This window comes from Paraburkholderia sp. SARCC-3016, from assembly GCF_031119615.1.
In the GTDB taxonomy this organism is placed as follows: Bacteria; Pseudomonadota; Gammaproteobacteria; order Burkholderiales; family Burkholderiaceae; genus Paraburkholderia.
On sequence record NZ_JAVHZD010000045.1, the window covers coordinates 1 to 48293 of the forward strand.

Genomic DNA, 48293 nt, shown 5'->3' on the forward strand with positions numbered 1-48293 from the left:
TCCCCGATAGCTCAGTCGGTAGAGCGCCGGACTGTTAATCCGTAGGTCCCTGGTTCGAGCCCAGGTCGGGGAGCCAAACATCGAAGGCCCGCATTTCGTGCGGGCCTTCTGCATTTTCGGAGCGAAACCACGCTGGTATACGATGTGGCTTTTTGCTCCGGTCTCCCGATGAAACCCACTCTGCTTCGCGCGCCGCTCGCGATCCGCGCGGTTCTGACGACCGCCGCGACAATCAGCGCGGCCCTTCTCGCCGCGCCGCTCGCGCATGCCGAAGAAGTCGCAAGCGTCAACACCAATTTCCATATCACGGGTTCGGACCGCGTCGTCGTCGAAGCGTACGACGATCCGGCCGTCGAAGGCGTGACCTGTTATGTGTCGCGGGCGCGAACAGGCGGCATCAAGGGCACGCTCGGCATTGCCGAAGATCCGACCGAAGCGTCGATCGCGTGCCGCCAGGTCGGCCCGATCCGCTTCACGGGCGGACCGCTCAAGCAGCAGGCCGACGTGTTCACCGAGCGGATGTCGCTGATCTTCAAGACGTTGCACGTCGTGCGCGTCGTCGACGCGAAGCGCAACACGCTCGTCTATCTGACCTACAGCGACCGGGTCGTGTCCGGCAGCGCGAAAAATAGCGTGAGCGCCGTGCCGATGCCGGGCGGCACGACGATCCCGTTGAAATGATCGAAGCGCGCTGCCTCGCGTCGAGGCGCGATGCGCGGCTCGAGCGGCAATGAAAGCATTCTGTCTGTCCGCCCGGGCGGCGCGGTAAACTGGCGAGTCTAGCCGGATTCCAGCCGCTCCGAGTCGATGACCACCACCCGTTTCCGCGATTCCGCCCGCTACTGGCGCACGCCGCTCATGCCCGGCGCGGATCTGCTCACGGCCGAATATCACGATCACACGTTCACGCCGCACTGGCACGATGCATACACGATTCCCGTGATCGAAGCGGGCGCGGAAACGTACCAGTACCGCGGCTCGCGCTACGTCGCCGAGGCGGGCAGCGTGCCGGTCATCAACCCGGGCGAACTGCACACCGGTTCGCGCGCGATGGAGGAAGGCTGGCGTTACCGCGTGCTGTATGCGCCGATCGACTATCTTCGGCAGCTTGCGGAAGATATCGCGGGGCGCGCGCAACCGCTACCGTGGTTCGACGCCGAGGTGATCCGCGACCTCGACCTCGCGCAGCGTCTGTCGCACGCGCATCGGCTGCTCGAGGCGAACAGCGATGCGCTCGCGGCCCACGCCGCGATGCTCGATGCGCTGTCGACGCTGCTGGTCCGCTACGGCCGCACGCGGCCCGATGCGCCGCAAGCGGCCATCGGCGACAAGCGCGTAAGCACGATGCAGGAACTGCTGCGCAGCGCACTCGCAGAACCCGTGACGCTCGCGGAACTGGCCGACGCCGTGGCGTTGTCGCCGTTTCATGCGGCGCGCCTCTTTACGCGCGCGACGGGTCTCGCGCCGCACGCGTGGCGCAACCAGGTTCGTCTGCAGCGCTCGCTTGCGCCGTTGCGCGCCGGTGTGCCTGTCACCGAGGTCGCGGCCGCGAGCGGGTTCACCGATCAGAGCCACTTCACGCGACACTTCCGCCGGATGTTCGGCGTGCCGCCGGGCCGCTGGCAAGGCGCCTGAGCCGACCTGAACACGCGCCTGAGCACGCGCCTGAACATCCCACACCGCAAGAACGTACAAGCCAGGCGCCCTCCTCTGCGCTAGCCTCACGCTTCGGAGGAATTCAGCTTGACAGCCACCTACCGCCTCACCGCATTCACCGCCGGCGCGCGCGACACGATCCCGATGCTGATCGGCGCCGCGCCATTCGGCGTGATCTTCGGCACGCTCGTCGCAGCGGGCCCGCTGCATTTGTGGCACGGGCAGCTGATGTCGCTGATCGTGTTCGCCGGCTCGGCGCAATTCATCGCGCTCGGCCTCGTCGCCGGTCACGCGAGCTTTGCCGTGATCTGGGCCACGACCTTCGTCGTCAATCTGCGTCACGTGCTGTATAGCGCGACGCTCGCGCCGTATGTCGCGCATCTGCCGGCGCGCTGGCGCTGGGCGCTCGGCGGCCTGCTCACCGACGAAGTGTTCGCGGTCGCATGGGCGCACTACCGGCTGCATCCGCCCGGCTCGGTCGGCCCTTACTATTTTCTCGGCTCGGGTCTGTCGATGTATCTGAACTGGCAGATCTGGACGCTTGCCGGGCTGCTGTTCGGCGCTGCGTTTCCGGGCCTGCAGTCGCTCGGCCTCGACTTCGCGATGGTCGCGACGTTTATCGCGATCGTCGTGCCGCAACTCGTCGCGTTGCGCTATCTCGCGGCGGCCGTCACCGCGGGCGCGCTCGCCTTCTTCTGGCAGGCCTGGCCGTACAAGCTCGGCCTGCTCGCCGCAGTGTTCGCCGGCGTCGCGGTCGGCGTTCTGCTGTCGAGGTCGCGCGAAACACGGCGCACCACCTCGGAGGCGCCGCGATGAACGATGTGCTGATGATCATTGGCATGGCGCTGATCACCTGGCTGATTCGTGCCACCGTCTTCGTGCTCGGCGACCGGCTCGTGTTTGCGCCGCTCGTACGCACCGCGCTCGGCTTCGTGCCGATCACCGTGCTGACGGCGATCATCGTGCCGATGGCGGTCTCGCCGCACGGCAGCGGCGCGGAACTCACGTGGCGCAACCCGCAGCTGGTCGGCGCGCTCGCCGCAGTCGCGGTCAGCGCGCTGACGAAACGTCCGCTGCTGACCATCGCGGCCGCTCTCGCGGTGTTCTTCGTGTGGCAAGCGCTGCTGCCTGGATAGGCGGAAGCCGATTCAGGCGGAAGCCGATTTCCTCAAGTTTCAATTCCAGCCGCCGATAAACAGTCGAGGTCCATCAGCCTGGCATGCTTCCGCGAGCGCCGGGCAGCCCGGCCTCGACCGTGTCGCGCATCGTTCAATCGCGCAGTTTTACGGTTTCACACAGTGGCCAGAAGCCGCTCTCGCGCATGCGATGCCGCGCCGGATGACCAAACGGGATATGACATGGGGCAAATCACCCTTTCATTGAAGGACGAGACTGTCGCCTCGTTGCGCAAGGATTTCGACGCGTTCGTACGCGTCTCGCTGAAACTCGACGCGCAGTTTGCGACGCCGTCGTTCGAGGATTTTTTGCGTGCGAAGCTGCTCGACAGCATGGTGCCGCTGACCGAGCACGCCGTGCAGCGGATGCTGCAAGGCGGCCAATACGCATGGGCCAAACGTACGCTGGACAAGGAATTCCCTGACGTTGTCGCGATTCTGATGCGACAGGCGACAGACTTCGGCTTTGCGTTCGCCTCCCGCTCCGAATGGACGCCTGAAGAACTCGCGAAGCAATGCCGCGAATGGGCGACCGCGATCGTCAACGAGGCGCAATGCAATCCGAATCTCGTCGATCCGCTCGCCGCGCAGATCAAGTCGGCGGCCCAGGACATTCAGACCGTTGAAGAATCGATGCAGACGCCCGCGTGGCGGCTCGCGGAATCGCTGCGCCAGCGCGTGTACGAAGCAAAGGTCGCCTGCGAGACGAGCTTCGGCAGCACCGCGCGCGAAAAGCTCGGCGAGCTGCGCGGTCTGTTGCGCCTCGGCATTACGCACGGCTCGTTTCAGAAGCAGGAAGCGCAGCAGATCATGGAATACCTGCGGCTGCTGAAGCCGGAGATTTTCGTCGAAGAGCCGTACGACGTGTTCACGCGCCTCGCCGCGTGGCTGCGCAACTTCTTTATGCCGGCGCCGCGGCCTCAATCGCCGCAACAACAGCAGCAGCAGCGGCAGCCGCGCTAGAGTGGGGCGCGCTCTGCTCCGCGCCCGCGGCCGCTTGCGCGATCACACCCGGGTGTCTGCTCGAGGCTCGCTCATTCCCACATCTTCCTGAGCTTCGCCGCAATTTCCACTTTGGCTTGCGCGGCAGCCGCCAGCCCTGCCGCGGTCGGCGCGGCGGTCACCGCCACGGGTGGCCACGCGTAGGCGTCGAACAGCGGCACCAGGTCCACTGGAATAAACCGTGTACGCGATGCCCATACGTGCCGGTCGCCCAGATGCGTCTGGTTGTGCACGTAGAAGCGCTGCGGCACGACGATATGCAGATCTTCCTTCGCGCGCGTCATCGCGACATACAGCAGACGCCGCTCCTCGTCGATCTCTTCGTCGCTGCCCGTGGCGAGGTCCGACGGAATGCAGCCGTCGACGCTGTTGAGCACGAATACGTTGCGCCATTCCTGGCCTTTGGCGGAATGAATGGTCGACAGGATCAGATAGTCCTCGTCGAGCAGCGGCACGCCGGACTCGCCGCTCGTCGCATCGGGCGGATCGAGCGTCAATTCGGTCAGAAACCGTTCGCGCGACGCATAGGTGCCGGCGATGCTTTCCATTTGCAGCAGGTCCGCGTGACGCACCATCGCGTCTTCGTGATTGCGCTCGAGATGCGGTTCGTACCAGCGGCGGATCAGCTCGAATTCGGCGGGCCACACCGACTTGCGTTCGTTCAGCGTCGACATCAGTGCGACGAACGATGGCCAGTCTTCCTGCGCGCGCGGCGGCGGCACGAAGCCGGCGAGCGTTTGAGCCGTGGCGGTGCGCGCCGCTACAGGAGCCGCGTCGCCGACCGCGGGGTTGCCAGCCGCCGAAACGCCGGCCGACGGAGCCCCGGCCGCCATGTCCAGCACGCGCGCCGCCGTGGCGGGCCCCACGCCCGGCAGCAACTGGACGACGCGAAAACCCGCCACCCGGTCGCGCGGATTTTCCGCCCAGCGCAGCACCGCGAGCACGTCCTTCACGTGTATCGAGTCGAGAAACTTGAGTCCGCCGAACTTGACGAACGGAATGTTGCGCCGGGTCAGCTCGACCTCGAGCGCGGCGCTATGGTGCGCGGCACGAAACAGCACCGCCTGCGACTTCAGCTTGACGCCGGCTTCGCGCGCGGCCAGCACCTGTTCGACGACATAACGCGCCTGCGCGGCATCGTCGGCGACCGTAACCAGGCGCGGCCGCTGCGCCGACGCCTTGTCGGTCCACAAGTTCTTCGTGAAGCGCTCCGACGCGAGGCCGATGACCGCATTGGACGCCGCGAGAATGGGCTGCGTCGACCGGTAGTTGCGCTCGAGCGTGACCTGCTTCGCCGGCGGGTCGAAGTGCGCGGGAAAATCGAGGATGTTGCGCACGGTCGCGCCGCGAAACGAATAGATCGACTGCGCGTCGTCACCGACGACGGTCAGGCCGCGGCCATCGGGCTTCAGCGCGAGCAGGATCGACGCCTGCAACCGGTTGGTGTCCTGATATTCGTCGACGAGCACATGGTCGAAGCGGCTCGACAGATCGGCCGCGATCGACGGCTCGGCCGCCATATGCGACCAGTAAAGCAGCAGATCGTCGTAGTCGAGCACGCTTTGCTTCTGTTTCGCGTCGACGTACGCGGCAAACAGCACGCGCAAATCGGCTTCCCATTCGCGGCACCACGGAAAAGTGCTGTTCAGCACGTCGCCGAGCGGTGCACCCGTATTGACGACGCGCGAATAGATCGCAAAGCAGGTCGACTTCGACGGGAACCGCCGCTCCTTTCCCGAAAAGCCGAGTTCGTGGCGCACGAGGTTCATCAGGTCGGCGGAGTCTTCGCGATCGTTGATCGTGAAGGTCTGCGCGAGGCCGATCAGATCAGCGTATTCACGCAGCAAACGCGCGCCCACGCTGTGGAACGTGCCCGACCACGTCAAACCCTGGGCGAGCGCCGCGCGCGCGCCGAGCGCGTCGCCGGCGATGCGCGTGACGCGGTGCGTCATCTCGAGGGCGGCGCGGCGTGAAAACGTCAGCAGCAGAATGCGCCGCGGGTCCGCGCCCTTGACGACCAGATGCGCAACGCGGTGCGCAAGCGTGCTTGTCTTGCCCGAGCCCGCGCCCGCGATAACGAGCAGCGCCCCGGGGGCACGCGTGGCGTCGTCGGCGCCGTATTCGACGGCGGCGCGCTGTTCGTCATTGAGTCTGGCTAGCCAGGCGGCGGCGCCCGACGCGCCGGCACGCGAGGCAGAAGCGCCGGGCATATCGGCGCCGGACGCGGCAAAGGCGGATTCGGACGTGGAAGCGGCGGCGGAAGGCACGGCGTGCGAACGGAAACGAAGTGAGGGCGACGCATACTGTATATCCATACAATGTACGGCGACAAGCGCCCTTTTTTCGGCACGCACGCCGCCGCCTGTCACTCCTGCTTCTTCGCGTCCTTCACGCGCGCATCCGCCGCGGCCTTATTGGCATCCGACTGCGCGTCGGCCTTCTCCCTGTCTGCCTTCGCCTGGGCCACCGCAGCCTTCTTGTCGGCCTTCGCCTGTTCCTTCGCGGCCTTGTTATCGGCGTGCGTCATCGGCTCGGCGGCCGGATCGTGCGACGTTTGCGCAAAGGCGAACGTCGACACGCTGCCCACGATCAATGCGGCAAGCAACCGGTTTGTCGATCGGGTCATCTGCTATCCCTCCTTCAGTCAAGGTGATCGGTAAGCGCGGCTAGCGCGCGTTCAGTCAGTGTTTGGTCTCGTCATCCGGCACCTGCGTGCCGTTGCCCGATTGCGAATCGATCTTCAGCTGGTTGGCGGCGGCCTGCCGGTCTGCCGCGCGATTGATCTTCGCGTTCTTCAACTGTTCCTTGTACTGCGCCTTCGACGCCTTCTTCGCGTCGTGATACTCGGCATTGGCGCGCGCGTCGGCATCGCGCTTCTGCACGAGCGGATCAGGCGGCGTCGGGGCGGTCAGCGTCTGCCGCGGCGGTGTGCCGGCCGGCGTCGGCGCGGGCATTTGCACGCCTTGCGCGGCGGGCGCCGTGGCAGGCGCATTCGGCGGGGTGCCCGACGGCATGGTGGTCGGCGCGCTTTGCTGCGCGATCTGGGCTGCTTGCGGGGCCGGCGCTTGCGGCGACGCGGGCACCTGATAAACCCGGTTGGGCTGACTCGCCCCGGTAACGCGCTGGCTACCCGGCTCGCTACCCTGGCTCGAGGTCTGCGCGACGGCGCCGGTCGTGGCCAGCGCGGCAATGGTGCTGCCGATCAGCAGCGAACGAAGCTCGGTCATGGCGATCCTCTCTGAAGTTGTCGGCTGGACGCAGCGCCTCGGCGCACATCCGGCACTTGTTCGACCCGATGCAAAACGCAGCAGGCTCTTCTACCGACAGCGTTTTTCTGAGTGAAGTTCGTAATCAACCGCCGTTGTTACTGATGGTTTCATTCTCTGACAACTGCATAACATCCGGTTGCGCGCGAAGTCTTCGAGTCTTCGGAACAAACCCGCTCGCGCGTCACGCCGCAGGGCGACGCCCCGCTCGCTTTCGCTTATGATGCGAATCCTTTCCGATGCATCGCGCGTCGTCCCGCGACGACATGCGTTGTCCTTTTCCGCAACTGCCATGCCCAACCTCGATTTCACGCTGACCGGCGATTACGTCGAACTGCACAATCTGCTGAAGCTCACGGGCCTCGCGGACAGCGGCGGGTCCGCCAAGGCGCTCGTCGCATCGGGTGCGGTGAAAGTGGACGACCAGATCGAACTGCGCAAAACGTGCAAGATCCGCGCGGGCCAGGTCGTGCTGCTCGGCGATACGCGCATCGCAGTCCACGAAGCGTGAGCGCCGCGATCGCGTGCGCGCGGCGATTGCGCACCGGGCGCTTCGCGACGTTTGCGATCGAGGCCGCGCCGCCCGGGCACCCGGCTTCGCAAAAATTCCGCACCATGAACGTGCGTGCTGATCGACAGCCGCCGCGCGACGCAATAAGCTGTTCGCTTTGACAAAAACATTACATGCCGCGCGCGCCGTGCATGCGGTGCCGCGCCACGCTGCCGTCATGTCCCAATCCGGTCTGTCCCCCCCGCTTGCCGGGCCGCCGTCGCTGACGCGTCACGCCGCCGACACCGCGCGCCTCGCCGCGCCGCTCGCCATCGCGCAGCTGTCGCAGATGGCGATGAGCGTCACCGACACGGTGCTGCTCGGCTCGCTCGGCCCCGATGCGCTCGCCGCGGGCGGCCTCGGCGCGAACCTGTTCTTCTTCGTCGTCACGCTGCTGCAAGGGGTGCTGACGTCGGTCAGCGTCAGCGTCTCGCACGCGCGCGGCGCGCAGGCCGACGAGCGCGTGCCGGACATCTACTGGACCGGCTTCGTGCTCTCGATCCTGCTCGCCGTTCCCGCCTTCGTGCTGCTGTCGTTCGCGGCACCGATCCTGAAGACGTTCGGCGAACCGGCGGTGCTCGCCGAGCACATCGGCGAATACTGCGCGGTGCTGCGCTGGGGCGCGCCCGCGAGCCTGATCGGCGTCGGTCTGATGCGCTCGTTCCTGCCGGCGATCGGCGCGGCGAAGCGTTTGCTGTGGGTCTCGGTCGCCAGCGTCGTGTTCAACGGTTTTCTCAACTACGGCCTCATTCACGGCGCATATCGACTGCCGCGTCTGGGCTTTCTCGGTTCGGCCGTCGCGACGACGATCACCGTCTGGCTGTCCGCGCTGATGCTGATGGCGCTGCTCCATCTGCGGCCGCGCTACCGGCACTTCGTGGCCGCGGCACGGCCCAACGTGCCGCTGATGGGGGAACTGTTCGGCATCGGCTGGCCCGTTGCGATCACGTACGGCGTCGAATCGCTACTGTTTCTCGCGACCGGCCTGATGGTCGGCCTGCTCGGGGAAGCGCAGCTTGCCGCGCATCAGATCGCGCTGAACGTCGCGTCGGTGGCCTTCATGGTGCCGCTCGCGATCGGCCAGGCCGCGAATGTGCGCGTCGGCTACTGGTCGGGCGCGGGCGTACCGCTCGCCGCGCGCCATGCGGGCTTCGCCGCGTTCGGGCTCGGCGTCGGCTTCATGTCGCTGTCGGGACTCGTGATGGTGAGCGCGCCGCACTGGATCGTCGGCCTCTATCTGCAGCTCGACGACCCGTCGAACGCGCACACGGTCGCGCTTGCCAGTTCGCTGCTCGGCGTCGCGGCGATCTTCCAGATTGTCGACGGCATGCAGACGGTGGGGTCCGGCTGCCTGCGCGGCCTCAAGGACACGCGCGTGCCGATGATCGCCGCGACCTTCGGCTACTGGGGAATCGGCTTTCCGACCGGGTATGTGCTCGCGTTCCACTTCAGGCTCGGCGCGCTCGGACTCTGGTGGGGGCTTGCCGCGGGGCTCTCGAGCGTCGCGATCCTGATGACATTGCGCTTTCACCGGATCAGCGCGCGTCATATCGCGGCCGTGCAGGCGTAACGTAAGGACGGTGGTCGCGGCATGCCTGCGCGATACGATGCCGCGGCATCGCGTCGATCTGGTTGCGCGCGCAACCAGTGAGGCGCGCCGCCGCGCACCGCCGGTAAAATGCGCCGCACACACCAACAACAACAGGACCGCCTCGATGCTTTCCCGCGTTACCCGTCTCTTTCCGCTGTGGGCCGTGCTCGTTTCGCTGACCGCTTACTGCGCGCCTGCGTCCGTGGCCGGCATCGCGCCGCACGTGACGGCGCTGCTTACGCTGATCATGCTGTCGATGGGCGTCACGCTGTCGATCGCCGATTTTCAGCGCGTCTTCACCCGCCCCGCGCCGGTCGTCGCCGGCATCGTGCTCCACTATCTCGTGATGCCGCTCGCCGCATGGGCCATCGCGAAGTTGCTGCGCATGCCGCCCGATCTGACCGCCGGCATGGTCCTCGTCGGCAGCGTCGCAAGCGGCACCGCATCGAACGTGATGATCTATCTCGCGCGCGGCGACGTCGCGCTGTCGGTCACGATCAGCGCGTTGTCCACGCTCGTCGGCGTGTTCGCGACGCCGTTGCTCACGCGCCTGTACGTCGACGCGTCGATTGCCGTCGACGTGCGCGGCATGCTGCTGAGCATCGTGCAGATCGTCGCGCTGCCGATCGCGGCCGGCCTCGCGATCAACCATTTGTGCGGCAGGCTCGTACGCCGCGTCGAGCCCGTGCTGCCGCTCGTTTCGATGGTGTCGATCCTGCTGATCATCGCCGCCGTGGTCGGCGGCACGCAGGCGAGCATCGCGTCGGTGGGTCTCACCGTTGCGCTCGGCGTCGTGCTGCACAACGGCATCGGTCTGCTCGGCGGGTACTGGGGCGGGCGCCTGCTCGGCTTCGACGAAGCCGTCTGCCGCACGCTCGCCATCGAAGTCGGCATGCAGAACTCGGGCCTCGCGGCAACGCTCGGCAAGCTTTATTTCGCACCGCTTGCCGCGCTGCCCGGCGCACTCTTTTCGGTATGGCACAACCTGTCGGGTTCATTACTCGCCGGCTTCTGGGCGGGCCGGCCGGCACGCGACCCGCATCGACCGAATCGACCGCATACGACGATGCAAACGGAGCGCGCAGCCACGCTCGACAGCGAACCTCGCTGATCTCGCCGCGCGCGCCGCTGCAGATAGCGGCGGCGCGATGCTGCATGCGCGACGCCATGCGGCATCGGAAAGTCCGTCGCGACAGCCGGTCGACCGCGGCCTCGGCTCGCGAGTCAGCGTAGGGTCGCTTGCGGATCCGCTCGCCCGACCATCGCGACGTTGGCCCGCACCATGCTTGCGATCTTCCCGACCCACTTTGCCGATTCCACTTAGAATGACCTTCCCAACGTGACGCCTGGCCGCGAGGCGTTAGCGCGAAGTCAAAAAGTCGGAGGGTCAGCGTGCCGTCGTACGATCGTCAAAGTCGCAAAATTGCGCCATGCAGCGCATGGCCGATCCTGTCCGTACTTGTTCCGGTAATTCGTACGCTTTCGACGTTGCGCCGCTCGCGCGAGACCTCGCTGACGCTGGCCCGCACCACGTTCATCGCCGCATCGGCCGTTGCAGCAGCTGCATTGAGCGGCTGCGCGACACGTCCGCCCGCGTCGTCGTTCGAGCCGCCGGTCACGCACGCGCTGCCGCAATCGACGGCCACGCCGCTCGGCGCCGCGCTTGCCGCGCCGGAAGCGGCGCATCCGGGCCAGTCGGGTTTCCGGGTGCTGTCGAGCGGCACCGAAGCGCTGCAGATGCGCATCGCGCTGGCGCGCGCCGCGACGAAAACGCTCGACATGCAGTACTACATCGCCAACGAAGACACCACCGGCAAGCTGCTGCTCGCCGCGGCGCTCTACGCGGCGGACCACGGCGTGCGCGTGCGCATGCTCGTCGACGATCTGAACTTCAAGGATCTCGACGACATCATGGCGTCGCTGAACTCGCATCAGAACATCGAGATTCGCGTATTCAACCCGTTCGGCAGCGCACAAGGCAGCCTCTACCAGCGCACAGAAAACTTCTTCACGCAGATCGGCAGTTTCACACGACGCATGCACAACAAGGCGATGATCGCCGACAACCAGCTCGCGATCGTCGGCGGCCGTAATCTCGGCGACGAGTATTTCAGCGCGAGCCCGACGCTGCAGTTCCGCGATATCGACGTGCTCGCAGCCGGCCCGATCACCGCGAAAATTTCCGCGAGCTTCGACGAATACTGGAACGACAGCAGCGCATACCCGCTGCGCGCGCTCAACCGGCAGACGTTCGATCCGAAGCAGCTCGACGAGACGCGCGACGCATTGCGCGAGCATTGGCACAAGAACGCGGACCCGTACGACGCGAAGCCGCTGAACGCCACGCCGCTCGCGTCGCAAATCCAGAAAGACGAACTCGGCCTCACATGGGCGCCGGCGGAGTTCAACGCCGATGCGCCGGCGAAAGTCCGCTTGCCGCAGGCGGATTACCAGAGCCCGGTGATCGCGCGTATCGCCGAACTCGTCAACGATGCGCAGCAGGAAGTGCTGATCACGTCGCCGTATTTCGTGCCGCACGACGCGGGCGTTAAAGCGCTCGCCGGCCTCACCGCACGCGGCGTCAAGGTGAAAGTGCTGACCAACTCGCTCGCCGCCACCGATGCGGTCGCGGTGCAAGCGGGCTATAGTCCATACCGCGACCCGCTGCTCAGAGCCGGCGTCGAGCTCTACGAATTCAAGCCGGTGCAGGAGCAAGGCACGCGCACCGGCATGTTCGGCTCGCGATCGCGCGCAAGCCTGCATGCAAAGACACTCGTGTTCGATCGCAAGACGCTCGTGATCGGCTCGATGAATCTCGATCCGCGCTCCGCGCATCTGAACACCGAGCTCGGACTCGTGATCCACAGCGCGCCGCTCGCGGAGCAGGTCGCGACGCTGTTCGACCGCGTGACCGGACCGGAGTCGAGCTACCACGTCACGCTTGCCGATCCGTCGCGGTTCTTTTTCCGCGGACCGGAGAACCCGTATCACCTCGTCTGGACCGACGAGGAAGACGGTCGCACGGTCACCTACGACGTGGACCCGAATGCCGGTTTCTACCGGAATGTGCTGACAGGTTTGTTCCTGCTTTTACCAGTCGACGACGAGCTTTGACCGCGTGCGCCCGCCGCGCGCCGTCGTCAAACCTCAAGCGGAGTGAAATCATGACCGAAGATGTACGGATGGAACGCGATACGTTCGGCGAGATTGCGGTGCCGAACGATCGTCTCTGGGGTGCGCAGACGCAGCGCTCGCTGCAGAACTTCAGGATTTCGAGCGAGAAACAGTCGCCGGAACTGATTCATGCGCTCGCGGTGATCAAGCGCGCCGCAGCGGAAGTCAACCTCGGTCTCGGCGTGCTCGATGCGAACAAGGCGAAGGCGATCGTTCATGCAGCCGACGAAATCATCGAAGGCAAACACGCCGGCGAATTTCCGCTGGCGGTCTGGCAGACGGGCTCGGGCACGCAGACCAACATGAACCTCAACGAGGTGATCGCAAACCGCGCGAGCGAGCTGCTCGGCGGCCAGCGCGGCGAAGCGCGCCTCGTGCATCCGAATGACGACGTCAACCGCGGCCAGTCGTCGAACGACGTGTTTCCGACCGCGATGCATATCGCCGCCGCGGTGGGCATCGTCAAGCATCTGCTGCCCGCGCTGAAGACGCTGCGCGATACGCTCGACGGCAAGGCAAAGGCATTCGCCGACGTGGTGAAGATCGGCCGCACGCACCTGCAGGATGCGACGCCGCTCACACTCGGTCAGGAATTCTCGGGCTATGTCGCGCAACTCGATCAGGGCATGCGCCATGTCGAATCGACGCTGCCCCACCTGTATCAGCTCGCGCAGGGCGGCACCGCGGTCGGCACGGGGCTGAACGCGCATCCGCAATTCGCCGACCAGGTCGCGGCGGCGATCGGCAAGCTGACCGGCTTGCCGTTCGTGTCGGCGCCGAACAAGTTCGAGGTGATGGCCGCGGCCGACGCGCTCGTGTTCGCGCACGGCGCATTGAAGACCGTCGCCGCGAGCCTCATGAAGATCGCGAACGATATTCGCTGGCTTGCAAGCGGCCCGCGCTGCGGTCTCGGCGAACTGGCGATTCCGGAAAACGAGCCGGGCAGCTCGATCATGCCGGGCAAGGTCAACCCGACGCAGTCCGAAGCGATGACGATGCTGTGCTGCCAGGTGTTCGGCAACGACGTCGCAGTGAACGTGGGCGGCGCGAGCGGCAACTTCGAACTCAACGTTTTCCGGCCGATGATCGCGCACAACGTGCTGCAATCGGTCCGTCTGCTTGCGGACGGCGCGCTGAGCTTCAACGACAACTGCGCGGTCGGCATCGAGCCGAATCGCGCACGCATCGATACGCTGCTCAACGAATCGCTGATGCTCGTGACCGCGCTCAATCCGCACATCGGCTACGACAAGGCCGCGCAGATCGCGAAGAAAGCGCACAAGGAAGGAACGACACTGAAGGCGGCCGCGCTATCGCTCGGTCATCTGACCGAGCAGCAGTTCGACGAATGGGTGCGGCCGCACGAGATGGTCGGCCACGTGAAGGGCTGAGCGAGCCGGCCGGTCGGGCTCGCTGCTTCAGATGATGCGAGGCGTCGCGCCGACGCCTCGCGAGCACCTCAAACCGAATCTCGAACCGAATCTCAAACTTTTCCCTGCGCCACTTCTTCCGGCTTCAGCTCGACGATCGCGTCGAGCGCCGCCTTCACGTCCATCGCGTACTTCGCAAGGCGATGATGTTCGTCGGTGACCGGTACGAAGGCCGGCACCGGCAGCGGATTGCCGTTCTCGTTGACGGCCACCATCACGACGAGACAGTCGGTAGTCTGCATCAGCTCGCCGCCCTTCGGGTCGCCGGCGAACACCGACACATGGATATGCATGCTCGTGCGACCGGTCGCGACGACGCGTGCGCGCAGCTCGACCAGATTACCGACGTGAATCGGCCGGCGAAAACGGATATTGCCGACGCTGACCGTCACGCAATAACGCCCCGACCAGACCGCGGCGCACGCGTACGCGGTTTCGTCGATCCATTTCATCAACGCGCCGCCATGCACCTTGCCGCCGAAGTTGACCGATGTCGGCTCGGCCAGAAAGCGGAAGGTCGTTTCCGAACGATCCAGCGGTGCGGCGGAAGGGGTGCTCATCTTGACTCCGGTCGATCTGCGAATTGAAAGGAGCCGATTATACGAGCGCCGCAAAAAATCGGGCCGCCATCCGCGACGCGCCTTACTTGCGCACCGTGACGCCTTCGTCGATCGTGCCGTACATCTCGATGCTGCTGCCGGACGAGCCGACCGGCGTGCTCGCGCCGCCTTGCGCGCAAGCGGCGCACGACAGCACGGCGATGACCGCGCAAGCGGCAAGAATGACTTTCATCGGATTGTGTTTCCCGGATAAAACGCGTTTCCGATTCTAGCCTGGCGAGGTTGCGCGAGATGGAACGGACGGACGCAACGCCGACGCGCCTCGCGCGGGCGATCCGGCCGGATACCGCGGTTCCCAGGTTCGACACCTGCGCATCCGACATTTCGCGCGATCCTGAAACGTCGGATGCGAGCCAGGTTTACAGTGGAGTCGTGACGGGTGCGCCGCCTCCCCCGCGCGCCGGCCGCACCGGCATCTTCGATTGCAGAAAACCCGACGACCTCCGATGACCAATCCGCTTACCGAAGCAACCGGCCAATTCCCGGGCTTGAGCCGTATCGGCGCGCTGCTCGCCGATCCCGGCCGCGCCGCGATGCTGTGGGCGCTGATGGACGGCAGCGCCCGCCCGGCGGGCGAATTGACGCTGATCGCGGGCCTCTCGCCGTCGGCGGCGAGCGCGCACCTCGCCCGCCTCACCGACGGCGGTCTGCTCGCGCTCGAAGTGCGCGGACGGCACCGCTATTACCGGATCGCGACGCCCGATATCGCGGCAGCGATCGAAGCGCTCATGAATCTCGCTCAGGCAGCCGCACCGCAGCGGCCGACGCCACGCCCCGCGCGCACCGTGCCCGTCGACATGCGCTATGCGCGCACGTGCTACGACCATATGGCCGGCGAACTGGCGGTGCGCGTCTATGAGCGGCTCGTCGGCGACGGCCTGCTCTCGTGCGAAGGCGACCGGCTCGACGCCACGCCCGCCGGCGCCGAACGGCTCGCCGGCTGGGGCATCGACGTCGCCAGCCAGCGCGCGCTGCGCCGCCGCTTCGCGTGCACATGCCCGGACTGGAGCGAGCGCCGTCCGCACGTCGGCGGCGCACTCGGCGCGGCGCTACTCGACGCATGGTCGTCGCACGGCTTTGTCGAGCGCACCGACCGGCCGCGCGTGCTGCGCGTGACGCCCGCCGGTCACCGTCATTTCGACGACTTCCTGCGCGGCGCATAATGCGAAGCCCAACGCGGGATCTTCGCACCGCCGGCCCGGTGCGAAACGGCTGCGCGTCGCACGACACGTCTTGTTACAGCGCGGGCCGGATAGCTTACAAATGAGCGCGTCTTGAAATACGCGCCGCGGGTACAGTGATTTCACACGGTGCCGTCTCTCGCGTGGCACCCGACGGAGTCACACTAATGAAAACGCACACATCCGGTTCTTCGAATTCCCGCACTGCCTGTACTGCCCGCGCCGCTTCGCCCGCCGTCGCGACCGCGATCGCGGCCGTTGCCGCCGCGCTGTTCGTCGCGTCGGGCACGCCGCGCGTCTATGCACAGGAAGCCCCACCGCCCCCGAATGCCGCAGGGCCGGCCGCGCAGCCGGCCGGCGCGCAGGACGCCGACCCGCCGGGCCGCGTCGCGCGCCTGAACTACATGGCCGGCACCGTGACGACCGAACCGGCCGGCGCGACCGACTGGTCGTACGCGCAGGTCAACCGGCCGCTCACCACCGGCGATCAGTTGTGGAACGATAAGGGCGCGCGCTCGGAGCTGCATATCGGCTCGACCGCGGTGCGCGTCGGCGAATCGACGAATGTCGACATCCTCAATCTCGACGACGACAGCACGCAACTGAAGGTCGCGCAAGGCACGCTGTCGACGCGCGTGCGCGAGCTGCCGGCCGGCACGTCGTATGAAATCGATACGCCGAATCTCGCGCTCGGCATCGACGGGCCAGGCGACTATCGCGTCGACGTCGCGCCCGACGGCAGCGAGACCACCGTCACCGTGCGCGGCGGCAATGCGACCGTCTATGGCGACAGCGGGCAATTGCCGGTCGCCGCGGGCCAGCAGATCCGCTTTTCCGGCACGAATCTGCAGCAGGTCGCCAGCAACGGCGCACCGGCGCCCGACGCGCTCGACCAGTGGGCCGCGAGCCGCGACGCCGCGGAAGACAATTCCGTGTCCGCGCGCTACGTGTCGCGCGACGTGCCCGGCTATCAGGATCTCGACGCGAACGGCACGTGGAGCCAGAACCCGCAGTATGGCGCGGTGTGGACGCCGAACCAGATGCCGGCAGGCTGGGCGCCGTATCAGGACGGCCATTGGGTGTGGCAGGCGCCGTGGGGCTGGACCTGGGTCGACGATGCGCCATGGGGTTTCGCGCCATATCACTACGGACGCTGGGCGTATATCGGCAACTCGTGGGCCTGGGTGCCCGGCGAAATCGTCAGCGAGCCGCCCGTCTATGCGCCGGCGCTCGTCGCGTTCGTCGGCGACGGCGGCGGGGTCGACTGGGGGGTCAGTCTTGCGGTCGGCGGCGTCGCGACCGCCGGGCTCGCATGGTTTGCGCTCGGCCCCGGCGAGCCGTGGCATCCGCACTGGGGGCACGGCTGGAGCCCGCGCTACTACGACCGTGTGAACCGGCCGATCTACGTGCACAACCGCATCACGAACATCCACAACACGTACATCAACTACCGCGCGCCGCATGCGATCACCTGCGTGCCTGCGACCGCGTTCGTGCACGGGCAGCCCGTCAATCGCTTCGCGCAGAAGGTCGATCCGCGGCAATGGCATAACGCACGCTTCAACGCGGGCGCACCGGGCATCGCGCCGGTCCGGCAAAGCTTCGGTCCCGGCATGCGCAATGCCGCGTTCCGGCCTCCCGCGGCGGCGTCCGGCCGTCCCGTCGTAGCGACGCGCCGGCCGGACGTGCCGCCGGCCTACCGCGATCGTCTGGCCCAGCAGTTCGCGCATGGCGGCGGGCGCGTGGCGGGCGCCGGCAATCCGGTCGTGCATACGTCGGTGCCCGCGAGCTTTCGCGGTAGCAGGATCGGCGCGGCGGGCGGGCCGCAGCCCAACGTGCGGCTCGTCGCCGTGCGCGGGCCCGGTTCGGTCCAGGGGCGGCAAGCGGGCGGCGAGACACGGCCCGGGATGCCGCCGCAAGCGGGTTTCGCGCCTTCTGGGATACGCGGAGAGCCGAATGGGCGGCCGCCGGGCGGCCAGCCCAACGGCGTGCCGCACCCGCAGCCGTTCGCGGGCGGTGCACCGGGGCAAGCTCGACCGCCGATGCCCGCGCAGGCGGGCGCCGGCATGCCGCAGCAAGCGAATGCGCAAGCACGGCCGGGCAACGGTGTGCCGCGGCCGCCGCAATTTGCCGGCGGCATGCCGAATCCGGGCACGCATGCAGGTCCGCAGCAACTGGGCAATGTGCCGCAAGGCCAGCGCCGGGAGCCGTCGTGGACAGAGCCGCATACACCGATCGGGCAACAGCGTGGCGGCCGGCCAGACCAGCCGATCGCGCAAGGCGCGGGCCGACCGCCGCAGATGCAGGCACAGCCGCAAGCGCAGCAGACGCATGGAGGACAGCTGCGGCCCGAATTCAACCCGCAGGCGAACGCGCCTCGGCCGCCCGCGCAAGGGCAGCCACAGGTGCAGCAGCCGGGGGCTCGTCCGCCGCAGGCGCAACAGCCGATGCAACAGGCACGTCCCGAGTTTCATCCGCAGCCGTTGCAGCAGCCATTGCAGCAGCCGAGGCCGCAGCAGCAGGTTCAGCAGCCGCGGCCTGAGTTCCACCCGCCGCAGGTTCAGCAACCGCGCCCGCAGCCGATGCCACAGCCACAGCCACGGCCGCAGCAGGTGCAGCAGCCAAGGCCCGCGTTTCACCCGCAGCCGCAGCCGCAGCCGCGGCCGCAACCGGTGCAACAGCCGCGGCCTCAACCCCATCAGGAGCAGCGCGCGACCGGCGGTGGACGCGACGACCATCGCCACGGGTAACGGCCAGCGACACCTGACCGGCAATGAACAAAGCCCGCCGCAATCTGCTTGCGGCGGGCCTCGTCTATCGATAGCTGCGCTTCAGACAGCGAACGGGCAGCAATTCGCGCCGTCCGTTCCGGATCGAACGCGTGCCGCGAGCCCCCGATACAAGCCTCAGATCGCCATCGGCGCCGTCAGCGGCTCGTGGTGCTGATACCCCACCAGCGCAAAGTCCGACGGTTCGACCCTGTCGAGCCACTGCGGCTCGTACACACCCGTTTTTGCATACTCCGGCACGCGTTCCGCGATCTCGAGACGCGGGCTCGGATACGGCGCGCGCGCCAGTTGCTGTTGCAGCATTTCGAGCTGGTTCTCGTAGATATGCGCATCGCCGATGAAATACGTGAACCAGCGCGGCGTATAGCCGGTCAAGCGGCCGACGAGGTGCAGCAGCGCCGCCCCTTCGGCCAGATTGAACGGCGTGCCGAGGCCGACATCGTTGCTGCGAATGTAGAGGCATAGCGAAATCTCGCGGCGCGCAACGTTCGGCAGGAACTGATACAGCAGGTGGCACGCGGGCAGCGCGATCTCGTCGAGCACGGCCGGATTCCATGCATGAAACAGAATCCGGCGGTCCGACGGGTTGCGCATGATCGTGTCGAGGCATTGACGCAACTGATCGATCGCCTTGTACAGCAGCACCTTGCGGCTGCCGCCCTCTTCGAATTCTGTCACCGGCTGAAAACCGCGCGCGGCCGCGTCTTCGAGCTGCGCGCTCGCGGTCGTGTCGAGCACCTTGTACGCAGGCCATTGACGCCACTGCACGCCATACACGCCGCCGAGGTCGTCCGCGCCTTCGCGATACGGATTCGCGAGCCACTGCGTGTTTTCGTTCGCATTGGCGTCCCACACCTTGCAGCCGAGCGCGCGAAACTGCGCCGCGCTGCGCGACGCGCGCAGAAAGCCGATCAGTTCGCCGATCGCCGATTTGAATGCGAGCTTTCTGGTTGTCACAGCCGGGAATCCCTGCTGCAGATCGAAGCGCAACATCGCCCCCGGCATGCTGATCGTGCGGATGCCGGTGCGATTCTCCTGCCAGCTACCGGTGTCGAGAATCGTGCGGACGAGGTCGAGATACTGTTTCATTCGGGGTTCCTTCGGCGTGGCGCCGCTGTCGGGAAAGCAGCGCCGGCGACGTCGCGTGACGACGGGAAACCCGGATTCTAGCAAGCTTGGAAGAGGTGCTGGATGCGCACTGCAGCTTCGCGCAAACACCGGCCGCATCTGAGCATGCCGCGTGCTGCCTTCGAACCTGAGCACTGACTGGACGAGCGCCGATCTTGCCGTGCTACACACACGACATTCGACCGCCTGGCAATGCAACGACCAGGTTGAGTGTCGGCTCAGATCAAAGGTGCTGAACCGACGGAGGCATGTCCGCGTGCGGTGTCATCTGTTCGCTTTCCATATGCCGCATGCCATGCGAACACAGAAGCCGGTATAGCGTGACACGCGAAATGCCGAGTTCCTGCGCCGCATCGCCAAGACGCCCGCGGTGGCGCAACAGGGCGAGTTCGATCGCCTGCCGTTCGGCTGCTTCGCGCGCCTGCGCGAGCGACACGGGCACGATCTCGACGTACTCGGACAATTCGAGGTCGCGCGCGGTGATCGCACGCCCTTCCGACATCACGATCGCGCGCCGCACGCGGTTGATCAGCTCGCGCACGTTGCCGGGCCAGCTGTAGTTATGCAGCGCCGCGATCGCATCGGGCGCGAAGCCGCGCAGACGACGACTCGCATCTTTTCTGAAGCGTTCGAGCATATGCCGCGCAAGCAGCTCGATATCCTTGCCCCGCGCGCGCAGCGGCGGTTCGTCGATCTGCAGCACGCACAAACGGTGATACAGATCCGAACGGAAACGCCCTTCGATCATCGCGCTGTTCATATCGACGTGTGTCGCCGAGATGATGCGCACGTCGACCTCGATCGAGCCGTGCCCGCCGAGACGCTCGACCTTGCGCTCCTGCAAAAAGCGCAGCAGGCTCGCCTGGCTCTCGAGCGGCAGATCGCCGATTTCATCGAGAAAGAGCGTGCCGCCATTGGCCGCTTCGACGCGGCCGATCTTGCGCTGATTCGCACCCGTAAACGCGCCGCGCTCGTAACCGAACAGTTCGGATTGCAGCAGATGCGGCGGAATCGCGCCGCAATTGATCGCGACAAACGGCGCATTGCGACGCGCGGAGCGCTCGTGAATCGCCACCGCGGTCAGTTCCTTGCCGGTGCCCGATTCGCCTGAAATAAACACCGGCGCATCGGTCATCGCGACTTTACGGATCGAGCGGAACAGCGCGAGCATTGCATCGCACGAGCCGACCATTTCGCCTTCGGTGCCCGTCGTTTGTGTCCCATCGTTCGATGCGGTCTCGCCAAGCGAGATCATTCCGTACGCGTGGCCGACGGAATCGACGATGCGATCGCCTGAATAAGGGACCGTAACGTAGTCGAAACAGTAATCGCGAACGAGCCGGCGCAGCGCGGCGTCCTGCAGTTGGCCGGGTGCCGTGGCCGCGACCCAACCGACGTTGGGCATCGTCAGACAGGATTCGAATGCGGCAATTTCGTGTTGCTGGAAACAGCTGGAAAGGTCGAGCAGGCCGCCGGCCGCCGTGCCGGCGCGCACCGCGCGGCGCACGTCGCGCGCCGAGCCGACTACTTCGACATGCCAGCCCCGCTCATGGAAGCGCGCGTTGAGGTCAGCACTGGGATCGCGTGAAACGTAAATCAGTTGCCGCGTTGCGGATTCCATTATTCAGATCCTCTCGTCAACGAACGTTAAGGATGACGCACGTACCTGAGCCGCTATTCTCGCATTCCTCAGTTACGTCTATTCGCATCGGGATTCGCTAATACAACGAAAACCGAACGGCCATTCCATTCCGTACGGACAGCTGATCCCCGAAAAACGGCGCTTTGTATTGAACGGCCCATGAATGGGCTTTTTTAAAACTTGTGCTGTAGTCGAGAGCTTACTATACGTACGGCGCTTCGAAAAACAAATATGCAAATTAATTGAGTAATCCTTGATTAGGTAAGGCTGACCGGGCACAAATAGCTGCAGGTAAGTTCTTTCTGAATAAAAACATTGCGCGCATTCACCATACTTTATTTGCCGCAAACGAATCGTTGCGTGAGCAAGCAATCGTCCAAATCGCACTATTGCCGGTGTCGTATCAACGCTGAAACGTTTTCAGCCGATTTCCGGATCCGCGCGCGCCTGCCTTTACATCCAGGCCTGCTGCATCAACGGAATGCTCGATATGGCATATGTTTCGCTAAATGTGCGGCACCAAGGAGACACATCATGCGACACGTTTCCCGCGGCGCTTCATGCCATCGCCACACCACTGCCGGCCTGATCGGCGGGCGTATTCGTGCTGTTTCCGAACGCTCGCGTGCCGGCGTCGCAGCGCTCGGCGCAACGCTCGCCATCAGCACGCTGCTGTTCGCCCTGCCCCTTGAGGCGTTCGCTCAGGAATCCGCTGCGTCGACGGCTTCCGACGCCCGACGCGCCGCCGTCCCGGACATCATGCCTGCAGCGGCCCCACGAGAGGCAGTTGCCGATAGTCAGAACGATGCGCTGACATGGGTATTGAACACGCCCGCCAATGTCGTTTCGATGAACGACGTTCCCCTCGATGACCACATGCTTGCGCGGCAACGCGGCGGTGCGACCGGATTCACGATGATCGCGGCCACGCCGGACCTGTTGCGCGGCTCGTCGGTCACGCTGTGGGACGAGATTGCACCGCCCGCTCCGCTGCCGGTTCCGGTCGATGCGGGACGCGCGGCGCAAAGCAACGTCGCGAATTACCTCAGAAAGTGAGCGGGAAGGAATGCGGCGACGTAACAACCAATTAACAACCAGTTTTCAACAACACGCTGTCGGGGTATTCATGAACGCGTCGCTTAATGCAACCGTGAAGGCATCGTCGAACGTATCGATGCGGACTTCACGCGGTCGGCTTACGTTTGCACGGCCGTCCCTGGCCGCCGCGCTCGCCGGCTCATGCATCGCCTTCATTGCTTGCGCCGCACACGCGCAGCAGGTCGCGAACCCCGGCGACATCGTGCTCGAACGTGAGGTCGCACCGCGTAATGCGTTTGTTTCGGTTCCAAACAATCAGGAACCCATACTATCTAGCGCGACCACGTTCCCCGCGAACAGCTTCAACCCGGCGATGGCGCAGCTCGCGTCCGACTCCGATCTGACCCATGCGCGCGGATCGACCGGCCTGAGCTCGCCGGGCGTGCTCGCCGGCACCGGCATGCAGGCGGTCACGCGGATTCTCTCCGGCAACACGACCGGCAATAACGTCGCACTCGGCGCGGGCGGCATCGGCCAGCCGGCGGCCAGCATCGGCGGCACGATTTCGTCGTCGGTGACGGGCGCGCTCGCGCCGCTGTCGAGTGCGCCAGGCGGCGCATTGGGAGGTCTCAAATGAACGCTCGCCGCTCGAGCATCAGCGTCACGATAAAGATCGCCCGTGCCGCTTATGCGGCCCTCACGGTCGCCGGCGCCGCCGCGACGTTCGCATGCACGGCACAGCTGGCGCATGCCCAGGCGCTCGCGCGCATCGCCGGCGAGGCGGGCATCGCAACGGGCGCGGCCGTCGGCGCAACGGGCGCGATCACCGTCAATGAAGCCGCGGGCATCAACAACGCGCAGGCCAACCAGCTGACGATCTCGACCGGCGGCTCGGCCGCCAACGACAACGCGAGCGTACAGAGCGCGAGTGCGTCCGCGAAAGTCGCGAGCGCGCGCGCATCGATTGCGGGCAACGCATTTTCGAATACATCCGGCGCCGTACTGGTCAACCAGTCCGCGGGCGCGGGCAATCTCCAGCGCAACAGTGTGCAATTCGGCACTGCTGCGATCGGAGTCGAGACCGTTTCGGACAGCGTGTTGTCCGCAATGGTCCCGAAAAACGGTGGTCTGGCGCGAGCGAACGCGGTTCACGACGCGAGGGAGGCAACCATCTCCAACGAGGCCTTCAGAAACGTCAATGGCATCGTGCAGATCAACCAGACTGCCGGAGCCGGCAATGCCACGGCGAACAGTTTTGTGCTCCGTCCCCCGGCGGGCACTCTTTTCTAACTGACCAATAAGTATCGGAGCGAGATCATGAAACTCAAGCGCACCCTGATTGCGGCAGCGGTCCTTGCCGCGGCATCCGGCAGCGTGTTCGCAGGACAGGTGAAGAATCCGTATCTCTTCAATGCGACGATGGTCGGCGAGCAGATCGGTATTGAAGGATTCGTGCGCCTGTTCGGCTGCGTATCCGTCTCGAGCACCGCGGGCGCCGTCGTCCACAACACGCAGAACGTGTATGTCCATGCATCGCTCGACCCGCAGGCGCAAAGCTACATGCGCGGCGCGCTGACCACGCGTGTCAACAATGCAACAAACAGCGTGAGCGGCACGGGCAGCAACACCGTATGGGCCAACAGCGCGTTCTCGACCAGCGACAGTCATTCGTCGTCGCGTTCGTCGTCGAGCTCGCACAACGCGAATTCCACCACGACCGTCAGCACATCGAGCAACTATGCATACGCAAACCAGGCCAAGGCGAGCGCGTCGAGCGAATATCACCAGTCGAGCGACAGCGGCCATGCAAGCAATAGTGCGTCGTCGTTCGACGCCGGCATTTCGCTTAGCGACAACAGCAAGCATTCGAATTCGCAGTCGGGCAACTTCAGCGGCAAGTTCTCCGGCGGCGCGTCCGCTTCGACGAGCTACAGCTCGCACGGCAAGTACTGGGGAGGCTCTAAAGATCATTCGACGAGCGTTTCCGAAGAAGCGCAGGCCCACGCGAGCGGCTCATACGACAAGAACCATATGTCGAGCTCGTCGGACTCGCTTAACGCCAACGCGTCCGGCCATCTGAACACGAGCCATAGCGACACCGAAAGCCAGCACAAGAACGCGTCGCAGAGCTGGTCCGCGCAGGCGTCGAACAGCGGCTCGGGCAACCGGTCGGCGAGCACGACGCTCACGTATGCGCACAACGACTCGAAGTCGAGCTCGGAGTCGCATTCGGGTTCGTCCTCGTTCTCGACGTCTTCGTCGGCGTCGAAGAGCTGGGGCTATAACGTGAACGACAAGCTCACCACGGTCGACGAAAAGACCAGCGGTTCCGTGACGCAGTACGTCAATACCCAGGCGCCGGGCACGCTCAACGCGAGCACGGGCAGCAACGCCGCGTCGGGCGTCTCGGGCAATCTCGGCATCAACATCGCGGAAGGCATCGACAACGCGCAGAGCAACGATGTCGCGCTCGCGTCGGTCGACGTCGGCAATGTGTTCGGCAACGCACAGATCTTCAACTCGCAAGGTTCGGGCGGCAGCGCGAAGATCAATAACTTCAATCTGAACGCATCGGTCGGCGACGGTTCGCTGTCGCACGTGACGGGTAATGTCGGCGTGAACGTCGCATCGGGTATCGGCAACGTGCAGAACAACAGCCTTGCGGGCGCGGTGACGACGACCAACGCCGGCACGGCGATGACGACCGCGATGGTGGCCACGGACGAGAACTCGCAATCCGCGAACATGGCGGTGCGCGGACAGTTCCAGGGCACCGCGATGCTCGGCGCCAATACGCTTGCGGGTGCATCCGGCAACATCGGCGTGAATATCGCGGGCGGCGCCGGCAACCTGCAGCACAACGGCCTCGCGATCGCCGCGCTCAATAGCGGCCACTAGGATGTCGCACTACGAAGCAAATAACGTGAAGCAGGCCCAGAAAGCCATATAGCCATCACGCGGCATGCACCGGCTGCCGAACAGGCAGCCGGTGCACAGCCTCCGTGTGAGGTATGAAGGAGACCAGCATGTCCGGGTTTGTCAGCTTCCCGGCGTCACCGCTCGCCCTGGCGTTCTCATGTTGCACGTTGTGTGCGACAGCCCACGCACAAGCGAGCATCGATACGTCTACCCTCGCAGGTATTCCGCTGACCAAAACGGTTCGCTCGATGAGGGATATCCGCTACAGCCATATCGTGAGCCAGCAGTTCGACTACAGCTGCGGCGCGGCCGCGCTCGCGACGCTCCTCAAATATGGCTACGGCATCGATATTCCCGAGACGGAACTGATCCGCCGGATGATGGTTTTCTCGTCGCCGGACATCGTGGTCAAGAACGGTTTTTCGATGCTCGACATGAAGAAATTCGTCGAGACGATCGGGCTGCGCGGCAGAGGGTTCCGGGTCAATCCGGACGCGTTGTATCACCTGCAGATCCCCGTGATGGTGTTGATGAACATCGACGGCTATGAGCATTTCGTGATCGTCAAACATGCGGAGAACGGCCGCGTTTTTATCGCGGACCCGGCGCTCGGCAACCGGATCCTCCTCGAAGAGGATTTCTCGAAGACGTGGAACGGGCTCGTGTTCGCCGTGGTCGGCAAGCCATTCAGGGAGGATTCGCCGCTGTTGCAGGACAACGAGTCGCTGGCGTTGAAGCTGCGTGCGGGCGCGCTCGCAACCGGCGCCGCCGCGACACCTTTTGTCGAATACGGCCTGTCACGGGCCGAGCTGTTCTGAGCCCATCATGAAGCGCGAACTCTCAATCAGCAATCGTGCGTTGCTCGCAACCGTAGCGCGCGCCGCCATCACGACCGCAGCGCTCGGGGCAGCGAGCACCGCGTGCGCAGCGGAAGCTGGCGGGACAGCACCGATGCCCGCGTTTCTGTCGGCACGCGATTCGGCGCGCGATGGCGGTCTGGAGACGATCAGATGGCAGCCCGTCGGCGACGACGTGCTCGCAAGTCAGACCGGCAAGTTCGCGAACGGGCAGATGATCTCCGGCTTCGTGCTGAATCTGTTGTCGCAATGGAATCTGCCGAACGGCGCAAGCGCGATCGCACAAGGTTCGCTCGCAGTCGCGCAAAACGCGGCCAACCAGATGAGCGCGACGATCAACGCGACGGCGCGTGTCGCGAGCGGCAGCGGGCGCAACAGCGGCGCGGATCCGTCCGCGCACGTCGACGGTGGCCAGCGAATCGCGGTAAACGGCGTTTCTCAGGTTACGCAGGTGGCAGGCAACAGCAACATCGGCGTGAACGCGGCGCAGATCGGTTTCACCGGCAACGCGCTGCCACCGGCAAGCGGCAATGGCGCGACGAGTGCGAGCGCATCGAACGCGAACGGCACGATCAGGGCGGGCATCACGTTCGGCAACGGCGGCGTGAGCGTCGCGCTGCAGACGCCGGCCGGCATGGCGACGCAAACGATCGCGCCGGGCAGGGGTCAGGCCGGATCGATTGCGCAGATGCTGCAGATCGCAGGCAATGACCAGCAGGTCGCGAACCAGTTGCAACTGCAGTTGCGGACCGCGCAGATGTCGTCGGCGTCGCTACGCCAGGCCGGTGTGCTGCAGGCGCTGCAGAACGCGATCAATGCAAGACGCTAATGCGAAGCGCAGTGCGGCAGACCGGTGCGCGGCAGGTAACGGCAGCGGACAACGGGAGACGTCTGGCAGAAGGCAGGAAAGCAAGAAAGCAAGAAAGCAAGAAAGCAAGAAAGCAAGAAGGCAAGAAGGCAAGAAGGCAAGAAGGCAGCGCAGGAGACCAGTAGCGAGACAAAGCGGGAAGCAACAACGGGGCAAACAACGGAGACAGCGGCGGGCCGCCACGCGCACCGCATGACACAAGGCAGCAATGAAAGACAGGGGACGAGGTCCGCGCGAGGCATAACAACAGCGACGCGCGGCCTGCTTGACCGGGGGAATAAAAAACATGATTGCCGATACAAGGACCGGGAGGCCCCGTCTTGCTCTCGCGGCCATTCCGGCTGCAGCAGTGATGTTTGCATGGACACAGGGGGCGGCCGCGCAGGCCATTGCCAATCAATCGATGGAAGAGCGGCTCAATCAGCTGATGCGCGTCGTCGACGAGCAGCAGCGGCAAATTCAATCGCTCGAGCGCCAGATGACGAATCTGGAGATGGCGCAGCGCGGCCGCGGCGCACCGGGACACGGCGCGCCCCGCTCGACGGCGGTCGCCGGACAACCAGGCGCCGACGGCTTGCCGATGCCGTTGCCGCAGCTTGCGCAGGTGACGCCCGGTGCACCGGTGCCCGGCGGCCAGGGCAGCAGCACCGCGACCGGTGTGCCGGTCAATCCGCCGGCGCCCGAAGGGTCGACCGCGACCGGTTCGACTGCGCCCGGCGCGCCGGTCGCCCCCGGCGGCGCGATCGGCACGACGCAGAAAGCCGCTGAACCGGTGCGCACGCAGGCGGAAGAGGCCGTCGTGCAGCGCGAGCATGCGCCGCTCTTCGATCACAAGCTCACGCTCGACTGGGGCATCAGCGACACGTACTACGACCGCCGCCAGTTGCAGCTATCGGGCTTCCTTGCGCTCGATGCAATCTTCCTCGGCAACATCAACCTCGGCGAAACGAAATCGCATCAGGTGATGTCGGACCTCGACGTCCGTTATGGCCTGACCGACCGCATCAGCGTCGACGTCGATGTGCCGTATGTCTATCGTCACAGCACGTTTATCGTCGGCGGCGCGGGCGGTTCGGCGAGCACGCTTTCCGATGCCTCGGTGAACTCGCATGCGATCGGCGACGTCAACTTCGGCATTTACTATCAGCTGCTCAAGGAGACCAACAGTATTCCGGATGTGGTCGGCAGCCTGCGCGTGAAAGCGCCGACGGGCACCTCGCCGTTCGGCATCAAGGTCGTGCAGCTGACGCCCGACAACACGAATCTCGTCGCACCGTCGGAGCTGCCGACCGGCACAGGCTTCTGGAATATAACGGCCGGTTTGTCGGTACTGAAGACGTATGACCCGATCGTGCTGTTTGGAAGCCTCTCGTACACGTATAACGTCGCGCGTTCTTTCGGGGATATCTCGTCGGTACAGGGGCAAACGCAACCGGCGACCGTGAAGCTCGGCGACATCGTGCAGATCGGCGGCGGTGTCGCGCTCGCGTTTTCCGACAAGGACTCGGCCAGCATCTCGTACACGCTCGCACTCGAGCCGTCGTCGAAGACGAAAGCGCCGGGCGGGAGCTACCAGGACGTGCCCGGCAGCGAAACGACTGCGGCCGTGCTCAATTTCGGTTTGAACCATGTAGTCAACCAGCACCTGACGATCAACGGCACGGTGTCGATCGGCATGACGCCCGATGCACCGAACTTCGTGGTCGGATTGCGCTTTCCCTACACTTTTTGATGTGTCATCGAGACGAGGCTGATCGTGCGTGAACCCTCTCATCTGACTTCCGTGCCGAAAGTCGCGCCAGGCCGCCCGCCCCTCTCGGCCGCGCGCACTCCGCCGCCCTCGACAGGCGCGCCAGTCGCGCCGGGCGCGCAAGATGCGCGAACGGCCGATACGACAGGCGCGAGCGCGCGCAACGAGCGCACGCTGGTCTATGTCGCACGCACGCCCGACGACACGCTCGTCGCGCATCTGAAAAGCCGCGCCTGGTCTGTGCTGACCGCGCGCTCCGCGCATGAGACGGGCCGGCTGCTGAAGCCGGACGCCGCCTGCGCGGGCATCGTCGATATGGCGAGCTTCGCGTTGCGCGACCTCGCGTCGCTCGAAGCGAGCCTGCGCCAGCAGCAGGTCGGCTGGATCGCGCTCGCGAACACGGAGCGGCTCGCGGACGCGGAAGTGCGGCGCCTGATCCGCCACTACTGTTTCGATTACGTGAAGATGCCCGTGGCGCACGCAACGATCGATTATCTGGTCGGCCACGCGTTCGGCATGGTCGCGCTATACGATGCCGACGTGACCGCCGATGTCGCGCACGAGGATGACGAGATGGTCGGCACCTGCGATGCGATGCAGGCGTTGTTCCGCACGATACGCAAGGTGGCGAACACCGACGCACCGGTGTTCATCTCCGGCGAATCGGGCACCGGCAAGGAACTGACCGCGGTCGCGATTCACGAGCGTTCGCCGCGCCGCAATGCGCCGTTCGTCGCCATCAACTGCGGCGCGATTCCGCATCACCTGTTGCAGTCCGAACTGTTCGGCTACGAGCGCGGCGCCTTTACCGGCGCGAATCAGCGCAAGATCGGGCGGGTCGAAGCGGCCAGTGGCGGCACGCTGTTCCTCGACGAAATCGGCGACCTGCCGATGGAAAGCCAGGCGAGCCTGTTGCGCTTTCTGCAGGAAGGCAAGATCGAGCGCCTCGGCGGGCATGAATCGATTGCCGTCGATGTGCGCATCATTTCGGCGACGCACGTCGATCTCGAAGATGCGATGCGCGAAGGACGCTTCCGCGCGGACCTGTTTCACCGTCTGTGCGTGCTGCGCGTCGACGAGCCGCCGCTGCGCACACGCGGCAAGGACATCGAAATTCTTGCGCATCACATTCTGCACAAGTTCAAATGCGACAGCGCGCGCAAGATTCGCGGCTTCACGCCGTCGGCGATCGAAGCGATGTACAACTACAACTGGCCGGGCAATGTGCGCGAACTGATCAACCGAGTACGGCGCGCGATCGTGATGGCGGAGACCAAGCTGATTTCGGCCGACGATCTCGATCTCGCGAACTACAGCGCGCAGCAGACGATCTCGCTCGCGCAGGCCCGCGAAGCGGCGGAAAAGCGTGCGATCGAGGCCGCGCTGTTAAGGCATCGGCATCGCCTGAACGAGGCGGCCGCGGATCTCGGCATTTCGCGCGTCACGTTGTATCGGCTTATGGGTTCGCATGGTTTGCGCGATTCCACGAACGGCGACGACAAGGGTATGTTTCCGGGAGAAAGCGACGTGCGGGAGTGAGCGCGTTCTCTTGCCTGGCCGCGCGAACAACGGAACCGGCAAGACGGGAAACGGCGAGGCGCGTGCGCGCGCGTCGGGTAGAATCGCTGCGAACCGATTTTCTCGCCTTCTTCCCATGACAACGCTGACCCTGATCGTCGCTCGCGCCCGCAACGGCGTGATCGGCCGCGATAACCAGCTGCCCTGGCGGCTTCCCGAAGACCTCGCATTCTTCAAGCGCACGACGATGGGCGCGCCGATCGTGATGGGCCGCAAGACGCACGAATCGATCGGCCGCGTGTTGCCGGGCCGCCGCAATATCGTCGTGTCGCGCGATGCGACGCGCCGCTACGACGGCTGCGATACGGTAACGAGCCTCGCGGCCGCGCTCGAGCTCGCTGCGCAGGATCAGGCGCCCGAAGCATTTCTGATCGGCGGCGCGCAGCTTTATGAAGACGGCTTGCGCGAGGCGCACAGACTGATCGTCACGGAAATCGCCGCAGACTTCGAAGGCGATACGACCTTCCCGGCGCCCGACCCGCGCGAATGGGAAGAAGTGTCACGCGAAGCGCACCGCGCGAATCCGCCGAACGCGTTCGACTACGCGTTCGTCACTTATCGCCGCAAAAACCAGCGCTAGAAAGGGAAATCGCCACGCAGCGCAGGTGCGCGCAGTGTGGCGATTGTCTTCCGCGGCGGACTTGCGATGGCACTTTAGCGGCTGGTCCGGCGGCTGGCCGCCGCGACGTCTCACTGCCCCGCGATCGTCATCCGCTCGATCAGCACCGAGCCCGTTTGCTTCGTGCCGCGCACGATCGTATCGGCGCCGATTGCGACGATATGGCGGAACATCTCCTGCAGCGTGCTCGCCACCGTGATCTCTTCGACCGGATACTGGATCTTGCCGTTCTCGACCCAGAAGCCCGACGCACCGCGCGAATAATCGCCGGTCACGTAATTGACGCCCTGTCCCATCAGCTCGGTCAACAGCAAACCCGTGCCGAGCTTCTTCAGCATCGCTTCGAAATCGTCGTCGGCCCGCGTGAGCGAACTCTTCAGCGAGATGTTGTGCGAGCCGCCCGCATTGCCGGTGGTCGGCATGCCGAGCTTGCGCGCCGAATAGGTGGACAGGAAATAGCCTTCGACCACGCCGTCCTTCACGACGGAGCGCTGCCGCGTGCGCACGCCCTCTTCGTCGAACGGCGCGCTGCCCATCGCACGCGGCACATGCGGGTCTTCGACGATCTGCACGTGCGGCGCGAACACCGGCTGGCCGAGGCTGTCGACGAGAAACGTCGTCTTGCGATAGAGCGCGCCGCCGCTCGTTGCCTGCACGAACGCGCCGAGCAGCCCGGCCGCGAGCGGCGCTTCGAACAGCACCGGCACCTTGCGCGTATCGAGGCCGCGCGCGCCGATGCGCGCAAGCGCGCGTTCGGCCGCATAACGGCCGACCGCCTCCGGGTCTGCGAGTTCGGTGGCGCTGCGCCTGGACGTGTACCAGTCGTCGCGCTGCATGTTGCGGCCGCTGCCCGCGATCGGCGCGCACGCGACGTAGTGCCGCGAGTACGGATAGCCGGCGAGGAAGCCGCGCGACGTGCCAAGCACGAACTGCGAATGCTGCGCCGAGACGCTCGCGCCTTCGGAATTGCGGATCTGCGCGTCGGTGGCAAACGCGGCATCTTCGGCACGGCGTGCGATCTCGACCGCTTCGTCGGCGGACAGATTCCACGGGTGATAGAGATCGAGATCCTGCGGCGCCTTTTCGAGCAGTTCGTCTTCGGCGAGACCTGCGCAGTCGTCCTCAGCCGTGAAGCGCGCGATGTTGTACGCGGCGGTCACCGTATCTTTCAGCGCTTCGGGCGAAAAATCGGAGGTGCTCGCATTGCCGCGCTTGTTGCCGATAAACACCGTCACGCCGACCATCTTGTCGCGGTTGTGCTCGATCGTTTCGACCTCGCCGCGCCGCACCGAGACGGACAGGCCGTCGCCTTCGGAAATTTCGGTCGCCGCATCGCTTGCGCCGAGCGACTTCGCATGGCGAAGAATGTCCGACGCGATCTGCTTGAGCTCGTCCTGGGTATGCGGAAAAAAACGCTGCCGGGCTTCGGTTTCGATATCTGCTGCCATTGTGATTGCCATCCTCGATTGGCGTACCGCGCTCGCGCCGGGCAGGACCCGAGTGGCGGTGACGCGCTGGGTTGCGCATGATGATTGATGTCAGCGCGCATCACGTGATCATAACAAGGTCCGCGCAGACTCACCTGGGCTTTGCAGCAGGTTCGTCGCATGCGCCCGCGGTTTCCATGCAGATGTCCTGAAACGCGCACGTTACAATATCGGGCATGACACGCAAAACCCGTATTCAACCTATGTCGGGCGGGGACGCCGCCGACGTCGACCACGGCTACGACCGCCCGAGCAAATCGCAACTGAAGCGCGAGATGCATGCGCTGCAGACACTCGGCGCGGCGCTCGTCGAACTGCCGAAAGACGCGCTCAAGCGCATGCCGATGCCTGAAGCGCTCGACGAAGCGGTCCGCGAGGCGCGCCGCATCACCGACCACGAAGGCAGGCGCCGCCAGCTTCAATACGTCGGACGAGTGATGCGCTCGCTCTCCGACGAAGAAACGGCCGCCTTGCGCAGCGCGCTCGACACGTACAACGGCGCGAACCGCGCCGAAACCGCGAAGCTGCACTGGATCGAACGCACGCGCGAGGCGCTGCTCGCCGACGATGCCGCGCTGACCGACTTCATCCGCCAATACCCGTCGGCGGATCCGCAGGAAGGCCGCACGCTGATCCGCAACGCGCGCAAGGAAGCGCAGCTCGGCAAGCCGCCGCGCTACTTCCGCGAGCTGTTCCAGTGGATCAAGCTGGCCGGCGGCGTGCAGATGGGCGGCAGTTCAGATACCGATAACGATTCCGACGTCGAGGAAGACGACGATGACGACTCCCGCAACTAACTCCGCAGTTGACCCCGCAGCCAAGCCCGCGCCTGGCCCCACCCGCAGCCACCCCGACGAGCTGATCGTCGGCCTCGTTTCGATCAGCGACCGCGCAAGCACCGGCGTCTATGAAGACAAAGGCATCCCGTCGCTCGAAGAATGGCTCGGCGGCGCCCTGAGCTCGCCGTGGCGCAGCATCACGCGCCTGATCCAGGACGATGCGCCGACCATCACGTCGACCTTGATCGAACTCGTCGACGAAGCCGGCTGCGACCTCGTGCTGACGACCGGCGGCACGGGCCCATCGCGGCGCGACGTGACGCCCGAGGCGACGCTCGCGGCGGGAACGAAGGAAATGCCAGGGTTCGGCGAACAGATGCGTCAGATCAGCCTGAACTTCGTGCCGACCGCGATCCTGTCGCGACAGGTCGCGGTGATCCGCGAAACGCCCGCGCGTGCGGCGCTGATCGTGAACCTGCCGGGCCAGCCGAAATCGATTCGGGAGACGCTCGAGGGTTTGCGCGACGCCGACGGAAACGTGAAGGTGCCGGGCATCTTTGCCGCGGTGCCCTATTGCATCGATCTGATCGGCGGCCCGTACATCGAAACGAATGCGGCCGTGGTCGCGGCGTTCCGGCCAAAGAATGCGGTGCGCGCGCCGCGCTGAAGGCAACGCGCAGGAGAAGAAGGCGCCTGCTGCTCGTCGGCGCCTTTCACGCAGGCGGGCGGCGTTGCGGTTGCTTCAGGCCACTACGCGACGTGCTTCGCGGCTTGCTTCCAGGCTCGCTTCCGGCTCATTTCGCCGGTGCGTCCGTCATCGGCATACTGGCTTCCGGAATCAGGAAATGCTGGCGGTAGTAGCGCAGTTCGTCGATCGATTCGTGGATATCGGCGAGCGCAGTATGCATCGCGCGCTTCTGAAACCCTTTGTAGATCGCGGGCTGCCAGCGCCGGCACAGTTCTTTCAGCGTGCTGACGTCGAGGTTCCGGTAATGGAAGAACGCTTCGAGTTCCGGCATCCAGCGCGCCATGAAGCGACGGTCCTGGCAAATCGAGTTGCCGCACATCGGCGATTTGCCGGGCGGCACATATTCGCCGAGAAACGCGCGAATCTGCGCGGTGGCGGCGGCTTCGTCGACAGCGGATGCGCGCACGCGGTCGATCAGGCCCGAACGGCCGTGCGTATTGCGATTCCACTCGTCCATCTTGCCGAGCGTTTCGTCGCTTTGATGGATGGCGAGAACCGGGCCTTCAACCACCTTGTCGAGCTGCGAATTCGTGACGACGACCGCGATTTCGATAATGCGGTCGTTGTCCGGATCGAGCCCGGTCATTTCCATGTCGAGCCAGATGAGGTTCATTTCGCTGCGCGCAAGCGATGCGAGCGGTGCGGCGGTGGAATTGAGGATGTCGGTCATCGGAGATCGGCTCAGGTGAGAATCCGGCGGGGTAGCCCGGGGCGGCCTTTCGGGTTGGCTTCTGGGTTGGCTTCCGGGTCGGCCCTCGAGCGGGCCGTTCCGGTTGCCCTGTACGGCCTATGTGGAAGGCGCCCGCCGGCACGAACAACTCTATAATTGTCGCATAGTTACCACGGACTTCCGGATGCCCATTGTGTACTTCTCCATTCTGTTCGTGATCGCCGTTCTGGCGATGGTCGTGACGAAGCTGTGGCTTGCGTCGCGCCAGATCCGCTTCGTCGCGGCGCATCGCGCCGATGTGCCGCCGCAGTTCGCCGCGAAGATTCCTCTCACCGCGCATCAGCGCGCCGCCGACTACACGGTCGAACGTACGCGGCTCACGATGGCCGAGATCGTCGTCAGCGCGGCCGTGCTGATCGGCCTCACGCTGTTGGGCGGCGTAGAGGCGCTCGATTTCGGCATTTCGGGCTGGCTCGGGCGCGGCTATATCGGCCAGATCGTGCTCGTCGCAGCGGTCGTCGCGATCACCGGCATCGTCGACCTGCCGTTCGATTACTACCGGCAGTTCAGCGTCGAGGAACGCTTCGGCTTCAACCGGATGACAAAGCGCATCTTCTTCGCCGATCGCGTCAAGGGCGTGCTGCTCGGCGCCGCGTTCGGCCTGCCGCTGCTGTTCGTCGTGCTGTGGCTGATGGACCAGGCAGGCAGCCTCTGGTGGCTGTGGACGTGGATCGTCTGGGTCGCGTTCCAGATGCTCGTGCTCGTGCTGTATCCGACGCTGATCGCGCCGATCTTCAACAAGTTCGAACCGCTGAAGGACGAAGCGCTGAAAAGCCGCATCGAAGCGCTGATGAAGCGTTGCGGTTTCGCCGCCAAGGGCCTCTTCGTGATGGACGGCAGCCGCCGCTCCGCGCATGGCAACGCGTACTTCACGGGGTTTGGCGCCGCCAAGCGCATCGTGTTCTTCGATACGCTGCTCGCGCGCCTCTCGGGCAGCGAAATCGAAGCGGTGCTCGCGCACGAACTCGGGCACTTCAAGCGCCGCCATGTGATCAAGCGAATGGTCGTCACGTTCGCCCTGAGCCTTGCAATGCTCGCGCTGCTCGGGTGGCTGTCGCAGCGCGTCTGGTTCTATGAAGGACTCGGCGTGCGGCCGTCGCTGTCAGGCAGCAACGACGGGCTCGCCCTCGTGCTGTTCTTTCTCGCGGTGCCCGTGTTCCTGTTCTTCGTTACGCCGCTTGGCAGCCTCAGTTCGCGCAAGCACGAGTTCGAAGCCGATGCGTTCGCAGCCTCGCAGACCGATGCGAAGGACCTCGTCAGCGCGCTCGTGAAGCTGTATGAGGACAACGCGTCGACGCTCACGCCCGATCCGCTTTACACCGCGTTCTATTACTCGCATCCGCCCGCGTCGCAGCGGATCGACCGGCTGCTGCAGCACGCATGAGCGGCCGTCCGGCGAGACGCGGCGCCAGAGGCTCCCTGGATACGCGAGGTGCGGCAGACGCGCGACCCGCAGGCCGCGCGAGCGGGCTCGTGATCGCCGCCCATGGGCGCCATTACATCGTCGCGCCGTCGGGCGGCGGTGCGATGCTCCAGTGCTTTCCGCGCGGCAAGCGCAGCGAGGTGGCGGTCGGCGATCATGTCGTGTATGAGATGACGTCCGCGGACCAGGGCGTGATCGTCGAAATCGGCGAGCGGCGCAATCTGCTGTACCGCTCCGATCAGTACAAGTCGAAGCTCTTTGCCGCGAACCTCGATCAGTTGCTGATCGTGCTCGCGACCGAGCCGCATTTCAGCGAAGACCTGCTCGGCCGGGCGCTCGTCGCAGCCGAAGCGAACGAACTGAAGCCGCTCATCGTGCTGAACAAAACCGATGTCGAGGGCGCACTGCCGCTTGCGCGTCAACGTCTCGCGCTGTACCGAACACTCGGCTATACGGTGCTCGAAATGTCGATCAGAACACAGCCGGACGCCGCACGTGCCACGTTGATCGAACATCTGCACGGTCATGCGACGCTGTTGCTGGGGCAGTCGGGTATGGGCAAATCGACGCTCGTGAACCTGATCGTGCCCGATGCCGAAGCCGCGACGCGCGAGATCTCGACTGCGCTCAATAGCGGCCGGCATACGACGACGTTCACGCGCCTGTACCCCCTCGCCGATCCCGCTCAGGATCACGATCACGGCGGCGCCGGCGCGCTGATCGACTCGCCCGGCTTCCAGGAATTCGGCCTCCATCATCTGACCGAAGGCAAGCTTGAACGCGCGTTTCCCGAATTCCGGCCGCTGCTCGCGAATTGCCGGTTTTACAACTGCCATCATCTGCACGAACCGGGCTGCGCGATTCTCGAAGCAGTCGCCGACGGCCGCATTGCGCGCGAGCGTCATGCGCTTTATGCGCAGCTCGTGCACGAGGCAAGCCAGGTGGTGCGCTGATCGATGATCAAGCTGCTGCGCGCACCGAACCTGCTGATTGGCCAGCACTGGGTCAATCTGCTTGCCACTGCGGGAGTCGCATGTGAGCTGCATAACCGCTATCTGAACGGCGCGTTAGGCGATATTCCGGCCGAGCAGTGCGCGCCCGAGTTATGGCTCGTCGACGAACGCGACGAAGCGCTGGCGCGACGGTTGATCGATGCGGCTTCGCGCGGGCCGGCGGCCGGCACGCCAGGGTGGCGCTGCGGTCACTGCGGTGAAACGCTCGAAGCGCAGTTCACGGTGTGCTGGCAGTGCGGGACGCCGCGTAATCCGCTGGACGGGTGAGGACAGGCCGCGGCGGTAGCGATGCCGTGGCCGCTATAGCGCGAGGCCGCTTGAGGCGCTTGAGGCGCTTGAGGCGCTTGAGCCGCTTGAGCCGCTTGAGCCGCTTGAGCCGCTTGAGCCGCTTGAGCCGCCATAGAGGGTACGCCGGCCCCGGCGCCGTCCCGGGCTTGAACTCACGACAACCACACTGCGATCGTCAGCATCAGCAGCAGGATCATCCACAGGATTACGGCGCGCCATACGAGGCCCACGGCCGATTGCAACGTGCGCGGCGTGCAGTCGTCGCCGACCGACATCGGTCCGCCATCGCCGGTTGCGAGCGCATCGACGCTCGAGATTTCCGCGAGCGGGCCCGACAGACGCGCACCGAGCGCACCGCTACCGGCCGCGAGCAGCACGCCATCGTTCGGATCGGGCCATTGCCGCGCATGATTGCGCCACGCGTAGATTGCATCCTCGAAATTACCGACAATCGCAAAGCCCAGCGACGTCAAGCGTGCCGGTATCCAGTCGATCACGAAGAACGCGCGCTGCGCGAACGTCGAGAACGCGGCCGTGCGCTCCTCGACCGGCTGCGACCACGCGCGCGCGAGATACTCGGCCACGCGATATAAGACGGCGCCAGCCGGACCGATCGGCACGAGAAACCAGAAGAACACGCCGAACACATGCCGATGCGAAGCCACGACCGCGTGAATCAGCGTATGACGGACGATCTCGCTGACCGGCATATCGACCGTGTCGATGCCGGTCCATTCGTTGAGAATCTCGCGCGCGCGCGGCACGTCGTCGTTATTGAGCGCGAGATGGATGTCGGTGAAATAGTGGCTGAACTGCCGGAAACCGAGCGTGAAATAGACGATCACGACGTTCCACAAGAACGCGAGAACGAAGTGAATCTGGTAAAGCACGAAATAGACGAGGCCGACCGCAAGCGTCCACGGCAACACGACGACGAGCCAGGCGAGCACGCCATGTCTTTCCTTGCCGGCATCGAAGCCATGCGCGGTCGATTCCGCATGGTATTGAAGCAGCGACGCGATCGGATTGCTCGGCGACAGTGCACGGACCTGTTCGAGAATCAGAGCGAGCAATACGGAAAAAAAAGTCATGCGATGCGCCGTGCTATTCGAGTTATTGCGAGTTTTGCCGGGCTTTGCCGGGTTTTACATCCGACCTTTGCGTTCGATCCGTAAGATAGCACAGGGTCGAATAGGTACGATGGGGCTGCGATTACAAAGCGACAACGTCGTGAACGCGACGCTTGCGCGCGCCTCTTGCAGTGCCAGCCATCATGCGGCGAGAAAGCGATAGAAATTGCGCAACATGCCGGCTGTTGCACCCCAGATGAAGTAATGTCCACCGGTCTCGCTTCGATTGCCACGCGGATAAGGCATTGCAAAAAAGCGACGCTCGCCGTGCTCCCAACGCAACACGCGCACCTGATGGTTCGCCGGGTTCATCAGAAAGCCGAGCGGCACCTCGAAGATATCGGCGACCTCGAGCGTATCGGCGTGAACGGTGAACGGCGGGTGCACGAGGCCGACCACGGGCGTTACGCGAAAGCCGGTGCTCGTCAGGTAGTCGGGCAGCGCGCCCAGCACTTCGACGCGGTCCGGATCGAGGCTCACTTCCTCCTGCGCCTCGCGCAACGCGGTGGCGATCGTGTCGGCATCGGTCGGCTCGCGGCGGCCCCCGGGGAAGCTTACCTGCCCCGCATGATCGCTCAGATGGTCCGCGCGCTGCGTCAGCAGCACGGTGATGTCGGAATCGCGCACGACGAGCGGAATCAGCACCGCGGCAACGCGTGGGTCGATATCGTCGCGCCAGAGTATTTCGCGAGGCTCGGGCTCCCAGCGCAACTGCTGGTCGAAGCGCGCACGCAGGCCGTCCGCGCTCAGGCGTTCAGGTGTAACCGCAGGCAGATCGGCGCCGGTCGATTCGACAGGCAGGGATTCGGGCTCGAAGACCGGGCGAGGAGGACGGACGGGACGGGACAATGGCAACCCCGGTAGCGGGTGAAATGGGATACCCCGCTATTTTGAACCACTCAGAAAAAAAGCACCCGGGGTGGGTGCTTTTTCTTACAGCTCTTACTCCTGGGCAGCGCGGTCTTTCGACACGAGCTTTTCCTTGATCCGCGCCGACTTGCCCGAACGCTCGCGCAGGTAGTACAGCTTTGCACGACGCACGTCGCCACGACGCTTCACGACGATGCTCGCGAGCAGCGGCGAGTACGTCTGGAACGTACGCTCGACGCCTTCGCCCGACGAGATCTTGCGGACGATGAACGACGAGTTCAGACCACGGTTGCGCTTCGCGATCACGACGCCTTCGTACGCCTGAACACGCTTGCGGTTACCTTCGACGACGTTCACGTTGACGATCACCGTATCGCCAGGGGCGAATTCGGGAATGGTCTTACCAGCGAGCGCACGCTCGATTTCTTCCTGCTCGAGTTTTTGAATCAGATTCACGATTGACTCCTGATGCCATCTTGTCGGCGTTCGTACCTGCCTTGCGTGCAATAGTGCTGCGACGTTCGGCGACGGCCCCGATAGAGGATGGGTTCACCACTGGAACCGTTCACGCATGAACGGCCCCGCCTATGTCCCGCGACTCGCGCCGCTGGCCCGCCACAACTCTACCGAGCCGTGCTCAGGCCTTCGATGCTTCTTTCGCGAGACTTGCGAGCCATGCCTCATCGGCACGGCTCAACAACCTGTTCGTACGCGCCCGCGCGATCAGATCGGGCCGCTTGTCGAGCGTATTGCGCAGCGCTTCGCGCCGGCGCCACAGCTCGATTTCCGCATGATGGCCACCAAGCAGCACATCGGGCACCCGCACGCCCTGATACTCCTCGGGCCGCGTGTAGTGCGGGCAGTCGAGCAAACCGTCGACGAAGCTATCCTGCACCGCCGACTGCGCATCATTGAGCACGCCCGGCAACTGCCGCACCACGGCGTCCATCAATGCCATCGCGGGGATCTCACCGCCGGACAGCACGAAGTCGCCGAGGCTCACTTCTTCGTCTACGCAGCGCTCGATAAGCCGCTGGTCGATCGCCTCATACCGTCCGCACAGCAGGATCAGGCCCGGTTGCGCCGCGAAGCGCATCACGCTGCCGTGATCGAGCGTCCTGCCTTGCGGCGACATCATCACCACGCGCGAGCCGGTAATGCCTTGCTCCGCCTGCGCCGCTTTTGCCGCGCCGATCGCGTCTTCGAGCGGCCTCGCGAGCATCACCATGCCAGGGCCGCCGCCGTACGGGCGATCGTCGACCGTGCGGTAATTGTCGGTCGTGAAATCGCGGGGATTCCACGTACGCAACCCGAAGCGCTGCTGCTTGACCGCGCGGCTCGTGATACCCCAATCGGTCAGCGCGCGAAACATGTCCGGAAAGAGCGTGACGACGTCGAACTGCATCGCTCTCCCCTTCAGCGAATCATTCAGTAATCAGCTTCCCAGTCGACGATGATGCGCTTCGCCGCCTGATCCACCGTCTTCACATAGACCCCGACAAACGGAATGAGCCGCTCGCCAACAGCCGGCTTGCCGTCTTTGCCGGTGGTCCCGTATTCGATGCGCAACACCGACTGCGCGCCATTGTCGATCATGTCGGCCACCTTGCCCAGTTCGACGCCCGCCTCGTTGACGACATCGAGACCGAGCAGGTCCACCCAGTAGTACTCGTCGGCTTCGAGCGCCGGAAAATCGCTGCGGCGCACATAGACGCGATAGCCACGCAGCAGCAGCGCTTCGTCGCGATCCGCGAGGCCGCCCAGCTGCGCGACAATGCTGTCGCCGTGCACTTTCGACTGCCCGACCGGCGCTGACTTGCGGTCTTGCACTCGCGCATGGCCTGGGTTCTGGCCCGGCGTGTTGCCTGGTGTTTTGCCTGGTGTTTTACCTTGCAGCGGGCCTTGTTGCGGCACTTTGAGCAGCCACCAGCGTTTCGCGTTCAGCAGCGCGTCGCCGCCCTGCCCGCCGCCCGCGTGCGCAGCAACCTTGACCCAGCCTTTGAGACCGTAAGCGTCGACGATGGCGCCGACTTCGATCGCGTCGTCCGGCCAGCTTTCGGCCGTTTCAGCCTGCATGGCCTGCTGATTTTCAGCCGGCCCGGCAGCCGCGGCGCTTTTCACACCTGAAGCCGCGCCCGACTTGGCAGGCTTGCGGGCAAACACCCCAAACGACGCGCCTGATGACGCTTTTGCGGGACCCGGACTGTCTGAATCACGCGCGGACATCAGCCGGCCTCCTTATCGACACCGGTCTCGACACCCTTAAAACCGAAGCATCGGACGGCACACACGGTGCGTGGCCGACGGCCGATGCTCATTGCCGCCACATTTACTGCGGCCACATCAAGCAGCCGGTTGCGCCTTTTGCGCTTCCTTCACGAGGCGCTGCACCGTTTCCGACAGTTGCGCGCCCACGCTTTGCCAGTGGGTCAGGCGGTCTTGCGCGATGCGCAGCGCTTCGCCCTTCGTTGCGACCGGGTTGTAGAAACCGATGCGCTCGATGAAACGGCCGTCACGGCGGTTACGCGAGTCGGTAGCGACGATGTTGTAGAACGGGCGCTTCTTCGAGCCGCCACGAGCCAAGCGGATGATGACCATACTTAAAGTCCTTGAAAACCGGGTTCGGAACTACTGAAACACGCGATTATAGCCGGAAAGCAAAGCCATAACAAACACTTACCGGCACAAACCGAGCATGCCGCGCGATTGGCCAGTGCGGAATAACAACGCGATCGGCGGAGGGGCGCCCGCGCGGCCGCCCAGCGGGCACGTCAAGATCTGACCGACGGTCTCATGGCGGGGCCCACGGTTCGCAGGCCTACGACGCCGGGGCTTGCTGCGCGGTCAGGGCCGCGTCACCGCGCCACCTGACCGGCACGAGGCGCGCGGCGTAGAATGCGCGTCGGCGCTCCACGCCCTTGCTGATCCGTTCTCGGGCCGCGCCGCCCGTCACCTTGCCGCTTACTTTCATGTCGACTGCTGCTTCGCATCCCGCGCGTTTTCGTTCCAAAACCCTGACCGCCGCGCTCGCGTTTTTCTTCGGCTCGCTCGGCGCGCACCGTTTCTATCTGTACGGCGCGCGCGACCTGTTCGGCTGGGCCCACGTTATCGGCACGCTGATCGGCATACCGGGCGTCCTGCTGCTGATGGCGACCGAACGCGCATCGATACCCGGCTGGGTGCTCGTCGTGCCTGGCGCGATCTCGCTGCTTGCCGCGTTTCTGGCGGCGATCGTCTACGGACTGCGCCCCGACGAGAAATGGGATGCGCAGTTCAATGCGCACACCGGGCGCGACAGCGAGTCCGGCTGGACTGTCGTCTTCGTCGTGATCTTTTCGCTGCTGGTCGGCGCGTTCCTGCTGATGACAGGCCTCGCAATCACGTTTCAGACCTACTTCGAATCGCAAGTCGAAGCCGCGAAGTCGATTTCGCAATAATCGCCGCGCCTTAGCCGCCTTAGCCGCCCTCGCCTAGAACAGATCGAGTTGCCCGTCATCGGCCGCCCGCCTCGGCGGCGGCTCGACCCGGCGAAACTGCGACATATCGAGAATGCCGTGCTGCCGCGCATTCAGCCCCAAGCGCCGCGTCGCCTTCGCAAAACGCTGCTTCAGCAAATCGGCCCACAGCCCCTCGCCTTTCATCCGGTGCGCAAACGACGAATCGTAGTCCTTGCCGCCGCGCATATCGCGCACACGGCTCATCACGCGATCCGCGCGGTCCGGAAAATGCGCGGCGAGCCAGTCCTTGAAGAGCGGCGCGACTTCCCAAGGCAAACGCAACACGATATAGCTCGCGCTCGTTGCGCCCGCTTCGGCGCACGCTTCGAGGACGCGTTCCATATCGGGTTCGGTGACGAACGGAATGATCGGCGCGATGCTGACGCCGACCGGCACGCCGGCGTCGGCGAGCGTGCGAATCGTGCGCAGACGCCGCGCGGGCGTTGCCGCGCGCGGTTCGAGCGTGCGCGCGATATCGGCATCGAGCGTCGTAATCGTGATCGCGGCCATCACCTGGCCGCGCTCGGCCATCGGCGCGAGCAGATCGAGTTCGCGCTCGATCAGCGACGACTTCGTGATGGCCGCAAACGGATGATGACGGTCGTGCAGCACCTCGATCACGCGGCGCGTCAACCGCAGATCGCGCTCGACCGGTTGCCACGCGTCCGTATTGACGCCGAGCGCGATCGGTTCCGGCACATAGTTCTTCTTCGAAAGCTCGCGCGCGAGCAGTTCGGGCGCATTGACCTTCGCGTAGATCCGGCTTTCGAAATCGAGCCCCGGCGACAACCCGAGATACGCGTGCGTCGGACGTGCGAAACAATAGATGCAGCCGTGTTCGCAGCCGCGATACGGATTGAGCGACACGCTGAACGGGATATCGGGCGACGCGTTATGTGTGAGGATGCTCTTCGCGTATTCGTCGAACACCTGAGTGCGCAGCGCCGGACCTTCGTCCTCCTCTCGCCGCTCGGCAGACGGAGTCCAGCCGTCGTCGACGGCTTCGCGCTGATCCACTTCGTAGCGGCCTTGCAGATTCGTCACTGCGCCGCGGCCCTTGCGCGGCACCGGCGGCGCAACCGGATATTCATACGACAAATCGCACGAAGCATCGGACGGAGAGGCTTCAGACGAAGCGCCGGCAAAGGCATGCGAAGGATAAGAATCGGGGTCGGCGTTGTTCACAGGTGTACGTCGAAAGCGGCGAATACCTGTACAAATATACAGTGTTTACGCGGTTTGTCGAGCGACCGCGCGCACACCGCCAACCGAGCCGGTAAGCAGGGCGCCCGGCTGGGCCGATCGATCGATCAATCGCCCACGGCAATCGTCAGCGTCTCCTTGATCTCCTCCATCACGACATAGCTTTTCGACTGCACCGCGCCGGGCAGTTGCAGCAGAATGTCGCCGAGCAGCTTCCGGTAGTCGGCCATTTCGCCGATGCGCGCCTTGATCAGATAGTCGAAGTCGCCCGACACGAGGTGGCATTCGAGCACTTCCGGAATCTTCTGCACCTCGCGCCGGAACTGGTCGAACATGTTGCCGCTTTTGTGATCGAGCGTGATTTCGACGAATACAAGCAACGCCGCGCCGAGTTCGGCAGGATTGACCCGCGCGAAATACCCGGTGATCACGCCGTCGCGCTCCATGCGTTTGACGCGCTCGATGCATGGCGTGACCGACAGCCCCACCTGTTCGGCCAGATCCTTCATCGCGATGCGACCGTCCAGTTGCAACACTTTCAGAATCTTGCGATCGATCTTGTCGAGCGCGCGGACCGGCTGACGCTGCGTTCTCATCGCTATGGTCTCTTGACGACTATTTATTACTGAAATTTGAAAAAATACGATAACAAAACCTGCATCGACGTCAATAGTATAGCGGTTAACACTGGACACTCCGCGTGTCGCCTTGTTATTCCGCTGTCAGCCTGAATTTTCCGGCGAGCGTCAGCGAATCGACACACAGCATGAAGACGCGGCGTGCCTCGAAAACTACTGGGAGTCGAGCAATGCGTGTAGTCGTCTTAGGCAGCGGCGTCGTCGGCGTGACGAGTGCTTATTATCTCGCCCGCGCGGGCCACGAGGTCACGGTGATCGATCGCGAAGCGGGCCCGGCGCTCGAAACGAGCTTTGCGAACGCGGGGCAGATCTCGCCCGGCTATGCGTCGCCGTGGGCCGCGCCCGGCGTGCCGCTGAAAGCCGTGAAGTGGATGTTCCAGAAGCACGCGCCGCTCGCCATCCGTCTGGACGGCACGCAATTCCAGCTGCAATGGATGTGGCAGATGCTGCGCAACTGCACGTCCGGACGCTATGCGGTCAACAAGTCGCGCATGGTGCGCCTCGCCGAATACAGCCGCGATTGCCTGCAGGCGCTGCGCGCCGAGACGGGCATCCACTACGAAGGCCGCACCGGCGGCACACTGCAACTGTTCCGCACGCAACAACAGCTCGACGGCGCGGCCAAGGACGTCGCAGTGCTCGAAGAAGCGAACGTCCCGTACGAACTGCTGATGCCGGCCGATCTCGCGCGCGCCGAGCCGGCGCTCGCCGCCACCGCGCACAAGCTGACCGGCGGCCTGCGCCTGCCCGGCGACGAAACGGGCGACTGCCAGCTGTTCACCACGCGCCTTGCCGCGCTCGCCGAACAGATCGGCGTGCGCTTTCGTTTCAACACGCCGACCGACGCGCTGCTGATGGACGGCGGCCGCATCGGCGGCGTGAAATGCGGCAAGCAAACCGTGCATGCCGATGCATTCGTCGTCGCGCTCGGCTCTTACTCGACGCAGTTCCTCGCGAATCTGATCAAGATTCCTGTCTATCCGCTGAAGGGCTATTCGATCACCGCGCCCGTCGTCAATCCGGCGGCCGCGCCGGTGTCGACCGTGCTCGACGAAACGTACAAGATCGCGATCACGCGTTTCGATGATCGGATCCGCGTCGGCGGCATGGCCGAGATCGTCGGCTTCGACAAGCAGCTCAGGAACGCGCGCCGCGAAACGCTCGAGATGTGCGTGAACGACCTGTTCCCCGGCGGCGGCGACACTTCGAAGGCGACGTTCTGGACCGGTCTGCGCCCGATGACGCCGGACGGCACGCCGATCGTCGGCCGCACACCGATTTCGAACCTGTTCACGAACACCGGTCACGGCACGCTCGGCTGGACCATGTCGTGCGGTTCAGGCCAATTGCTTGCCGATCTGATTTCGGGCCGCAAGCCCGCGATCCAGTCGAACGATCTCTCCGTGCATCGCTACGCTCGCGAGTTCGGCAGCACGCCGCGCCCGGCTTACGCGTAAGCGGCGCGACGGCACGCGCCGGCCCTTCGTTTGCGCGGCTGGCCGCGCAGCGCAATGAAAAGACGGCGCCTCGTTTGCACGCGAGGCGCCGTCTTTTTGTCGGCCAGGCCTGTTGCCGCGCGGGCAGCCACGCCCACTCCCGATCAGAACTGATCGGTTGAAAGTCCGAGCACACCCTCGTCGCCTCGCGCGCTGACGATCGACGTTTCGAGCGCCGCCGCCTGCGGCAACACATGCTCGGCATAGAAACGCGCCGTGGCGATCTTCGCATCGAAGAACGAGGGATCTTCGTCGCGCTTGCGTGCGGCGACGAGCATCGCACGCGCCATCTGCCAGCCGCCGAGCACGATGCCCGCAAGTTTCAGATACGGCACGCTGCCCGCGAACACCGCGTTCGGATCGTTCTTCGCATTCCAGACCACAAAATTCACCGCCGCCTGCAACGCATGATGCGCATGCGATAGTTGCTGACGCATCGATTCGAAGGCGGGGCCGCGCTGCGCGCCGAGCGCGTCGACCGTTTGCGCAATCTGCGCAAGCAGCTGCTGCGCGACCGCGCCGTTATCGCGCAGCGTCTTGCGGCCGACGAGGTCGTTCGCCTGAATCGCGGTCGTGCCTTCGTAGATCGGCAGGATGCGCGCGTCGCGGTAGTACTGCGCGGCGCCCGTTTCTTCGATGAAGCCCATGCCGCCGTGCACCTGCACGCCGAGGCTCGTCACTTCGAGCGACAGCTCGGTGCTCCAGCCCTTCACGATCGGCACGAGGTATTCGTAGATCGCCTGATGGTCCGCGCGCGCCGCCGCGTCCCGATGCCGCCGCGCGAGATCGCAATGCGCCGCCGCGACATAGGCGAGCGCACGCGACGCTTCGGTCAGCGCGCGCATCGTCGCGAGCATGCGGCGCACGTCCGGATGATGGATGATCGCGACCGCGTCTTTCGACGAGCCGTCTACCGGGCGGCTCTGCACACGCTCTTTCGCGTATGCGACGGCTTTTTGATAAGCGCGGTCCGAGATCGCGATGCCCTGTACGCCGACCGCGAAACGCGCGGCGTTCATCATGATGAACATGTACTCGAGGCCGCGATGCTCTTCGCCGATCAGATAGCCGGTGGCGCCGCCGTGGTCGCCGAACTGCAGAACAGCGGTCGGGCTCGCCTTGATGCCGAGCTTGTGCTCGATCGACACGCAATGCACGTCGTTGCGCGTGCGGGTCTCCCCGTTGGCGCCGTCCGTGCCGCCGACGAACTTCGGCACGATGAAAAGCGATATGCCCTTCACGCCCGCCGGCGCATCGGGCGTGCGCGCGAGCACGAGATGGACGATGTTGTCCGCCATATCGTGCTCGCCCCACGTAATGAAGATTTTCGTACCGAACAGCTTGTAGCTGCCGTCCTGCTGCGGCTCGGCGCGCGTGCGCACGAGCGCGAGGTCGGAGCCCGCCTGCGGTTCCGTGAGATTCATCGTGCCGGTCCAGACACCCGACAGCAGCTTCGGTACGTAGGCCTGCTTCTGCGCTTCGCTACCCGCGGTCAGCAGCGCTTCGATCGCGCCGTCGGTCAGCATCGGACATAGCGCGAACGACAGATTCGACGCGTTCAGCATTTCGAGGCAAGGTGTGGCGATCAGCTTCGGCAGGCCCTGGCCTTCGTATTCGGGCGGATGCTGGAGGCTTTGCCAGCCGCCGGCGGTGAACTGGCGAAACGCGTCGCCGAAACCGGGCGTCGTCGTGACGTTGCCGTCGCGCCATATGGCCGGATTGCGATCGCCTTCGACATTGAGCGGCGCGAGCACTTCGCCGCAAAACTTCGCCGATTCGTCGAGCACTGACCGCGCGGTGTCGGCATTCGCGTCTTCATAGCCGGGCAATGCGGCGATGTCGTCGAGTCCGGCCAGTTCGTTCAACACGAACAGCATGTCGTTGACGGGTGCCGTGTAGCTCATGTCTGTCTCCTCCCTGCACGATAAAAAAGGGGCGCCGGATCGGTGATCGCTGCGCCCCTTCGTTTCGCCTGGCGCTTGGCGTCTTACGCCCCGGCGCTATCGCTTGCGGTTGTGCCGCCCATCAGCCGAGCTCGTTCACGAGTTCAGGCACGAGCGTGAACAGATCGCCGACGAGGCCGTAATCGGCGACGCTGAAGATCGGCGCTTCGGGATCCTTGTTGATCGCGACGATCACCTTCGAGTCCTTCATGCCC

The 48293-nt window shown here is 64.9% G+C and carries 46 protein-coding genes, 1 tRNA gene and 1 pseudogene; 29 read left to right on the forward strand and 19 right to left on the reverse strand.

Annotated features, from left to right (window positions below; all coding sequences use genetic code 11):
- From QYH69_RS31885 to QYH69_RS31910, 6 genes are all read left to right on the forward strand, one after another.
- Positions 1-76 (forward strand) — tRNA-Asn (locus QYH69_RS31885).
- Between the two features lie 92 nt (positions 77-168).
- On the forward strand, positions 169-681 hold the full coding sequence (locus tag QYH69_RS31890) for a CreA family protein (protein ID WP_308835656.1): 513 nt from the start codon (positions 169-171) through the stop codon (positions 679-681).
- Between the two features lie 126 nt (positions 682-807).
- Complete coding sequence (locus QYH69_RS31895) at positions 808-1635, forward strand: AraC family transcriptional regulator (protein ID WP_308835657.1); 828 nt, start codon at positions 808-810, stop codon at positions 1633-1635.
- A gap of 165 nt (positions 1636-1800) precedes the next feature.
- Positions 1801-2472, forward strand: a complete 672-nt coding sequence (locus tag QYH69_RS31900; RefSeq protein ID WP_308835695.1) for an AzlC family ABC transporter permease — start codon at positions 1801-1803, stop codon at positions 2470-2472.
- Positions 2469-2792, forward strand: a complete 324-nt coding sequence (locus QYH69_RS31905; protein WP_308835658.1) for an AzlD domain-containing protein — start codon at positions 2469-2471, stop codon at positions 2790-2792. The genes QYH69_RS31900 and QYH69_RS31905 overlap by 4 nt, the downstream gene beginning before the upstream one ends.
- 222 nt (positions 2793-3014) lie before the next feature.
- Positions 3015-3794 carry a DUF4088 family protein gene (locus QYH69_RS31910; protein WP_308835659.1) on the forward strand — a complete coding sequence of 260 codons (780 nt, stop codon included), beginning with the start codon at positions 3015-3017 and terminating at the stop codon, positions 3792-3794.
- Positions 3795-3865: 71 nt separating this feature from the next.
- Here the strand turns inward: QYH69_RS31910 and QYH69_RS31915 are convergent, their stop codons facing one another.
- From QYH69_RS31915 to QYH69_RS31925, 3 genes are all read right to left on the reverse strand, one after another.
- Positions 3866-6043: an ATP-dependent helicase gene (locus QYH69_RS31915; RefSeq protein ID WP_308835660.1), complete on the reverse strand. Its 2178-nt coding sequence runs from the start codon at positions 6041-6043 to the stop codon at positions 3866-3868.
- 155 nt (positions 6044-6198) lie between these two features.
- The gene (locus QYH69_RS31920) at positions 6199-6459 is read right to left on the reverse strand and encodes a hypothetical protein (protein WP_308835661.1); all 261 of its coding nucleotides are present in this window, start codon (positions 6457-6459) and stop codon (positions 6199-6201) included.
- Positions 6460-6514: 55 nt separating this feature from the next.
- The gene (locus QYH69_RS31925) at positions 6515-7060 is read right to left on the reverse strand and encodes a hypothetical protein (protein ID WP_308835662.1); all 546 of its coding nucleotides are present in this window, start codon (positions 7058-7060) and stop codon (positions 6515-6517) included.
- A 331-nt stretch (positions 7061-7391) separates the two neighbouring features.
- Between QYH69_RS31925 and QYH69_RS31930 the strand changes: the two genes are divergently transcribed.
- The 5 genes from QYH69_RS31930 to fumC all read left to right on the forward strand — a co-directional run bounded on the left by QYH69_RS31930 (position 7392) and on the right by fumC (position 13805).
- A complete protein-coding gene (locus tag QYH69_RS31930) occupies positions 7392-7610 on the forward strand; it encodes an RNA-binding S4 domain-containing protein (RefSeq protein ID WP_308835663.1) in 219 nt (72 codons plus the stop codon).
- Between the two features lie 217 nt (positions 7611-7827).
- A complete protein-coding gene (locus QYH69_RS31935) occupies positions 7828-9219 on the forward strand; it encodes an MATE family efflux transporter (protein ID WP_308835665.1) in 1392 nt (463 codons plus the stop codon).
- 145 nt (positions 9220-9364) lie between these two features.
- Positions 9365-10351: a bile acid:sodium symporter family protein gene (locus QYH69_RS31940; RefSeq protein WP_308835666.1), complete on the forward strand. Its 987-nt coding sequence runs from the start codon at positions 9365-9367 to the stop codon at positions 10349-10351.
- Between the two features lie 401 nt (positions 10352-10752).
- A complete protein-coding gene (locus QYH69_RS31945; protein WP_374992546.1) occupies positions 10753-12354 on the forward strand; it encodes a phospholipase D family protein in 1602 nt (533 codons plus the stop codon).
- 50 nt (positions 12355-12404) lie between these two features.
- Positions 12405-13805 (forward strand): class II fumarate hydratase, encoded by a 1401-nt coding sequence (gene fumC / locus QYH69_RS31950; RefSeq protein WP_308835667.1) that lies wholly within the window; start codon positions 12405-12407, stop codon positions 13803-13805.
- 92 nt (positions 13806-13897) lie between these two features.
- Here fumC and QYH69_RS31955 read toward each other — a convergent pair whose 3' ends face one another.
- Together QYH69_RS31955 and QYH69_RS31960 are read right to left on the reverse strand one after the other, a co-directional pair.
- Positions 13898-14404: an acyl-CoA thioesterase gene (locus QYH69_RS31955; RefSeq protein WP_308835668.1), complete on the reverse strand. Its 507-nt coding sequence runs from the start codon at positions 14402-14404 to the stop codon at positions 13898-13900.
- 82 nt (positions 14405-14486) lie between these two features.
- A complete protein-coding gene (locus QYH69_RS31960; RefSeq protein WP_198039150.1) occupies positions 14487-14636 on the reverse strand; it encodes a hypothetical protein in 150 nt (49 codons plus the stop codon).
- 274 nt (positions 14637-14910) lie between these two features.
- On the opposite strand from QYH69_RS31960, the gene QYH69_RS31965 reads away from it, so the two are divergent.
- Together QYH69_RS31965 and QYH69_RS31970 are read left to right on the forward strand one after the other, a co-directional pair.
- On the forward strand, positions 14911-15627 hold the full coding sequence (locus tag QYH69_RS31965; RefSeq protein WP_308835669.1) for a helix-turn-helix transcriptional regulator: 717 nt from the start codon (positions 14911-14913) through the stop codon (positions 15625-15627).
- Positions 15628-15812: 185 nt separating this feature from the next.
- Complete coding sequence (locus QYH69_RS31970; protein ID WP_308835670.1) at positions 15813-18395, forward strand: DUF6600 domain-containing protein; 2583 nt, start codon at positions 15813-15815, stop codon at positions 18393-18395.
- A gap of 156 nt (positions 18396-18551) precedes the next feature.
- Here QYH69_RS31970 and QYH69_RS31975 read toward each other — a convergent pair whose 3' ends face one another.
- Together QYH69_RS31975 and QYH69_RS31980 are read right to left on the reverse strand one after the other, a co-directional pair.
- A complete protein-coding gene (locus QYH69_RS31975; protein WP_308835671.1) occupies positions 18552-19523 on the reverse strand; it encodes a thymidylate synthase in 972 nt (323 codons plus the stop codon).
- 262 nt (positions 19524-19785) lie between these two features.
- Positions 19786-21183, reverse strand: a complete 1398-nt coding sequence (locus tag QYH69_RS31980) for a sigma-54 dependent transcriptional regulator (RefSeq protein ID WP_308835672.1) — start codon at positions 21181-21183, stop codon at positions 19786-19788.
- Positions 21184-21564: 381 nt separating this feature from the next.
- Between QYH69_RS31980 and QYH69_RS31985 the strand changes: the two genes are divergently transcribed.
- The 9 genes from QYH69_RS31985 (at position 21565) to QYH69_RS32025 (ending at position 30794) form a co-directional block, all read left to right on the forward strand.
- A complete protein-coding gene (locus QYH69_RS31985; RefSeq protein WP_374992543.1) occupies positions 21565-22260 on the forward strand; it encodes a hypothetical protein in 696 nt (231 codons plus the stop codon).
- 70 nt (positions 22261-22330) lie between these two features.
- Positions 22331-22879 carry a hypothetical protein gene (locus tag QYH69_RS31990; protein ID WP_308835673.1) on the forward strand — a complete coding sequence of 183 codons (549 nt, stop codon included), beginning with the start codon at positions 22331-22333 and terminating at the stop codon, positions 22877-22879.
- On the forward strand, positions 22876-23532 hold the full coding sequence (locus QYH69_RS31995) for a hypothetical protein (RefSeq protein WP_308835674.1): 657 nt from the start codon (positions 22876-22878) through the stop codon (positions 23530-23532). Before QYH69_RS31990 ends, QYH69_RS31995 begins: the two co-directional genes overlap by 4 nt.
- A gap of 27 nt (positions 23533-23559) precedes the next feature.
- Positions 23560-25140, forward strand: a complete 1581-nt coding sequence (locus tag QYH69_RS32000) for a hypothetical protein (protein ID WP_308835675.1) — start codon at positions 23560-23562, stop codon at positions 25138-25140.
- Between the two features lie 128 nt (positions 25141-25268).
- Complete coding sequence (locus QYH69_RS32005; RefSeq protein WP_308835676.1) at positions 25269-25979, forward strand: C39 family peptidase; 711 nt, start codon at positions 25269-25271, stop codon at positions 25977-25979.
- 7 nt (positions 25980-25986) lie between these two features.
- Positions 25987-26847 (forward strand): peptidase C39, encoded by an 861-nt coding sequence (locus QYH69_RS32010; protein ID WP_308835677.1) that lies wholly within the window; start codon positions 25987-25989, stop codon positions 26845-26847.
- A 391-nt stretch (positions 26848-27238) separates the two neighbouring features.
- The gene (locus QYH69_RS32015) at positions 27239-28618 is read left to right on the forward strand and encodes a hypothetical protein (RefSeq protein ID WP_374992544.1); all 1380 of its coding nucleotides are present in this window, start codon (positions 27239-27241) and stop codon (positions 28616-28618) included.
- Positions 28619-28642: 24 nt separating this feature from the next.
- Positions 28643-30175, forward strand: coding sequence for a sigma-54 dependent transcriptional regulator (locus tag QYH69_RS32020; RefSeq protein WP_308835679.1), 1533 nt, complete (start codon positions 28643-28645; stop codon positions 30173-30175).
- A gap of 115 nt (positions 30176-30290) precedes the next feature.
- Positions 30291-30794 (forward strand): dihydrofolate reductase, encoded by a 504-nt coding sequence (locus QYH69_RS32025; protein ID WP_308835680.1) that lies wholly within the window; start codon positions 30291-30293, stop codon positions 30792-30794.
- A gap of 110 nt (positions 30795-30904) precedes the next feature.
- Here the strand turns inward: QYH69_RS32025 and pmbA are convergent, their stop codons facing one another.
- Positions 30905-32281 carry a metalloprotease PmbA gene (gene pmbA / locus QYH69_RS32030; RefSeq protein WP_308835681.1) on the reverse strand — a complete coding sequence of 459 codons (1377 nt, stop codon included), beginning with the start codon at positions 32279-32281 and terminating at the stop codon, positions 30905-30907.
- Positions 32282-32496: 215 nt separating this feature from the next.
- Here pmbA and yjgA point away from each other — a divergent pair, with 215 nt between their 5' ends.
- The gene (gene yjgA, locus QYH69_RS32035; RefSeq protein ID WP_308835682.1) at positions 32497-33117 is read left to right on the forward strand and encodes a ribosome biogenesis factor YjgA; all 621 of its coding nucleotides are present in this window, start codon (positions 32497-32499) and stop codon (positions 33115-33117) included.
- Positions 33098-33766, forward strand: coding sequence for a molybdopterin adenylyltransferase (gene mog, locus QYH69_RS32040; RefSeq protein ID WP_308835683.1), 669 nt, complete (start codon positions 33098-33100; stop codon positions 33764-33766). The genes yjgA and mog overlap by 20 nt, the downstream gene beginning before the upstream one ends.
- Before the next feature lie 127 nt (positions 33767-33893).
- Here the strand turns inward: mog and orn are convergent, their stop codons facing one another.
- Positions 33894-34517 (reverse strand): oligoribonuclease, encoded by a 624-nt coding sequence (orn, locus tag QYH69_RS32045; protein ID WP_308835684.1) that lies wholly within the window; start codon positions 34515-34517, stop codon positions 33894-33896.
- Positions 34518-34701: 184 nt separating this feature from the next.
- On the opposite strand from orn, the gene QYH69_RS32050 reads away from it, so the two are divergent.
- The 3 genes from QYH69_RS32050 to QYH69_RS32060 are packed head-to-tail and all read left to right on the forward strand — an operon-like array spanning position 34702 to position 37280.
- Positions 34702-35961, forward strand: a complete 1260-nt coding sequence (locus QYH69_RS32050; RefSeq protein ID WP_308835685.1) for a M48 family metallopeptidase — start codon at positions 34702-34704, stop codon at positions 35959-35961.
- Positions 35958-36953, forward strand: coding sequence for a ribosome small subunit-dependent GTPase A (rsgA, locus tag QYH69_RS32055; RefSeq protein WP_308835686.1), 996 nt, complete (start codon positions 35958-35960; stop codon positions 36951-36953). The genes QYH69_RS32050 and rsgA overlap by 4 nt, the downstream gene beginning before the upstream one ends.
- A gap of 6 nt (positions 36954-36959) precedes the next feature.
- Complete coding sequence (locus QYH69_RS32060; RefSeq protein WP_308835698.1) at positions 36960-37280, forward strand: putative signal transducing protein; 321 nt, start codon at positions 36960-36962, stop codon at positions 37278-37280.
- Between the two features lie 173 nt (positions 37281-37453).
- Here the strand turns inward: QYH69_RS32060 and QYH69_RS32065 are convergent, their stop codons facing one another.
- The 6 genes from QYH69_RS32065 to rpsP form a co-directional block, all read right to left on the reverse strand.
- On the reverse strand, positions 37454-38392 hold the full coding sequence (locus QYH69_RS32065) for a CobD/CbiB family protein (protein ID WP_308835687.1): 939 nt from the start codon (positions 38390-38392) through the stop codon (positions 37454-37456).
- A gap of 180 nt (positions 38393-38572) precedes the next feature.
- Entirely contained in the window at positions 38573-39280 is a 708-nt protein-coding gene (locus tag QYH69_RS32070) for a CoA pyrophosphatase (protein ID WP_308835688.1), read from the reverse strand.
- Positions 39281-39373: 93 nt separating this feature from the next.
- A complete protein-coding gene (rplS, locus tag QYH69_RS32075) occupies positions 39374-39757 on the reverse strand; it encodes a 50S ribosomal protein L19 (RefSeq protein ID WP_308835689.1) in 384 nt (127 codons plus the stop codon).
- 181 nt (positions 39758-39938) lie between these two features.
- Positions 39939-40706 carry a tRNA (guanosine(37)-N1)-methyltransferase TrmD gene (gene trmD / locus QYH69_RS32080; RefSeq protein WP_308835690.1) on the reverse strand — a complete coding sequence of 256 codons (768 nt, stop codon included), beginning with the start codon at positions 40704-40706 and terminating at the stop codon, positions 39939-39941.
- A gap of 23 nt (positions 40707-40729) precedes the next feature.
- Positions 40730-41527: a ribosome maturation factor RimM gene (gene rimM, locus QYH69_RS32085; RefSeq protein ID WP_308835691.1), complete on the reverse strand. Its 798-nt coding sequence runs from the start codon at positions 41525-41527 to the stop codon at positions 40730-40732.
- 117 nt (positions 41528-41644) lie between these two features.
- Positions 41645-41899, reverse strand: a complete 255-nt coding sequence (gene rpsP, locus QYH69_RS32090) for a 30S ribosomal protein S16 (RefSeq protein ID WP_075157794.1) — start codon at positions 41897-41899, stop codon at positions 41645-41647.
- A gap of 371 nt (positions 41900-42270) precedes the next feature.
- Between rpsP and QYH69_RS32095 the strand changes: the two genes are divergently transcribed.
- Positions 42271-42738, forward strand: a complete 468-nt coding sequence (locus QYH69_RS32095) for an NINE protein (protein ID WP_308835700.1) — start codon at positions 42271-42273, stop codon at positions 42736-42738.
- Positions 42739-42771: 33 nt separating this feature from the next.
- Here QYH69_RS32095 and QYH69_RS32100 read toward each other — a convergent pair whose 3' ends face one another.
- Complete coding sequence (locus QYH69_RS32100) at positions 42772-43896, reverse strand: PA0069 family radical SAM protein (RefSeq protein ID WP_308835692.1); 1125 nt, start codon at positions 43894-43896, stop codon at positions 42772-42774.
- Positions 43897-44108: 212 nt separating this feature from the next.
- Positions 44109-44597 (reverse strand): Lrp/AsnC ligand binding domain-containing protein, encoded by a 489-nt coding sequence (locus tag QYH69_RS32105; protein WP_075157796.1) that lies wholly within the window; start codon positions 44595-44597, stop codon positions 44109-44111.
- 170 nt (positions 44598-44767) lie between these two features.
- Between QYH69_RS32105 and QYH69_RS32110 the strand changes: the two genes are divergently transcribed.
- Positions 44768-46096 (forward strand): D-amino acid dehydrogenase, encoded by a 1329-nt coding sequence (locus QYH69_RS32110; protein ID WP_374992545.1) that lies wholly within the window; start codon positions 44768-44770, stop codon positions 46094-46096.
- A 143-nt stretch (positions 46097-46239) separates the two neighbouring features.
- Here QYH69_RS32110 and QYH69_RS32115 read toward each other — a convergent pair whose 3' ends face one another.
- Positions 46240-48039: an acyl-CoA dehydrogenase gene (locus QYH69_RS32115; protein ID WP_308835694.1), complete on the reverse strand. Its 1800-nt coding sequence runs from the start codon at positions 48037-48039 to the stop codon at positions 46240-46242.
- 121 nt (positions 48040-48160) lie between these two features.
- Positions 48161-48293: pseudogene (locus QYH69_RS32120) on the reverse strand (electron transfer flavoprotein subunit alpha/FixB family protein); the annotation flags it as partial.

Bases quoted from the DNA above. Each gene is read 5' to 3' on its own strand.
- QYH69_RS31890 (WP_308835656.1), top strand. From the start codon at position 169: ATGAAACCCACTCTGCTTCGCGCGCCGCTCGCGATCCGCGCGGTTCTG.
- QYH69_RS31895 (WP_308835657.1), top strand. From the start codon at position 808: ATGACCACCACCCGTTTCCGCGATTCCGCCCGCTACTGGCGCACGCCG.
- QYH69_RS31900 (WP_308835695.1), top strand. From the start codon at position 1,801: ATGCTGATCGGCGCCGCGCCATTCGGCGTGATCTTCGGCACGCTCGTC.
- QYH69_RS31905 (WP_308835658.1), top strand. From the start codon at position 2,469: ATGAACGATGTGCTGATGATCATTGGCATGGCGCTGATCACCTGGCTG.
- QYH69_RS31910 (WP_308835659.1), top strand. From the start codon at position 3,015: ATGGGGCAAATCACCCTTTCATTGAAGGACGAGACTGTCGCCTCGTTG.
- QYH69_RS31915 (WP_308835660.1), bottom strand. From the start codon at position 6,043: ATGCCCGGCGCTTCTGCCTCGCGTGCCGGCGCGTCGGGCGCCGCCGCC.
- QYH69_RS31920 (WP_308835661.1), bottom strand. From the start codon at position 6,459: ATGACCCGATCGACAAACCGGTTGCTTGCCGCATTGATCGTGGGCAGC.
- QYH69_RS31925 (WP_308835662.1), bottom strand. From the start codon at position 7,060: ATGACCGAGCTTCGTTCGCTGCTGATCGGCAGCACCATTGCCGCGCTG.
- QYH69_RS31930 (WP_308835663.1), top strand. From the start codon at position 7,392: ATGCCCAACCTCGATTTCACGCTGACCGGCGATTACGTCGAACTGCAC.
- QYH69_RS31935 (WP_308835665.1), top strand. From the start codon at position 7,828: ATGTCCCAATCCGGTCTGTCCCCCCCGCTTGCCGGGCCGCCGTCGCTG.
- QYH69_RS31940 (WP_308835666.1), top strand. From the start codon at position 9,365: ATGCTTTCCCGCGTTACCCGTCTCTTTCCGCTGTGGGCCGTGCTCGTT.
- fumC (WP_308835667.1), top strand. From the start codon at position 12,405: ATGACCGAAGATGTACGGATGGAACGCGATACGTTCGGCGAGATTGCG.
- QYH69_RS31955 (WP_308835668.1), bottom strand. From the start codon at position 14,404: ATGAGCACCCCTTCCGCCGCACCGCTGGATCGTTCGGAAACGACCTTC.
- QYH69_RS31960 (WP_198039150.1), bottom strand. From the start codon at position 14,636: ATGAAAGTCATTCTTGCCGCTTGCGCGGTCATCGCCGTGCTGTCGTGC.
- QYH69_RS31965 (WP_308835669.1), top strand. From the start codon at position 14,911: ATGACCAATCCGCTTACCGAAGCAACCGGCCAATTCCCGGGCTTGAGC.
- QYH69_RS31970 (WP_308835670.1), top strand. From the start codon at position 15,813: ATGAAAACGCACACATCCGGTTCTTCGAATTCCCGCACTGCCTGTACT.
- QYH69_RS31975 (WP_308835671.1), bottom strand. From the start codon at position 19,523: ATGAAACAGTATCTCGACCTCGTCCGCACGATTCTCGACACCGGTAGC.
- QYH69_RS31980 (WP_308835672.1), bottom strand. From the start codon at position 21,183: ATGGAATCCGCAACGCGGCAACTGATTTACGTTTCACGCGATCCCAGT.
- QYH69_RS31990 (WP_308835673.1), top strand. From the start codon at position 22,331: ATGAACGCGTCGCTTAATGCAACCGTGAAGGCATCGTCGAACGTATCG.
- QYH69_RS31995 (WP_308835674.1), top strand. From the start codon at position 22,876: ATGAACGCTCGCCGCTCGAGCATCAGCGTCACGATAAAGATCGCCCGT.
- QYH69_RS32000 (WP_308835675.1), top strand. From the start codon at position 23,560: ATGAAACTCAAGCGCACCCTGATTGCGGCAGCGGTCCTTGCCGCGGCA.
- QYH69_RS32005 (WP_308835676.1), top strand. From the start codon at position 25,269: ATGTCCGGGTTTGTCAGCTTCCCGGCGTCACCGCTCGCCCTGGCGTTC.
- QYH69_RS32010 (WP_308835677.1), top strand. From the start codon at position 25,987: ATGAAGCGCGAACTCTCAATCAGCAATCGTGCGTTGCTCGCAACCGTA.
- QYH69_RS32015 (WP_374992544.1), top strand. From the start codon at position 27,239: ATGTTTGCATGGACACAGGGGGCGGCCGCGCAGGCCATTGCCAATCAA.
- QYH69_RS32025 (WP_308835680.1), top strand. From the start codon at position 30,291: ATGACAACGCTGACCCTGATCGTCGCTCGCGCCCGCAACGGCGTGATC.
- pmbA (WP_308835681.1), bottom strand. From the start codon at position 32,281: ATGGCAGCAGATATCGAAACCGAAGCCCGGCAGCGTTTTTTTCCGCAT.
- yjgA (WP_308835682.1), top strand. From the start codon at position 32,497: ATGACACGCAAAACCCGTATTCAACCTATGTCGGGCGGGGACGCCGCC.
- mog (WP_308835683.1), top strand. From the start codon at position 33,098: ATGACGACTCCCGCAACTAACTCCGCAGTTGACCCCGCAGCCAAGCCC.
- orn (WP_308835684.1), bottom strand. From the start codon at position 34,517: ATGACCGACATCCTCAATTCCACCGCCGCACCGCTCGCATCGCTTGCG.
- QYH69_RS32050 (WP_308835685.1), top strand. From the start codon at position 34,702: ATGCCCATTGTGTACTTCTCCATTCTGTTCGTGATCGCCGTTCTGGCG.
- rsgA (WP_308835686.1), top strand. From the start codon at position 35,958: ATGAGCGGCCGTCCGGCGAGACGCGGCGCCAGAGGCTCCCTGGATACG.
- QYH69_RS32065 (WP_308835687.1), bottom strand. From the start codon at position 38,392: ATGACTTTTTTTTCCGTATTGCTCGCTCTGATTCTCGAACAGGTCCGT.
- trmD (WP_308835690.1), bottom strand. From the start codon at position 40,706: ATGCAGTTCGACGTCGTCACGCTCTTTCCGGACATGTTTCGCGCGCTG.
- rimM (WP_308835691.1), bottom strand. From the start codon at position 41,527: ATGTCCGCGCGTGATTCAGACAGTCCGGGTCCCGCAAAAGCGTCATCA.
- rpsP (WP_075157794.1), bottom strand. From the start codon at position 41,899: ATGGTCATCATCCGCTTGGCTCGTGGCGGCTCGAAGAAGCGCCCGTTC.
- QYH69_RS32095 (WP_308835700.1), top strand. From the start codon at position 42,271: ATGTCGACTGCTGCTTCGCATCCCGCGCGTTTTCGTTCCAAAACCCTG.
- QYH69_RS32105 (WP_075157796.1), bottom strand. From the start codon at position 44,597: ATGAGAACGCAGCGTCAGCCGGTCCGCGCGCTCGACAAGATCGATCGC.
- QYH69_RS32110 (WP_374992545.1), top strand. From the start codon at position 44,768: ATGAAGACGCGGCGTGCCTCGAAAACTACTGGGAGTCGAGCAATGCGT.
- QYH69_RS32115 (WP_308835694.1), bottom strand. From the start codon at position 48,039: ATGAGCTACACGGCACCCGTCAACGACATGCTGTTCGTGTTGAACGAA.